General features: G+C 73.1%; 41 protein-coding genes, 2 tRNA genes and 2 pseudogenes. 27 read left to right on the top strand and 18 right to left on the bottom strand.

Going from position 1 to position 48288, the window contains the following annotated elements; genetic code table 11:
* Window positions 1-1036 (bottom strand): annotated as a pseudogene (locus I3F58_RS22005) (hypothetical protein); the annotation flags it as partial.
* Between the two features lie 281 nt (window positions 1037-1317).
* Here I3F58_RS22005 and I3F58_RS22010 point away from each other — a divergent pair.
* Window positions 1318-3393, top strand: coding sequence for a PhoX family phosphatase (locus I3F58_RS22010; RefSeq protein WP_240110384.1), 2076 nt, complete (start codon window positions 1318-1320; stop codon window positions 3391-3393).
* A 16-nt stretch (window positions 3394-3409) separates the two neighbouring features.
* Here I3F58_RS22010 and I3F58_RS22015 read toward each other — a convergent pair whose 3' ends face one another.
* Window positions 3410-4462 (bottom strand): hypothetical protein, encoded by a 1053-nt coding sequence (locus tag I3F58_RS22015; RefSeq protein ID WP_240110385.1) that lies wholly within the window; start codon window positions 4460-4462, stop codon window positions 3410-3412.
* Window positions 4463-4611: 149 nt separating this feature from the next.
* Window positions 4612-6138 carry an APC family permease gene (locus I3F58_RS22020; RefSeq protein ID WP_240110386.1) on the bottom strand — a complete coding sequence of 509 codons (1527 nt, stop codon included), beginning with the start codon at window positions 6136-6138 and terminating at the stop codon, window positions 4612-4614.
* A 190-nt stretch (window positions 6139-6328) separates the two neighbouring features.
* On the opposite strand from I3F58_RS22020, the gene I3F58_RS22025 reads away from it, so the two are divergent.
* The 6 genes from I3F58_RS22025 to cobM all read left to right on the top strand — a co-directional run bounded on the left by I3F58_RS22025 (window position 6329) and on the right by cobM (window position 10885).
* The gene (locus tag I3F58_RS22025; protein WP_240110387.1) at window positions 6329-6736 is read left to right on the top strand and encodes a hypothetical protein; all 408 of its coding nucleotides are present in this window, start codon (window positions 6329-6331) and stop codon (window positions 6734-6736) included.
* A 62-nt stretch (window positions 6737-6798) separates the two neighbouring features.
* Window positions 6799-7812: an ATP-binding cassette domain-containing protein gene (locus tag I3F58_RS22030; RefSeq protein WP_240110388.1), complete on the top strand. Its 1014-nt coding sequence runs from the start codon at window positions 6799-6801 to the stop codon at window positions 7810-7812.
* Window positions 7809-8663: an ABC transporter permease gene (locus I3F58_RS22035; RefSeq protein ID WP_240110389.1), complete on the top strand. Its 855-nt coding sequence runs from the start codon at window positions 7809-7811 to the stop codon at window positions 8661-8663. The genes I3F58_RS22030 and I3F58_RS22035 overlap by 4 nt, the downstream gene beginning before the upstream one ends.
* A gap of 62 nt (window positions 8664-8725) precedes the next feature.
* Window positions 8726-8854, top strand: coding sequence for a DUF6126 family protein (locus tag I3F58_RS22040; RefSeq protein WP_240110390.1), 129 nt, complete (start codon window positions 8726-8728; stop codon window positions 8852-8854).
* A 25-nt stretch (window positions 8855-8879) separates the two neighbouring features.
* A complete protein-coding gene (cbiE, locus tag I3F58_RS22045) occupies window positions 8880-10139 on the top strand; it encodes a precorrin-6y C5,15-methyltransferase (decarboxylating) subunit CbiE (RefSeq protein WP_308355049.1) in 1260 nt (419 codons plus the stop codon).
* Window positions 10136-10885 (top strand): precorrin-4 C(11)-methyltransferase, encoded by a 750-nt coding sequence (gene cobM, locus I3F58_RS22050; protein WP_240110391.1) that lies wholly within the window; start codon window positions 10136-10138, stop codon window positions 10883-10885. The genes cbiE and cobM overlap by 4 nt, the downstream gene beginning before the upstream one ends.
* Window positions 10886-11221: 336 nt before the next feature.
* Here cobM and I3F58_RS22055 read toward each other — a convergent pair whose 3' ends face one another.
* A complete protein-coding gene (locus tag I3F58_RS22055) occupies window positions 11222-11956 on the bottom strand; it encodes a hypothetical protein (RefSeq protein WP_240110392.1) in 735 nt (244 codons plus the stop codon).
* A 565-nt stretch (window positions 11957-12521) separates the two neighbouring features.
* Between I3F58_RS22055 and I3F58_RS22060 the strand changes: the two genes are divergently transcribed.
* The 9 genes from I3F58_RS22060 to I3F58_RS22100 all read left to right on the top strand — a co-directional run bounded on the left by I3F58_RS22060 (window position 12522) and on the right by I3F58_RS22100 (window position 22067).
* Window positions 12522-13445, top strand: a complete 924-nt coding sequence (locus I3F58_RS22060; protein WP_240110393.1) for a DMT family transporter — start codon at window positions 12522-12524, stop codon at window positions 13443-13445.
* A 397-nt stretch (window positions 13446-13842) separates the two neighbouring features.
* A complete protein-coding gene (locus I3F58_RS22065) occupies window positions 13843-14076 on the top strand; it encodes a hypothetical protein (protein WP_240110394.1) in 234 nt (77 codons plus the stop codon).
* Window positions 14073-15329 (top strand): globin domain-containing protein, encoded by a 1257-nt coding sequence (locus I3F58_RS22070; RefSeq protein ID WP_240110395.1) that lies wholly within the window; start codon window positions 14073-14075, stop codon window positions 15327-15329. Before I3F58_RS22065 ends, I3F58_RS22070 begins: the two co-directional genes overlap by 4 nt.
* A gap of 172 nt (window positions 15330-15501) precedes the next feature.
* Complete coding sequence (locus tag I3F58_RS22075) at window positions 15502-16014, top strand: hypothetical protein (protein WP_240110396.1); 513 nt, start codon at window positions 15502-15504, stop codon at window positions 16012-16014.
* A gap of 141 nt (window positions 16015-16155) precedes the next feature.
* On the top strand, window positions 16156-17913 hold the full coding sequence (ctaD, locus tag I3F58_RS22080; protein ID WP_240110397.1) for a cytochrome c oxidase subunit I: 1758 nt from the start codon (window positions 16156-16158) through the stop codon (window positions 17911-17913).
* A 13-nt stretch (window positions 17914-17926) separates the two neighbouring features.
* Window positions 17927-18364, top strand: a complete 438-nt coding sequence (locus I3F58_RS22085) for a hypothetical protein (RefSeq protein WP_240110398.1) — start codon at window positions 17927-17929, stop codon at window positions 18362-18364.
* Window positions 18365-18616: 252 nt separating this feature from the next.
* A complete protein-coding gene (locus tag I3F58_RS22090; protein ID WP_240110399.1) occupies window positions 18617-19222 on the top strand; it encodes a dihydrofolate reductase family protein in 606 nt (201 codons plus the stop codon).
* 471 nt (window positions 19223-19693) lie between these two features.
* A complete protein-coding gene (locus I3F58_RS22095; RefSeq protein ID WP_240110421.1) occupies window positions 19694-20257 on the top strand; it encodes a SigE family RNA polymerase sigma factor in 564 nt (187 codons plus the stop codon).
* Window positions 20258-20411: 154 nt separating this feature from the next.
* On the top strand, window positions 20412-22067 hold the full coding sequence (locus tag I3F58_RS22100) for a long-chain fatty acid--CoA ligase (RefSeq protein WP_240110400.1): 1656 nt from the start codon (window positions 20412-20414) through the stop codon (window positions 22065-22067).
* Window positions 22068-22127: 60 nt separating this feature from the next.
* Here the strand turns inward: I3F58_RS22100 and I3F58_RS22105 are convergent, their stop codons facing one another.
* On the bottom strand, window positions 22128-25985 hold the full coding sequence (locus tag I3F58_RS22105; RefSeq protein WP_240110401.1) for a PAS domain-containing protein: 3858 nt from the start codon (window positions 25983-25985) through the stop codon (window positions 22128-22130).
* Window positions 25986-26147: 162 nt separating this feature from the next.
* The gene (locus tag I3F58_RS22110) at window positions 26148-26609 is read right to left on the bottom strand and encodes an SSI family serine proteinase inhibitor (protein ID WP_240110402.1); all 462 of its coding nucleotides are present in this window, start codon (window positions 26607-26609) and stop codon (window positions 26148-26150) included.
* A 225-nt stretch (window positions 26610-26834) separates the two neighbouring features.
* Between I3F58_RS22110 and I3F58_RS22115 the strand changes: the two genes are divergently transcribed.
* Both I3F58_RS22115 and I3F58_RS22120 read left to right on the top strand, forming a co-directional pair.
* Window positions 26835-26929, top strand: a tRNA-Ser gene (locus I3F58_RS22115).
* Window positions 26930-27127: 198 nt separating this feature from the next.
* A tRNA-Arg gene (locus tag I3F58_RS22120) sits at window positions 27128-27200 on the top strand.
* Between the two features lie 80 nt (window positions 27201-27280).
* On the opposite strand, the gene I3F58_RS22125 is transcribed toward I3F58_RS22120, so the two are convergent.
* The 9 genes and pseudogenes from I3F58_RS22125 to I3F58_RS22165 form a co-directional block, all read right to left on the bottom strand.
* Window positions 27281-28429, bottom strand: coding sequence for a site-specific integrase (locus I3F58_RS22125; protein ID WP_240110403.1), 1149 nt, complete (start codon window positions 28427-28429; stop codon window positions 27281-27283).
* Window positions 28430-28563: 134 nt separating this feature from the next.
* Complete coding sequence (locus tag I3F58_RS22130; RefSeq protein WP_240110404.1) at window positions 28564-28761, bottom strand: helix-turn-helix domain-containing protein; 198 nt, start codon at window positions 28759-28761, stop codon at window positions 28564-28566.
* Window positions 28762-28921: 160 nt separating this feature from the next.
* Window positions 28922-29143: pseudogene (locus tag I3F58_RS22135) on the bottom strand (DNA primase); the annotation flags it as partial.
* 214 nt (window positions 29144-29357) lie between these two features.
* The gene (locus I3F58_RS22140) at window positions 29358-30224 is read right to left on the bottom strand and encodes a GNAT family N-acetyltransferase (protein ID WP_240110405.1); all 867 of its coding nucleotides are present in this window, start codon (window positions 30222-30224) and stop codon (window positions 29358-29360) included.
* Between the two features lie 88 nt (window positions 30225-30312).
* On the bottom strand, window positions 30313-30477 hold the full coding sequence (locus I3F58_RS22145; protein ID WP_162952559.1) for a hypothetical protein: 165 nt from the start codon (window positions 30475-30477) through the stop codon (window positions 30313-30315).
* Window positions 30474-31598: a radical SAM protein gene (locus tag I3F58_RS22150; RefSeq protein WP_240110406.1), complete on the bottom strand. Its 1125-nt coding sequence runs from the start codon at window positions 31596-31598 to the stop codon at window positions 30474-30476. Before I3F58_RS22150 ends, I3F58_RS22145 begins: the two co-directional genes overlap by 4 nt.
* Window positions 31583-31804: a hypothetical protein gene (locus I3F58_RS22155; RefSeq protein WP_240110407.1), complete on the bottom strand. Its 222-nt coding sequence runs from the start codon at window positions 31802-31804 to the stop codon at window positions 31583-31585. The genes I3F58_RS22150 and I3F58_RS22155 overlap by 16 nt, the downstream gene beginning before the upstream one ends.
* Entirely contained in the window at window positions 31792-32121 is a 330-nt protein-coding gene (locus tag I3F58_RS22160; protein WP_240110408.1) for a hypothetical protein, read from the bottom strand. Before I3F58_RS22160 ends, I3F58_RS22155 begins: the two co-directional genes overlap by 13 nt.
* Window positions 32121-32321 carry a hypothetical protein gene (locus I3F58_RS22165; RefSeq protein ID WP_240110409.1) on the bottom strand — a complete coding sequence of 67 codons (201 nt, stop codon included), beginning with the start codon at window positions 32319-32321 and terminating at the stop codon, window positions 32121-32123. The genes I3F58_RS22160 and I3F58_RS22165 overlap by 1 nt, the downstream gene beginning before the upstream one ends.
* A 123-nt stretch (window positions 32322-32444) precedes the next feature.
* Here I3F58_RS22165 and I3F58_RS22170 point away from each other — a divergent pair, with 123 nt between their 5' ends.
* Entirely contained in the window at window positions 32445-33791 is a 1347-nt protein-coding gene (locus tag I3F58_RS22170; RefSeq protein ID WP_240110410.1) for a hypothetical protein, read from the top strand.
* Here the strand turns inward: I3F58_RS22170 and I3F58_RS22175 are convergent.
* Window positions 33769-34302 carry an NUDIX hydrolase gene (locus I3F58_RS22175; RefSeq protein WP_240110411.1) on the bottom strand — a complete coding sequence of 178 codons (534 nt, stop codon included), beginning with the start codon at window positions 34300-34302 and terminating at the stop codon, window positions 33769-33771. The genes I3F58_RS22170 and I3F58_RS22175 overlap by 23 nt on opposite strands.
* A gap of 1022 nt (window positions 34303-35324) precedes the next feature.
* Window positions 35325-36311, bottom strand: coding sequence for an NAD-dependent epimerase/dehydratase family protein (locus I3F58_RS22180; RefSeq protein WP_240110412.1), 987 nt, complete (start codon window positions 36309-36311; stop codon window positions 35325-35327).
* A gap of 83 nt (window positions 36312-36394) precedes the next feature.
* Here I3F58_RS22180 and I3F58_RS29695 point away from each other — a divergent pair, with 83 nt between their 5' ends.
* Window positions 36395-37600 carry a DUF2797 domain-containing protein gene (locus I3F58_RS29695; RefSeq protein ID WP_374208020.1) on the top strand — a complete coding sequence of 402 codons (1206 nt, stop codon included), beginning with the start codon at window positions 36395-36397 and terminating at the stop codon, window positions 37598-37600.
* Here I3F58_RS29695 and I3F58_RS22190 read toward each other — a convergent pair.
* On the bottom strand, window positions 37597-38532 hold the full coding sequence (locus I3F58_RS22190; RefSeq protein WP_240110413.1) for a MerR family transcriptional regulator: 936 nt from the start codon (window positions 38530-38532) through the stop codon (window positions 37597-37599). The genes I3F58_RS29695 and I3F58_RS22190 overlap by 4 nt on opposite strands.
* Before the next feature lie 76 nt (window positions 38533-38608).
* Here I3F58_RS22190 and I3F58_RS22195 point away from each other — a divergent pair, with 76 nt between their 5' ends.
* From I3F58_RS22195 to I3F58_RS22225, 7 genes are all read left to right on the top strand, one after another.
* Window positions 38609-40174 carry an alpha/beta fold hydrolase gene (locus I3F58_RS22195; protein WP_240110414.1) on the top strand — a complete coding sequence of 522 codons (1566 nt, stop codon included), beginning with the start codon at window positions 38609-38611 and terminating at the stop codon, window positions 40172-40174.
* Window positions 40175-40277: 103 nt separating this feature from the next.
* Window positions 40278-40646 carry an antibiotic biosynthesis monooxygenase gene (locus I3F58_RS22200; protein WP_240110415.1) on the top strand — a complete coding sequence of 123 codons (369 nt, stop codon included), beginning with the start codon at window positions 40278-40280 and terminating at the stop codon, window positions 40644-40646.
* A 34-nt stretch (window positions 40647-40680) separates the two neighbouring features.
* On the top strand, window positions 40681-41457 hold the full coding sequence (locus tag I3F58_RS22205; RefSeq protein WP_275678801.1) for a response regulator transcription factor: 777 nt from the start codon (window positions 40681-40683) through the stop codon (window positions 41455-41457).
* A gap of 3 nt (window positions 41458-41460) precedes the next feature.
* A complete protein-coding gene (locus I3F58_RS22210; RefSeq protein WP_240110416.1) occupies window positions 41461-43062 on the top strand; it encodes a cell wall metabolism sensor histidine kinase WalK in 1602 nt (533 codons plus the stop codon).
* A 25-nt stretch (window positions 43063-43087) separates the two neighbouring features.
* Window positions 43088-44392 carry a bifunctional glycosyltransferase family 2/GtrA family protein gene (locus I3F58_RS22215; protein WP_240110417.1) on the top strand — a complete coding sequence of 435 codons (1305 nt, stop codon included), beginning with the start codon at window positions 43088-43090 and terminating at the stop codon, window positions 44390-44392.
* The gene (locus tag I3F58_RS22220) at window positions 44389-46515 is read left to right on the top strand and encodes a glycosyltransferase family 39 protein (RefSeq protein WP_240110418.1); all 2127 of its coding nucleotides are present in this window, start codon (window positions 44389-44391) and stop codon (window positions 46513-46515) included. The genes I3F58_RS22215 and I3F58_RS22220 overlap by 4 nt, the downstream gene beginning before the upstream one ends.
* Before the next feature lie 99 nt (window positions 46516-46614).
* Window positions 46615-48120 carry an MFS transporter gene (locus I3F58_RS22225; RefSeq protein WP_240110419.1) on the top strand — a complete coding sequence of 502 codons (1506 nt, stop codon included), beginning with the start codon at window positions 46615-46617 and terminating at the stop codon, window positions 48118-48120.
* Window positions 48121-48288: the final 168 nt, after the last annotated feature.

Here is a 48288-nt window from a genome sequence, read left to right on the forward strand (position 1 = left end):
CCTCGGTGCCGGAGGCTGCCGCCTCTCCGGCGTCGGGGGCGTCCGGCGCCTTCGGGGCGGTCCCGAGGCCGGCTCCGGTCGCCTGGGGCGCTGCGGCCTTCGGGGTGCCGGCTGCCGGTGCCTCGGCGGGCGCGGTCCCGGGGTCGGCTTCGGGTGCCTCGGTGCCGGAGGCTGCCGCCTGCGGTGTGGGGGCGTCGGCGGTCTGCGGGGTCACCGGTTCGGGGGCGTCGGTGGCGGGGGCGGTCTGTCCGTCGTCGGTCGCGGGCGCCGTGCCGTCGGTCTCCCGGGCGGCGGCGGGTGCCTCGGTACCGGCTGCGCCCGAAGCCTGCGGGGCTACCGGACCGGGGGCGGTTGCGGCCTCGGCCGGGGTGGCGTCCGATGCCGGGTCGGCTGACGTCTCCTCGGCCGCACGGGCGGCCTCCGCGGACGCCGTCCCGGCCCCGGCCTCCGTCTCCGTCTCGGCCCCGGCCTCCGTCTCCGGCGTACGGGCCCGGGGCGCCGTTCCCGTCTCGGCGCCGTCCTCGGGAGCGTCCGTCCCGGCCGCCACCGGTTCGGCCGCCCGCTCCGGCGTACGCGCCTCGGGCACGGAGGCCCCGGTCCCGGCCGCCCCCGCGTCCGCCCCCTCCTCCGCCGTACGGGCCGAAGGCACCGATGCGCGGCGGGCGTTGTCGAAGGACGCTGCCACCAGGTCGGCGGCGCTCGGCGCCGGGTCACCGGCACCCGGGCCGGACCGGGCGCCCGCAGCGGCCCCCACACCCGCGCCCGCCGCTGAGGCGACAGCCGGTTCGGCCGCGGCGGGCACGCCCGCCGCCAGGGCGCCGGTGCCCTCACCGGAGGCGACCGCCCCGGCCGGTCGCTCCGTGCCCGCCGCACCCGCGGCCTCCGTGTCGGCTGGTTCCGCGGCACCCGAGGCCTCCGCGGTCCCCGCTCCGGCCTGTTCCGCGGCACCCGCGGCCTTCGCGGCCTCCGCGGATGACTCCTCACGCTCCGCGCGATCGAGTCCGAACACCTTGCGCAGCAAGCTCCGAATGCCCATGGGCCATGGCCTTTCGCATATCTGGGTGCCGTATTTGTCCGTACTGCGGGAATTCAGGAGAAATCATCCCTGGCCAGCGCGGACACGTAAGGTTAGCGGCCCCGCGCGCCGTGGGAAGGGGGCGCCCAATTTGTCAAGGGCGCCTGAACCTCTCCCCGGACGCCCTAGGTTCATATGACGTTCATTCAGGCGCCGTCGCCGGGAATCTGGGCGCGCCTAACGTCCCCGCCGGAAGACCTTCCGACACGATGTCGGCGCGGGGTGCGCCGAAGGAGGACCACGTGCGCAAGCTCCTGCCGCTGCTCAGCACTCCCTCGCACGCGGGCGGACGTTCCGCCCTCACCTGCCGCTACCGCTGCGGCGACGCGTGCTTCCAGGACGTGCCCAACACCAGCGACAACGCCTACGCCGGAGACGTCATAGCCGGTGCCCTCTCCCGCCGGTCCATGGTGCGCGCGGCAGCCGCCGTCACCGTCACCGCCGCCGCGGGCAGCGCCGTCCTCGGGAGCGCCCCGGAGGCCCAGGCCGCGCAGCCCCCGGCCGGGAAGCCCCACAAGCCGCACCGGCCCCACAAGCCCGGCAAGGGCGACGGCGCCCGCGGCCTGCGCTTCACCCCGGTCGCGCCCAACACGGCCGACCGGGTCACCGTCCCCGACGGCTACGCCCAGAACGTGGTCATCCGCTGGGGCGAGCCCATCCTCCGCGGCGCCCCCGCCTTCGACCCGGAGAAGCAGACCGCGCGGGCCCAGGCGGGCCAGTTCGGCTACAACAACGACTTCCTCTCCCTGCTCCCGCTCCGGGGCGAGCGCGGCCGCCAGGTCCTCGTCGCCAATCACGAGTACACCGACGAGGAGCTGATGTTCCGCGGTTACGACTCCGCGAACCCGACCCGGGAGCAGGTCGAGATCGCCTGGGCGGCGCACGGCCTGTCCGTGGTCGTCGTCCAGGAGGAGCACCGCAGCGGCCGGCTCACCCCGGTCACCCGCCACCCGCTGAACCGCCGCCTCACCGCCACCAGCGAGTTCCGGCTCACCGGCCCCGCTGCGGGCAGCGACCTGCTCAAGACCTCCGCCGACCCGACCGGCACCAAGGTCCTCGGCACCCTGAACAACTGCGCCGGCGGCACCACCCCGTGGGGCACCACCCTCCACGGCGAGGAGAACTTCAACCAGTACTTCGCCAACGGCTCCTCCGCCACCGACAAGCGCTACGGCATCGGCTCCGGAGCCACCGGCCGCAAGTGGGAGCGGTTCGACGAGCGCTTCGACGCCGCCCGGGAGCCCAACGAACCGCACCGCTTCGGCTGGGTCGTCGAGCTGGACCCGTACGACCCGGACTCCACGCCCCGCAAGCACACCGCCCTCGGCCGCTTCAAGCACGAGGCCGCCCAGCCCCGCCTGACCGCCGACGGCCGCCCCGTCGTCTACATGGGAGACGACGAGCGGTTCGACTACTTCTACAAGTTCGTGTCGTCGAAGCGGATGAAGAAGGGGCACAGCCGGGCCGCCCGCGAGCACAACCTCTCCCTCCTCGACTCCGGCACCCTCTACGTCGCCCGGATCACCGGCGACTCCCCGGCCGACGAGATCGACGGCTCCGGCAAGCTGCCGGACGACGGCGAGTTCGACGGCTCCGGCGTGTGGATCCCGCTCGCCACCGACGGCGTCTCGCACGTCCCCGGCATGACCGCCGAGGAGGTGTACGTCTTCACCCGCCTCGCCGCGGACAAGGTCGGCGCCACCAAGATGGACCGCCCCGAGGACGTCGAGCCCTCCCCGCGCTCCGGCCGCGTGTACATCGCGCTCACCAACAACACCAAGCGCGGTACGGGCGGCAACCCCGGCGCCGACGAGGCCAACCCGCGCAACGAGAACAAGCACGGCCACGTCCTGGAACTGGCCGAGCACTGGGACGACCCGGCCTCCGACGGCTTCGCCTGGCGGCTGTTCCTCGTCGCGGGCGACCCGGAGGACCCGGCCTCGTACTTCGCGGGCTACCCGAAGGACCAGGTCTCCCCGATCTCCTGCCCCGACAACGTCGCCTTCGATCCGCACGGCAACCTGTGGATCTCCACCGACGGCAACAGGCTGGGATCCCACGACGGCCTGTTCGGTGTCGCCACGCGCGGCGAGCGGCGCGGTGAGCTGAAGCAGTTCCTGACCGTGCCGCGCGGCGCCGAGACCTGCGGCCCGGTCATCCAGGACCGCCGCGTGCTCGTCGCCGTCCAGCACCCGGGCGAGATCGACGGCGCCTCCGTCGAGAACCCGGCCTCGGTCTGGCCCGACGGGCCGGGCCGGATCGTCCGCCCGTCGGTCGTCTCCGTCTACCGCGAGGACGGGCGGGACATCGGCTGCTGACGGCCGGCGATGAGCTTCACGAGGTGGCGCGGGCCTGTGCGCGCCACCTCGTGAACTGCTCCGCCGGGTCTCCCGTGTACACCCAGGGGACCCGGGACGCCCGCGCCCCGAGCAGGCCGAACACCTCCGCGGCGACATCCAGCCGCCCGGCGTGACAAGCCGCGTGCGCCAGGTAGTTGAGGAACTCGACCTCCTCGGGCCGGACCGGGCCCGGCGCCCGGTCGCCCAGCCAGCGCTCCCAGCTGCGCAGCACCTCGGTCACCGCCAGTTCGTGCTTCCAGTGCTGGTCGAAGCCGCGCACCGACCCCGGCCCCCGCCCGCGCCCGAGCGCCCCGTCCACCACGTACCGGTACTCCTCCACCCGTGCGACCTGCACCAGCGCCGGCAGCGGCGACCCGGGCGGTGCCGCCCCCGCCGCGTCCCGCGCGAAGTCGTACATGGACCCGTGCGTGCCGTGCCACCGTGCCGACCAGTAGCGCAGCATCTGCACATGCCCCTCCGTGTTGTGCGGGTCGCGCCGCCGCAGCTCGTCCCACCAGCGGCGCAGCTCCGCCCGGCCGACCCCGCCGTCGTACAGCCGGGCCACCGTCAGCAGCGACACCCAGGGCAGCGGGTCGACGGGCCGCGCGTCCGCCGCCGTCAGGCAGGCCAGCACGGTCGCGTCCAGCCGCTGCCGGTCCGGTGCCGCGCCGCGCCCCGCCACGATGGCCGCGTCGAAGACCCGTACGACCTCGGTGGCGGCCCGCAGCACCACCGCGTCCGGGTTCTCCGGCTCGGCCGCCCGCCAGGCCTCCGCGACGGAGCTGCCCGCCGCGGCATGGGCGAGCAGCCGCACCCGGTGGGTGCGCAGCGGCCAGTCGTCGCCGGTCGCGGCCAGCAGGTCGCGGGGGCCCTGCCACCGTCCGATAACGATGTCGTGGCGCACGTCCGACAAGGCGGCGTCCCCGCAGTCCGGGTCCAGATCCGGCACGAAACGGTCCTCGCGGCGCGCGTTCCTCCTCCCGCGCCGCCCCGGCAGGCCGGTCCGCCTGCCGCCTCCGTCGCGCTCGGCGCGATGGCGTGCCGCCATTGCCCTCTCCCCCGTCGCGTGGTCACGTACCGGTCGGTCAGCCGGTGCTCGTCGGGTGCGTACCGGGCTCGCCGTGCCCGGTACGCTCGCGTGCTCGTGTGCTCGTGCTCGGTGTGCCGAAGGGCGCCCGCCGGAATCCCGCGGGGCCGTCAGAAGTCGGTCGCCAGAGGCTCGTCCGCGCCCGGGCGGTGGCCGCGCCGCGACATGCCGGGCTGACCGCTCCCGTACGCTCCGTACGGGCCGTACGTCCCTGCCCCCTCCCTCTCGGCCAGTGCCCGCACCGCGTCCAGCTTCGCCGGACGGTAGTACGAACTACCCCTCCGCCAGTACCACGTCATCGGAACGAGACCTGCGGCCAGTCCGCCCACCCCGATCACGACGGACGTACCGGACAGCTCCGTCAGTGACTCGAAGAAGATCCACAGCATGAACGCGGCCCCCGCCAGCGGCCACACCCCGCCCAGTACGAACTCCCGCACCGACGACATCAGCCGCCTCCGGTACGCGGCCACCGCGGCCACCCCGGCCAGCCCGTAGTAGAACGCGACCTGCAGGCCCATCGCGCTCACCGCGCCCGTCAGGATCTCCCCGACCGACCCCAGCGCGTTCGACGCCACGAACAGCGCCAGCGCCACCCCTCCCACCGCGGTCACCGCCACCCACGGGGTGTTCCAGCGCCGGTGCACGGCTCCGAGCGCGGCCGGCATCGTCCGGTCCCGGCCCATCGCGAACAGCGACCGGGTCACCTGGATCAGCGTCGTCTCCAGTGTCGCCACGGTCGACAGCATCACCGCCACGATCAGCAGCTTGCCGCCCATGCCCGGCCAGACCGCCTCGCCCAGCAGCGCCAGGGTGTTCACCCCGCCGCCCCCGGTGATCTCCTCGGCGGTCAGGATGACGTTCACCGCGACCGTGAACGCCTCGAAGAGCAGGAACACCACCCCCACCCCCAGCAGCGCGGCGAGCCCCGCGGTGCGGCGGCCCCGGGTCTCCTCGCTCAGGTTGCTGGTGACGTCCCAGCCCCAGTAGTAGAACGCGGCGATCAGCGCGCCCGACGCGAAGCCCGAGGCGCCGTCGAAGTGCCCGAACCCGAACCACGACCAGTCGAAGGCCGCTGCCGCGCCCCGGTGCAGCACCGCACCCAGCACGAAGAGCAGCAGAAGCAGCAACTCCACTCCGGTCAGGACCAGCTGGGCCCGCACAGTGAGCCGTATCCCGCCCAGTACGACCAGCAGTATCACCAGGAACCAGCCCGCACCGACCGCTGTGGCCAGCGCCGTGTCGTCGGCCAGCGCCGGGTCGTACAGCGCCAGCGTCAGCGCGCCCGCGGGCAGCGACCCGGCGACCATGAAGAGCGTCGTCGACACCACCAGCGCCCATCCGCACAGGAACCCGAGGGACGGGTGCAGTGTCCGCCCCACCCACGAATAGGCGGCGCCCGCGTTGACGTCGATCCGGCCGAGCCTGCCGTACGCGAGCACGATGCCCAGCATGGGCAGCGCGCAGTACAGCAGCGCCGCGGGCGCGGCCAGGCCCACGGCGCCGACCAGCACGGCGGTCGTGGCGGCCAGGGAGTAGGCCGGGGCGCTGCCCGCGACCGCCATCACGGTCGTGTCGAACCTGCCGAGCACATCGGGCCGCAAGGCCCTGCCGCTGCTGCCGGAGGTGTTGCGCATTGCCGAACGTCCTTGACTGGCAGGGAATATGGCGTTGTGTCAACCAGCTGTGGCACTGGGTGGAGCGATCCGCTGCGCATCGTAGTGGCGGCCCCGAGTTGCCGAGTGCGGCGGGCGGGTGTGCGCTGGACGGGGACCGTCTGTGGGAGACCGGGACCGTGGAGACGCGGGACCGTGAAAGGAGTCCGCCATGGGCGCACACGCCGCTCCGGCCCGCCACCGCCGCGCACTGCCCCGGGGCACGGCGGATGACCGTCACACCATGAGCTGGGCGCTGCCCGCCGGCCTGGCCTTCGTGTACGGGCTCTACGCCGGGTTCCTGGAGCGCGGCGACGGCCCCACGCACTGGGGCGACTTCTGGTTCGGCCTGGTCAGCGGTGTGGTGTTCGGCGTGCTCGCCTACACCCTCGGCCGCTACCAGCGGGCCCTGCCGCGCGAGCTGCGCGCCCTCGCGTACGGGGTGCTGGGGGGCGGTTCCATCGGCTTCCTGCACAGCACGGCGGGCGGCTACAGCGTGCTGAGCAGTTCGGTGCTGGGCCTGATCGTGGGCGCGGCGATCGGCGGGGCGGCGTTCTACGCCTTCTACGTCCACGAGTAGGCACGCGACCGCCAGCGGTCACGTGTTGGCGCTCGCCCGCCGCACGTCCGAGACTGGGGACCATGGCTGACTACGCCGTGGAGACGAACGCCCTGGTGAAGGTCTTCGGCAGCACCCGGGCCGTGGACGGGGTCGACCTTCGGGTCCCGGCCGGGACGGTCTACGGCGTCCTCGGCCCGAACGGCGCCGGCAAGACCACGACGGTCAAGGTCCTCGCGACCCTCCTGCGGCCCGACGCCGGCGAGGCGCGGGTCTTCGGCCGGGACGTCGTCCGGGACGCCGACGCGGTACGCGGCCGGGTGAGCCTGACCGGGCAGTACGCGTCCGTGGACGAGGACCTGACCGGCACCGAGAACCTGGTCCTGCTCGGCCGCCTGCTGGGCCACTCCCGCCCGGCCGCCCGGGAGCGGTCGGCGCAGCTGCTGGAGGCGTTCGGCCTGTCGGAGGCGGCGGGCCGCCAGATCAAGAACTACTCGGGCGGGATGCGCCGCCGCATCGACATCGCGGCGTCCATTCTGAACACCCCCGACCTGCTGTTCCTGGACGAGCCGACCACCGGCCTCGACCCGCGCTCCCGCAACCAGGTGTGGGACATCGTGCGGGCCGTCGTCGCCCAGGGCACGACCGTGCTGCTCACCACCCAGTACCTGGACGAGGCGGACCAGCTCGCGTCCCGGATCGCGGTCATCGACCAGGGCCGGGTGATCGCGGAGGGCACGAAGGGCGAGCTGAAGGCCTCGGTGGGCGCGGGCGCCGTGCACGTACGGCTCCGCCGTGCCGAGCAGCGCCCGGAGGCCGAGCGCACCCTGGTCGCGGCCCTCGGGGCGACCGTGCAGCTCGACCCCGACCCGGTCGCGCTGACCGCGCGGGTCGACGGGCACCGTACGGAACTCGGTGCCGCGGAGCAGGCGGCGCGGGCGCTGGCGGAGCTGGCCCGGTCGGGCGTCACCGTGGACACCTTCGCGCTGGGCCAGCCCAGTCTGGACGAGGTCTTCCTGGCGCTCACCGGCAAGGAGGCCCCGGCGGACCCGGGCGCGTCAGGCGATGGCGGCGAGGAGCGGGAGGAGCGGGCATGAGCACCACCACGACGACCGACGAACGGGCGTTCGTCGCCCCCCGCCCCGACGAGCTGGCCGGTCTGCTCGTGCAGGGCGCCGGGCAGCGCCCGCCGCGCCCCTCGGCGCTCTCCGCCTCGCTCACCTTCGGCTGGCGGGCCATGCTGAAGATCAAGCACGTGCCCGAGCAGATGTTCGATGTGACGGCGTTCCCGATCATGATGGTGCTGATGTACACGTACCTCTTCGGGGGCGCGCTGGCCGGCTCGGTCTCCGCGTACATCCAGTTCCTGCTGCCGGGCATCCTGGTGATGAGCGTCGTGATGATCACGATGTACACCGGGGTCGCGGTCAACAACGACATCACGAAGGGCGTCTTCGACCGCTTCCGCACCCTCCCCGTCTGGCGCCCGGCGCCCATGGTCGGCTACCTGCTGGGCGACGTCGTCCGCTATCTGATCGCCTCCGCCGTGATGCTGTCGGTGGGCCTGCTGATCGGCTACCGCCCGGAGGGCGGGATCGGCGGGGTCCTCGGCGGGGTGGCGCTGCTGATGGTCTTCTCCTTCGCCTTCTCCTGGATCTGGACGATGTTCGGGCTGATGCTGCGCTCGGAGAAGTCCGTGATGGGCGTCAGCATGATGGTGATCTTCCCGCTGACCTTCCTCAGCAACGTGTTCGTCGACCCGAGGACGATGCCGGGCTGGCTCCAGGCCTTCGTGAACAACAGCCCCGTGACCCACCTGGCCACATCGGTGCGGGAGCTGATGGCGGGCGGCTGGCCGGGCGTCGACATCCTGTGGACGCTGGCCTGGTCGGCCTTGTTCGTGCTGGTCTTCGGCGCGGTGACGATGCGGCTGTACAACCGCAGGTAGAGGCTTGCGAGCGAGGCGTACTCTGGGGAGGACCCACCCGCCCCCCCGTCCAGGGAGAAGCCGTGTCCGACGACGAGCGCTGGAAGGAGCGCGGTGTCGCCCTGCGCGTCTTCGTGTACGTCTTCGTGACGCACGCGCTGGCGGGGTTCGTGTGGATCCTCTTCTACGTGGGGCAGCACGCGAACAGGTGACGACCGGCCGGTAGGGTTCCGGGGCGTGAGCAGCCCGGAGAACCTCGCACCCCCCGTCACCGTCGTCGGCATGGGCGCCGACGGATGGCCCGGGCTGCCCGAGCAGTCGCGGGACGCGCTGCGCGCCGCCGAGGTCGTGATCGGCGGCGGAGCCCGCCAGCTCGGCCTGCTCCCGGACACCGAGGTACGCGCCGCACGGGTGCCCTGGCCGTCCCCGCTGCGCCCCGCCGTGCCGGGAATCCTCGCCGCCCACGAGGGACGCCGCATCGCGGTCCTCGCGAGCGGGGACCCGATGTTCCACGGGATCGGACGCGCCCTCACGGAGGTCCTGGGCCCCGGGCGGCTGCGCGTGCTGCCGCACCCGTCGTCCGTGTCGTACGCGTGCGCGCGGCTGGGCTGGCCGCTGGAGGACACCGAGACGGTGTCCCTGGTGGGCAGGGACCCGGCCACGCTGAGTGCCGCGCTGTACGAGGGCCGTCGTCTGCTGGTGCTGAGCGCGGGGGCGGACACCCCCGGCCGGGTCGCCGCGCTGCTGCGCGCGCGGGGCTTCGGGCCCAGCGGGCTGCACCTGCTGGAGCGGCTGGGGGACCCGGACCAGGAGCGGCAGGTACACGGCACGGCCGACGCCTGGACCGTCCCGCCGGGCGACCCGCTGAACATCCTGGCGGTCGAGTGCCGCCGCGCCGCCGAGGACGCGGGGCCGCGCCTCGGAGCCGTACCGGGCCTGCCGGACGCGGCGTACGAGAACGACGGCCAGCTCACCAAGCGGCATGTGCGTGCCGCGACCCTGGCGGCGCTGGCACCCGCGCCCGGGGAACTGCTGTGGGACATCGGCGGCGGCTCGGGCTCGGTCGGCATCGAGTGGATGCGGACGCACCGCTCCTGCCGGGCGATCACGGTGGAGCGCGACGAGGCGAGGGCGGCCCGCATCGCCCGCAACGCGGAGGCACTGGGCGTACCGGCCCTGAAGGTGGTCCAGGGGGCGGCCCCCCGGGTGCTCTCCCCCCTCCCCGTCCCCCAGGCGGTGTTCATCGGCGGCGGTCTGACGGCCCCCGGCCTGCTGGAGGCGTGCTGGGAGGCGCTCGCGGCGGGCGGCAGGCTGGTCGCGAACACGGTGACGCTGGAGTCCGAGGCGCTGCTGGCCGACTGGTACCGGCGGCACGGCGGGGAGCTGGTCAGGCTGGCGGTCGCGCACGCGGTGCCGGTGGGCGGCTTCACGGGCTGGCGCCAGGCGATGCCGGTAACGCAGTGGTCCGTAACCAAGCCAGGAACTGAGGAACCATGACCGTCTACTTCATCGGTGCGGGCCCCGGGGCCGCGGACCTGATCACCGTACGGGGCGCGCGCACGCTGGCGTCCTGCCGGGTGTGCCTGTACGCGGGCTCGCTGGTCCCGCGCGAGCTGCTGGCGGAGTGCCCGCCGGACGCGCGGCTGGTGGACACGGCGAACCTGGACCTGGACGCGATCACCGGGGAACTGGTCCGCGCGCACGAGGCGGGCCACGACGTGGCGCGGCTGCACTCGGGCGACCCGTCCGTGTTCAGTGCGGTGGCGGAGCAGATGCGCCGCCTGGACGCGGCGGGCGTCCCGTACGAGGTCGTCCCCGGCGTTCCGGCGTTCGCGGCGGCCGCGGCGGCGCTGAAGCGGGAGCTGACGGTGCCGACGGTCGGCCAGACGGTCGTCCTGACCCGTATCGCCCAGCAGGCCACACCCATGCCGGACGGCGAGGACCTCGCCACGCTGGGCCGCAGCGGCGCGCTGCTGGTGCTGCACCTGGCGGCGCGGTACGTGGACCGCGTGGTGTCGGAACTCGTCCCCCACTACGGCGAGGACTGCCCGGCCGCGGTCGTCGCGATGGCCAGCCGCCCGGACGAACTGGTCCTGCGCGGCACCCTCGCGGACATCGCGTCCCGGACGAAGTCGGCGGGCGTCACGAGGACGGCGGTCATCCTGGTCGGCCGCACCCTGGCCGCCACCCAGTTCCGCGACAGCCACCTGTACTCCCCGGAGAGGGACCGGCACGTGTGCTGAACGGGCCGGGACCCGCCGGGACCGGAACGGCGAGTCCGGTCCCGCTCACGGCCTCCCACCCGCCGCCGCACGGGGCGGCCGTCGAACCGGGCCCGGCGCACCCGGCGGGCGAGGCGGCCGGCCGCGCGCGCAGGACCCGCCGGGTGGGCCGGCCGACGCGGCGAGCGCGGTCACCGCGACGCCCCGTTCCGCGTCGGGCTCACCTCGCCGGACGCCGTGCACCACCCGACGGGCGTGGATGACGCCGGGGGCGGTGGCCGGTGACCGTTGCCCGTCCCGTGGGCGCCCGTCGGGAGACAGCCGCGACGCGTCGGGGGAGCGGACGCGGCCCGGGGCTCACGGGCGGTCGGCGGTCTCGTGGCGGCCGACGTTCTCCGAGACCTTCCTCAGCAGGGGATTCAGACGCTCCCCCAGGTCCTGGAAGTCGCGGTGGGCGCCGTCGGACCACTGGGCCAGACCGGCCACCATCGCGCGTCCCTGGCCGTTGAAGGCCTGGATGAGGCCGCTGTCGGGGGGCAGGACCGGGAGGCCGGAGTCCGGGGGCGGGGCCTGCGCGGCGACCTGGTAGTCGTGGAAGGCCATGGTCAGCTCGGTCACGATCCGGACCGTGTCCTTCGGGTCCTTCATCGTGAAGACCGCCAGGTTGTACTGGTTGTTCTGGGCGTCCTTGTAGAGCGCGATGTGCTCGCCCAGGCAGCCTTCGCCCTCCTCGATGTGCGCGATCAGGGTCGGGCCGACCGAGTCCGGTTCGGTGCAGGACTCCAGTGCCGCCGCCCCCACCTTGGTGTACGTGCCGCCCCTGCCGTCCGAGACCTCGGGCGGGAACGCCTGTTCCAGCGGGATCACCGGGCGGTCCGCGGCGGCCGCCGCGACGGTGGGGGCGGGGGACGCCGCCTGTGCGGGCGCGGCCGTCACCGGTTCGTCGTCCGACGGAGGGGCCGTGAGCCTCATGGCCAGGAAGGCCACCGCCGCGGCCGACAGGGCCAGGGCCGCGTTGCGGGGCCAGACCCGCCGGGAGCTGGGGGAGGGCGCGTTCGGTTCGTCGCCGGGCAGTCTGTCGTTCTCTTGCACGGGTGAACGCTAGTGCGAGGACTCCTTTGAGGCGGACACGAGGCGGTCACGGCCTGATCACTGCCCCGGGGCCGAGGAGCCGGGTGCTTCCCGCGCGTCGACAGGCAGTGGCGTGTGTGTGGAATGTCAGTGTCGGGAAGTGCTGGCGGGTTGCCGGCGGTGCGTCGGACGGCATGCCGTCCATGGGGGCCCACGAGCGACGCGGAGGGATGTCCGGCGGCGGACGCGGGCGGGAGGGCCCGGGACCGGCAGGGCCGCCTCGGTGTCCGGGGCGGCCCCGTCGCCCCCGCCCACCGCGCCGCAGGCCGTGCCGCCGAGGCCGCCCGGCGAGTACCACTTCCTCTGCGTACGAGCGGACGACGAATCACGTCCCGGGGCCAGGTGCGGACGGACGGCAGCGGCTTGAGGCTCAAGAGCGGACACCGGTACACCGACTGCCTGTTCATCTGCTCGCGGCCGGTGAGTCCCGTGGACGGCGCGGTCAGCCGGCACCGTGAGCCGACGGGCGCTCTCCCCGCCGCGTGCGCGGGGAGCGTGCCCGTCGCGGCGGCCGTACGGTGAAGAGATGCGACAGGTTCCGGGCCGGGACCGGGTGGGCCGGGACCGGGTGGCCCTCTTCTCCTTCGCGGTCGTGTGCGTGCTCGCGGGCGGCAACGCCGTCGGCATCCGCTTCACCAACCGGGAGCTGGATCCGCTGTGGGGCGCGTCCCTGAGGTTCGGCGCGGCGGCGCTGGTGCTGCTGGCCATCATGCGGGGGATGCGGCTGGAGTGGCCGCGCGGCCGGGCGCTGGCCGGGTCGGCGCTGTTCGGGGTGCTGAACTTCGGCGTGACCTTCGCCCTCGCCTACTACGCGCTGGTCCATCTGCACGCGGGCCTCGCGCAGACCCTGCTGGCGCTGGTGCCGCTGGCGGCGCTGCTGCTGTCGGTGGCCCAGCACCAGGAGCGGCTGCGGCTGTGGGCCCTGCTCGGCACGGTGTGCGCGGTGGCGGGCGTGGCCGTGGTGTCGCGTGCGCCGCTCCAGGCGGATGTGCCGTGGCAGGCGCTGCTGGCGATGCTGGGCTCGGTGCTGTCGCTCGCGCAGTCGGCGGTGCTGGTGCGGAGGCTGCCGAAGGTGCACCCGGTGGTGATGAACGCGGTCGGGATGGCGGCGGCGGCCGTGCTGCTGTTCGCGGGCTCGCTGGTGGCGGGCGACGACTGGAGGCTGCCCGAGCGGGCGGCGACCTGGTGGGCGCTGGGGTATCTGGTGGTGGCGGGTTCGGTGCTGACGTTCGTCTTCTACCTGACGCTGATCCAGCGGTGGAGCGCGTCCCGGGCGGCGTACGTGTTCGTGGTCATCCCGGTGGTGACGATCGTCGCGTCCGCGTGGCTGGACGACGAGCCGCTGACGGTCTCGCTGCTGCTGGGGGCGCCGCTGATCCTGCTCGGGGTGTGGCTGGGGGCGCTGCGGGAGGCGGAGGAGCAGGGGGAACGGGCGGAGACCGGAGGGTAGCGGGCGCCGGCCCGGCACGGTCGGCTCCGCCGCGGCCATGGCGCCGTCGCCACTGCCGGTCGTCACCGACGCGTCCCCACCGCGGCGGCGCACCCCCGGGGACGGACCGTCGTCCCCGGGAGTGCGCCCACGCGAGGCCGCGCGTGGTGCGTGCCGGGTGCGCGCCGCCCTGCTGCCTGTCCGGACGGGGAGAGGGCATCCGCCGGGGCGGGCGCACCAGGCCGCAGCACCCAGGAAACCACCGCCCACGACACCGCTCCGAGGGCCGAACGGCCCCTGGGACCAGGGCCGTTCGGGCAAGACGCCGGGGTGCGATACTCCGGCCGTCGAGCCGCGGGCACCGCACCGGAACACCGCGCGCACGCACTGAACGCACCGCACGAACTGGAGCCGCACGATGCGCCGCCTCGCCCTGTACTCCGCCACCGTCTGCGCCCTGTCCGCGGCCGCCGCCACGGTGTCCTACCTCCACGGCAGAGGGGTCGTCGGCACCGTCTGGGTACTGCTCGCGGGCGTGTCGTCGAACATGGCCTGGTACTACTTCCGTCGGGCCCGACCCCGTCCCGCGACCGTGCCCCCCTGTGGATCCGCCGGAGAAGCCTGCGGCACCTGCGTGAGGAGCTGCGCGTGACCACCGCCGACTACCACGCCCTGCTCGCCCGTCAGGAGGCCATGCGCCTGCGGCAGAGCCTCCTCTCGACGGGGCCCGCCGCTCCCGGCGCCCGCCCCCCGCGCCGGAACGGTCCGGCGGCGGTGGCCGACCCGTACGCGGACCAGGGCCACGACAGCGCCCGCGACCAGTGGGTCATCACCGAGCACCTGCCGCTCGTCACACCCTTCGACCAGCTCATCGCGCATCTCTACGACGCGATGTTCGAGCGCCACCCCTACCTGAGGTCACTGTTCCCGGACTCCATGGACTTCCAGCGGGCCCATCTGGAAAGGGCGTTCCGCTACCTCGTCGAGAACCTGCACCGCCCGGAGGCCCTCGCCGTCCACTGCGCCGCCCTCGGCCGCGACCACCGGCGGCTCGGCGTCCGCCCGGCCCATCTGGCCGTGTTCGAGGAGGCCCTCGCGGAGGCCCTGCGCCGCAGCGCGGGCGCGTCCTGGACACCCGAGCTGGAGGGCGCCTGGCTGCGGATGCTCCGCTGCGGGGTCGCCGCGATGGTGGCAGGGGCGGAGACGGCCACCTACGAACCGACCTACTGGAACGGGCAGGTGACGGAACACCGGCTCGCCCACGCGGCCACCGGCGCCGCCGTCGCCGTCCTGCGGGTGCGCCCCTCGGAGCCGTACCCCTACCGCGCCGGCCAGTACGCGAGCCTGGAGTCTCCGCTGCTGCCGCAGACCTGGCGCCCGTACGTGATCGCGGGCGCGCCCCGCGCGGACGGCGAGCTGGAGTTCCACGTACGGGCGGCGGCCCCCGGCGGGGTGAGCGAGGCGCTGGCCGTGCACACCCGGCCCGGCGACACCCTGCGCCTGGGCCCCGCGCGCGGCACCATGACGCTGGACGAGGCGGACCTGGCCGTCCGGGACGTGCTGATCGTGGCGGCGGGCACCGGCTGGGCCACCGCCAAGGCCCTGCTGGAGGACCTGGCCGGACGCCGCGCCCCGGGCCGCACCGCCCACCTGGCCCTCACCGCCCGGACCCGGGCGGACCTGTACGACGAGGAGGCGCTCGGGCGGCTGGAGGCCCGGTGTCCGTGGCTGCGCGTGAGCCTGGCGCCGCCCGGCCGACCGCCCGTCCACGAGGACTGGGCGACGAGCACCGCGTACGTCAGCGGCCCCCCGGACATGGTCGAGGACACCGTCCGGACGCTGACCGTCCTGGGCCTGCCCGCCCACCGCGTCCACCACAACCCCCAGCCCCCGGGGTCCCGCTGACCGCGCCCCGTCCCGCACGCCACCCCGGGCGGGCTGTTCGGCACGCCCGGGGCCGGACGGCCTCTTCCGCAGAACGCACAGGCTGTGTTCACTGCACTACGGACGTTGCCGTCCGACGGACATTGCCGTTCCAGACCCGGGAGGCCCCCATGGCGGGAAAGCGAGCCGAGCGGTGATCGCGGCGGTGGGTCACACCGACCTGACGCCCAGCACCCTCACACTGGTCGAGACAGAGCTGCGGGCCCGCCTGGAGCGCCTCGCGGAGGAGGCCACCGGCCTCGTCCGGGTCGGCTCCGGGCTGCCGCTGGCGTTCGGGCGCGCCGTGCGGGAGGCGGGGCGGCGGCTCGTCGTGCTGCTGCCCGCGCAGGGCTCCGTACCGGCCGTGCTGCCGCGCCGCGACCGGGTCGCGGCCGGTGAACTGCTGCTGCTTGCCGAGCGCATGAGGTTGCTGCCGTACGACCCCGAGGGGCGCGACGCCTGCGTCTCCGCCGACGAGCGGATGATCCGCACCAGCCGTCGTCTGCTGGCCGTCTGGGACGGCTCCCCGTCCAACGGGCGGGACGCGACCGCCCACCTGGTGGCCTATGCCCGGGCACGGGGCATCCCCGTGGACGTGGTGTGGCCGAGAGGCGCGGCGCGCACCGGCGCGGGTGCCCGCCCGAACAGCGTGCCGGCACCCCGATGACCCGCCGACCGTCCCGGTCACCGGAGCGCGAGCGAGGCCCACCAGGGCCCTCCCCAGGGACCGTTCGGCCCTGTCCGGCCCCCCACCCCCGCCACGGATCATGTGGCGGCACACCAGCGATGTGGGGAGGTCACCGGTCCGGTGGACACGGCAGAAGAGACAGGGACGAGCCAGGCGGTCACCGCCGGAGCCGAAACGGCCGAGGCCGGAGCGGCCGGTGCCGGACCCGGCGGTGGCCGCTCCACCTGGGTGGACTGGCTGACCACGACCGACCACAAGAAGATCGGCACGATGTATCTGGTGTCGTCCCTGGTCTTCTTCGTCATCGGAGGCGTGCTCGCCCTGGTGATGCGGGCCGAACTGGCTCGCCCCGGCACCCAGATCGTCTCCAACGAGCAGTTCAACCAGGCGTTCACCATGCATGGTTCGATCATGCTGCTGCTGTTCGCCATGCCGTTGTTCACCGGCTTCGCGAACTGGATCATGCCGTTGCAGATCGGCGCGCCCGACGTGGCGTTCCCCCGGCTGAACATGATCGCCTTCTGGCTGTTCCTCTTCGGCTCGCTGATCGCGGCGAGCGGCTTCCTGACGCCGGGCGGCGCGGCCTCCTTCGGCTGGTTCCTGTACGTCCCGCTGTCGGACGCGGTGCACTCGCCGGGGCTCGGCGCGGACCTGTGGATCATGGGGGTCGCCCTCAGCGGCTTCGGCTCGATCTTCGGCGCGGTCAACTTCATCACCACGATCATCTGCATGCGGGCGCCCGGCATGACGATGTTCCGGATGCCGATCTTCACCTGGAACGTGCTGCTCACCGGCGTACTGATCCTGATGGTCTTCCCGGTGCTGGCGGCGGCCCTGTTCGGCCTCGAAATGGACCGCAAGTTCGGCTCGCACGTCTTCGACCCGGCGAACGGCGGCGCGTTGCTGTGGCAGCACCTGTTCTGGTTCTTCGGCCACCCCGAGGTGTACGTCCTGGCGCTGCCGTTCTTCGGGATCGTCTCGGAGATCGTGCCGGTCTTCTCCCGTAAGCCGATGTTCGGCTACATAGGCCTGATAGCCGCGACGATCGCGATCGCCGGCCTGTCGGTGACGGTGTGGGCGCACCACATGTACGTCACGGGCGGTGTCCTGCTCCCGTTCTTCTCCTTCATGACGTTCCTGATCGCCGTGCCGACCGGGGTCAAGTTCTTCAACTGGATCGGCACGATGTGGAAGGGCTCGCTCTCCTTCGAGACGCCGATGCTGTGGGTGACGGGCTTCCTGCTGACCTTCACCTTCGGCGGTCTGACGGGTGTGCTCCTGGCGTCCCCGCCGCTGGACTTCCACGTCTCCGACTCGTACTTCGTGGTCGCCCACTTCCACTACACGCTCTTCGGCACGGTGGTGTACGCGATGTTCGCGGGCTTCCACTTCTGGTGGCCGAAGTTCACGGGCAGGATGCTGGACGAACGCCTCGGCAAGATCACCTTCTGGACCCTGACGGTCGGCTTCCACATGACGTTCCTGGTCCAGCACTGGCTGGGCGCGGAGGGCATGCCGCGCCGGTACGCCGACTACCTGGCGGCGGACGGCTTCACCACCCTCAACACCGTCTCCTCCATCGGCTCCTTCCTCCTGGGCCTGTCCTTCCTCCCCTTCTTCTACAACGTCTGGAAGACGAGCCGGTACGGCGCGAAGGTCGAGGTGGACGACCCCTGGGGCTACGGCCGCTCGCTGGAGTGGGCCACCTCCTGCCCGCCTCCGCGGCACAACTTCACGACTCTGCCGAAGATCCGCTCCGAGTCCCCGGCGTTCGACCTGCACCACCCGGAGATCGCGGTGCTGGACAGGGCACAGAACGGCGGGCTGCCGGACGGGCCGCCGGACAAGGCCCTGACCGATGCCGCCCAGCCCCGCTGACGGGAGCCGCGCCATGTCCCTCACGGTCCCGGCCCTGGGTATCGCGGTCGTGTTCGCCTCCGGCTGCGTCTGGTACGTGCCCGCGCTGGCCGACGTCCGGGCGGGTGCCGACCGCCCCCTCTCCCGCCGGCTGGCGGCCACCGCCTGCCTGGTGGGCTGGTCCACGGCCCCGCTGGCCGCCCTGCTGCTCCTGACAGGCCCGGACTGGCGCGCGGCGGCTGCGGCCACGGCCCTGGGCGCCGCGGCGGCCACGACGCTACGGCTCCGGGCCGCGTCCCACCGCCGCCGGGAGTCCGCCGAGCAGGCCCTCCACTGGGCGGCCCTGCTGCGCACCCCGCCACCCCCGCCACCCCGCGACCGGGCTCGCCTGGCGGCTCGCCGGACGGCCGCGACCCTGACGCTGACCGCGGCGTCGGTGGCCCTGCTGACCACGACGGCGATGGTCCGCTGAGGGGTGCGGGAACGCGGCGGGCCCGAGGCGGCCGGGCTTGCCGGTACGGGCCACGTGGGGCGTCCCTCGCCGGTACGTTGTGTGCCAGGTGCGGACGGAGCCGCCGGACGCGGCCCCGGGGTGCCCGGGGCGCACCGCGTCTGTGACCCACGTCACGGATCGTGTTCTCGCGGATGCCGATGAGTTCGCCGGGCGGCCGGGGTCTGCCCTGGTACAAGAAGTCGTGAAGCGGCCGAGGAAGAGGCAACCCCCATGCACATCGTGATCAGCGAGTTCATCAGCCTGGACGGCGTCGTGCAGGCGCCGGGCGGCCCGGACGAGGACACCGACGGCGGCTTCGCGCACGGTGGCTGGACGCACCCGTTCTTCGACCCGGAGGTGGTCGGCGGCGCCTTCGACGAGGCCCTGGGCAAGGCGGAGGCGCTGCTGTTCGGACGGCGGACCTGGCGGACGATGGCTTCGGCGTGGCCCGGGCGCGCGGGGGACCCGTTCGCGGACCGGATGAACGCGATCCGCAAGTACGTGGTGAGCGGCACGCTGGGGGACGGCGACCTGACCGCCTGGGACAACACCACCCTCATCCCCGCCGCCGACGCCACCCCCCGCATCCGCGACCTGCGCGAGGCTCCGGGCGGCGACCTGCTCGTCATGGGCAGCCCCACCCTCGCCCGCACACTCCTGAGCGAGGACCTGGTGGACGAACTGCACCTGACGGTCATGCCGGTCCTGCTGGGCGGCGGAAAGACGATCTTCCCGGCGGACGGCGCGCTGCGCACGCTGGAACTGGTGTCGACGGTGACCAGCGGCACGGGGGCGCAGGTCTGCACGTACCGCCGGGCGCACAAGACCGAGGGATAGGCCCCGGCCCGGCGGGTCACGCCCGGGTCGCGGCAGGCACCCGCCCGGCCCGGACGCCCCGGCATGAGCCGCCGGATTCTCCCCAGGGCCGAACCGCGGCCGCGCCCGCGCGCGCCCTCCCGTCCGTGAGGGCCGGCCGTCGGTGCTGCGGAGAACGCCGCCACGTACACCGGCACCTGGGGCCTGACCGCACCGGCCGGGCGGCCGGCCGCCGGTGCCGCCCCGTCCAGGTCCGGGGCCCGGGCGCCGTCGGCCGGCGTGACGTCCGTCCGGACGGAGCGCGCGAGGGCGCGCCGGCCGTGTGAAGAGGACTGAAGGGGTCGGGGGCCGCCCCTGAGACCGGGGGCACGGCCGTCCACCTTCAGGAGGTGGGCGGGGTGCCGCCCGTCCGACCTGAGGGGGACGCCGGTTCGGGACCTGGGGGCGATCCCCCGGCGCCGCCCCGCTCCTAGCGTTGATGCCATGACCGCGATTTCTGGGCCCGTCTGTGCCGGTGCCTCCACACCCGCCGCCACCGGCACCACCGGATACCCCTCGTTCGCCTCGTACGTGCGGACCCGGGGCCCCGTCCTGCTGCGCACCGCCCGGTCGCTGACCGCGAACCCCTGCGACGCGGAGGACCTGCTCCAGACCGCGCTGACCAAGACGTTCGTCGCCTGGGAGCGCATCGAGGACCACCGCGCGCTGGACGGCTACGTGCGCCGCGCCCTGGTCAACACCCGCACCTCCCAGTGGCGCAAGCGCAAGGTCGACGAGTTCGCGTGCGACGAGCTGCCCGAACCCGCAGTCCACACCGGCGACCCGGGCCAGCCCGACCCGGCCGAGCGCCAGGCGCTGCGCGACGCCATGTGGCGCGCGGTCATGCGGCTGCCCGACCGGCAGCGGGCCATGGTCGTCCTGCGGTACTACGAGGACCTCAGCGAGGCCCAGACCGCCGCCGTCCTCGGGGTCTCCGTCGGTACGGTCAAGAGCGCCGTCTCCCGTGCCCTCGGCAAACTCCGCGAGGACCCGGAGCTGACCCCGTCCCGGGTCTGATCCCGGGCCGACCGCACGGCTTACCCGCGGTACACCACCAGCCCGCTCAACAGACCTACTCCCGGGTAGTGACATACCGCTCGGTATGGGCGCAGAATCGGCACACCCCTACTGCCCTACTGACGCGTAGCCACGCGCCCACCGGGAGGACGCCGTGCTGAGCACCATGCAGGACGTACCGCTGACCGTGACCCGCATCCTGCACCACGGGATGACGATCCACGGCACGTCGCAGATCACCACATGGACCGGCGACCCGGAGCACCCGCACCGGCGCAGCTTCGCGGAGGCAGGCACCCGTGCGACCCGCCTCGCCAACGCCCTGCGCGACGAACTCGGCGTCACCGGTGGCGACCCCGTCGCGACCCTCATGTGGAACAACGCGGAGCACGTGGAGGCGTACTTCGCCATCCCCTCCATGGGTGCCGTCCTCCACACCCTCAACCTGCGGCTCCCCGCCGAGCAGCTCGTCTGGATCGTCAACCACGCCGCCGACCGCGTCGTCATCGTCAACGGCTCCCTCCTCCCCCTCCTCGCCCCGCTCCTTCCGCACCTCCCGACCGTCGAGCACGTCGTCGTGTCCGGCCCCGGCGACCGCGCGCTCCTCGACGGGGCCGCCCCACGGGTCCACGACTACGAGGAGCTCATAGCGGGCCGCCCCACCCGCTTCGACTGGCCCGAGCTGGACGAGCGTCAGGCCGCCGCCATGTGCTACACCTCCGGCACCACCGGCGACCCCAAGGGCGTCGTCTACTCGCACCGCTCCGTCTACCTGCACTCCATGCAGGTCAACATGGCCGAGTCCATGGGCCTCACCGACAAGGACACCTCCCTCGTCGTCGTCCCCCAGTTCCACGTCAACGCCTGGGGCCTTCCGCACGCCACCTTCATGTCCGGCATCAACATGCTCATGCCGGACCGCTTCCTCCAGCCCGCCCCGCTCGCCGACATGATCGAGCGGGAGCGCCCCACCCACGCCGCCGCCGTCCCCACCATCTGGCAGGGCCTCCTGGCCGAGGTCACCGCCCGTCCCCGCGACCTCACCTCCATGGCCAGCGTCACCATCGGCGGCGCCGCCTGCCCGCCCGCGCTGATGGAGGCTTACGAGAAGCTCGGCGTCACCCTCCGCCAGGCCTGGGGCATGACCGAGACGTCCCCGCTCGGCAGCATGGCGTTCCCGCCCGCCGGGCTGACCGCCGAGGAGGAGTGGCCGTACCGCGTCACCCAGGGCCGCTTCCCGGCGGGCGTCGAGGCACGGCTGGTCGGCCCCGGCGGCGATGTCCTGCCCTGGGACGGCGAGTCGGCGGGCGAACTGGAGGTGCGCGGGCCCTGGATAGCGGGGGCGTACTACGGCGGCGCGAACGGCGCCGAGCCGCTGCGCCCGGACGACAAGTTCAGCGCGGACGGCTGGCTGAAGACCGGCGACGTCGGAGTGATCACCGCGAACGGCTATCTGACCCTCACCGACCGCGCCAAGGACGTCATCAAGTCCGGCGGCGAATGGATCTCTTCGGTCCTGTTGGAGAACGTGCTCATGGGGCACCCGGACGTGGCCGAGGCGGCCGTCGTCGCCGTCCCCGACGCGAAGTGGGGCGAGCGCCCCCTCGCCACGGTCGTCCTCAAGGACGGCGCGACCACCGGGTTCGCCGCGCTCCGCGACTTCCTCAGCGCGGCCGGCATCGCCAAGTGGCAGCTCCCGGAGCACTGGGCCCACGTCCCGGCGGTTCCGAAGACCAGCGTCGGCAAGTTCGACAAGAAGGTCATCCGCAGGCAGTACGCGGACGGAGAGCTGGAGGTCTCCCGGCTCTGACCGGGCACGCGGAGGAGAGACGGGCGTCCACCGGCGACAGGAACACCCGTCCCTCCTCCGTCAGTTCGTGCCGATCTTCGCCAGCAGGTCCACGATCCGCGACTGGACCTCTGTGCTCGTCGAGCGCTCCGCGAGGAAGAGCACCGTCTCCCCCGAGGCCAGCTTCGGCAGCTCAGCCTCGTCCAGCCCGGACGAGGTGTAGACGACCAGCGGTGTCCGGTTCAGCAGCCCGTTGGCGCGCAGCCAGTCGATGATGCCCGCGCGGCGGCGCCGTACCTGCATCAGGTCCATCACCACGAGGTTCGGCCGCAGCCCGGTGGCGAGCCCGACCGCGTCGGTGTCCGCCGTCGCCCGCTCGACCTGCATCCCGCGCCGCTCCAGCGCGGCCGTCAGCGCGTGCGCGATCTCGTCCTGCTCCTCGATCAGCAGAACCCGCGACGGATGCTGCTCGCTGTCGCGCGGCGCCAGCGCCTTCAGCAGCACCGCCGGGTCGGCGCCGTACGCGGCCTCCCGCGACGCCTGCCCCAGCCCGGCCGCCAGCAGCACCGGCACCTCGGCCGCGACCGCCGCCTGGCGCAGCGACTGGAGTGCCGTCCGGGTGATCGGCCCGGTCAGGGGGTCGACGAACAGCGCCGCCGGGAACGCGGCGATCTGCGCGTCCACCTCTTCGCGCGAGTGCACGATGACCGGCCGGTAGCCGCGCTCGCTCAGCGCCTGCTGGGTGGCACCGTCCGGGGCGGGCCAGACCAGGAGACGGCGCGGGTTGTCCAGCGGTTCCGGCGGCAGCTCGTCGTCGACGGGCTGCGGCTGCGGCTCGTTGGCGACCTCCACGGCGCCGCCCGGGCCGTCCAGCGGCTCGGGACCCTCGTCGGCGCCCTCGTCCGGCGCGCCTATCTCGTACGCCCGCCCGCGACCCTCGCTGGGCGGTGTGCCGAGCACCGGCTGCGGCGGCTGCGGGGACGGCACGGGACCGTTGGCCGCTCCGGGCTGGCGGTCGCCCTCCGGGGGCGTGGCCAGCCTGCGCCGCCGCCCGGAACCCGAGCCGGACACGGGCGTACCGGTGGGCGTGGCTCCGGGGGCGGGGGGCTGCGCGGCCTGCTGCGGCTGCTGCTGGGCGAAGGGGACGCCCTGGCCGAGCGTACGGACGCTGAAGGCGCGCCCCTGGGTGGAGTCGGCCCCCTCGGCGGGCCGCGCCGCGGTGCCGGGGAGGGGATGCGGCTGCGGCGGCGTGTGGTCGGCCCCCGGGGCCGTACGTACGGAATCGTGCCGTCCCTCGGCACCGCCCGGCCCGCCCGGCGGCACCGGCTGCCCGGCCGGTACGGGCCCGGGCCCCGCGGCCTGCGGGGAAGGCGCGCCCTGCGCGTCCGCCCGGTCGGCGGCGGCAGGCGGCAGCGCGAAGGGCGACCGTCCTCCGGCCTCCGCGGTCTGCGCCCGCTCCTGACCGGCGGCGAGTGCCCGCCTAGCCCGCCGCCCGGCAGACGCGGTCTCACCGGCCGGTACGGCTCCGGCGGGCAGGCCACCGGCCGGTACGGCTCCGGCGGGCAGGCCACCGGGCGGTACGGCTGCGGCGGAAGCCGTGGCTTCGGGCGCCGCGCCCTGAGGCGCCACCGTCCCGCCGGGCAGAGCTCCGGGAGGCAGAGCTCCGGGAGGCACGGGTGCGGCAGGCAGGCCCCCGGGCGGCACCCCTTCGGGCGCCCCGGCCCCAGAAGGCGCACCCCCGGCCGGTCCCGCTGCGGGCACGCCGCCCGCGTCCTGAGCCTGAGACGGCGCGGGCGGCAGCGCCGCCACCGGTCCCTGAGGAGAAGCCGTCCGCCGTGCCCGCCGCCCCGTCCCCTGCGGCGGCACCGGCACGGCCTCCCCCTGCGGGGCCACACCCTGCGGCGGCACCGTGCCGCCGAGCCCTGCCGGACGCGCCTGAGCGCTGCTCTCCCCGGCCATCACGACGGAGCCCTCGGCGGGCGTCGCCGCCCGGCCCGCGGGCGCTTCCGGAGCGGCCTCCGCCGGGCTCGGCCGTCCCCGCCGCCGCCCGGTCGGCTCGGGCACGGCGACCTCGGCCGCGGAAGCCCGCGCGGGCACCCGCTGCTCCCCTGTTCCGTCCGTACCGTCATCCGCGGCACGCCGCGCCCGCCGCCGCCCGGTAGGCCCACCGGCCACGGGGTCCTCGGCCCGAACCGGACTGTCCAGGAAGGCGTCCGTGGAGGCCCGCCGCGCCCGGCGCCGCCCGCCCCCACCCGTGTCCGCGGCCTGCTGCGCCGGCAGCGCGGGCGCACCGGAAACCGCGGGAGCCACGGCGCCCGCGGCCTCTTCCGCCCGGGCGGGCGCGGCCGTCCCCGCCGCCTCCCCCACCGGCACCTCGACCACATACGCACTGCCGCCCGCCCCGCCGCCGGGCACGTCGTGCGTCTGGAGCACGCCGCCGTGAGCCTGCACGATGCCGCGCACGATGGGCTGGTGCACCGGGTCGCCGCCGGTGTGCGGCCCGCGCACCTCGATCCGTACGACGTCGCCGCGCTGAGCCGCCGCGACCACGATGGTGGAGTCCGCATACCCGCCGCCGGCCGCGACCCGCGAGGTCCCCGTCGAGTCGACCCCGGCGACGTCCGCGACCAGGTGCGCGAGCGCCGTGGCGAGCCGGTCTCCGTCCACCTCGGCCTCGATGGGCGGGGCGTGCACGGCGAACTGCACCCGCCCGGGCCCGATGAGCTCGACGGCCCCCTCGACCGCCCGGGACACGACACCGTCCAGCCCCACCGGCGCCTTGTCCAGATCGGCCTCGCCCATGTCGAGCCGCTGGAAGCACAGGACGTTGTCGACGAGCGTGGTCATCCGCGCGTACCCGGCGGCCAGGTGGTGCAGGATCTGGTTGGCCTCGGGCCACAACTGCCCGGCCGGGTCGGCGGCGAGGACGCCCAGCTCGCGCCGCAGCTCCTCCAGGGGCCCGCGCAGGGACTCCCCGAGCACGGCGGTGAGCTGCGCGTGCCGGGCCCCGAGAGCGTCGTACCGCCGTTCGGCTGCGGCGAGCCGCTCCTCGTACGCCCGCACCTCCCCGCCGTGCTTCTCCTCGGCCTCCGCCAGCTCGGCGGCGTGCTGCTCGCTGAGCTGCTCGTACGGGCGGCGGTCGTTGAAGGTCAGGACGGCGCCGACGAGCTGGTCCCCGTCGCGCACGGGCGCGGTGGTGAGGTCGACGGGCACCGGGGACCCGTCCTTGGCCCACACGACCTGCCCGCGGACGCGGTGCTTCCGCCCGGACCGCAGCGTGTCGGCCAGCGGCGACTCGTCGTAAGGGAACGGCTCCCCGTCGCCCCGCGAGTGCAGCATGAGCTGGTGCAGCTCCTTGCCGCCCAGGTCGCTTGCGCGCCACCCGAGGATCTGTGCGGCGGCGGGGTTGACGAGGACGATCCGCCCGTCGGTGTCGGTCCCGACGACGCCCTCGGAGGCGGCCCGCAGGATCATCTCGGTCTGCCGCTGGGAGCGGGCCAGCTCGGCCTCGGTGTCGAGGGTGCCGGAGAGGTCGCGGACGACGATCATGAGCAGCTCGTCGCCGCTGTAGCCCACGCCGCCGGTGCTGTACGAGTCGTACGCCTCGTGCCCGTCCTCAAGACTGGCGCTGGTCGCCTCGACCGGGAACTCGCTGCCGTCGGTGCGCCGGGCGACCATGCGGGTGGGTTTGGTCCGCCCGCGCGGATCGGCGGAGTCGGGGCGGCGCATGGAGCCGGGGATGAGCCGGGAGTCGAAGGAGGGCAGCAGATCGAGCAGCCCGCGCCCGACCAGCGCCGTCCCGGGCGTCTCGAACATCTCCAGGGCGATGGTGTTGGCGTTGACGACCGTGCCGTTGGTGTTGACGAGGACGAGCCCGTCGGGCAAGGCGTCGAGTATGGCTGCGAGGCGAGCAGCGCCTCGGGATGGCCTGCTGCTCACGACGACGCTTCCTCCCACTGACCTACTGCCGCGCTTACGGGAGGGAGTCTAAGGGCTGAGGGTACGGGCGTGACGGCGGATGAGGAGGAGTGACGGGCGGCCCGGTGTGCCCACGGCGCACGCCCGTGCACGTCGGACGCTCCCGGCCGCCCTGTCCCGGCCCTATCCCCGGACCATCGGGAGCACCGGCCGGAGCTCCTCCCAGCGCCCGATCTCGCAGCCGTCTGCACGGCTGAACCGGGCGTCGACGGGCCGCCCGTGCCAGGTGCCCTCGACGTGCGCGGTGGCGGGTCCGCCGTGCTGCTGGGTGCACATCCGGCCCTGCGGGACGGGCGCGAACGGGTCCCGCCCGCCTTCGGACAGCGCCTCCAGCCGCTCGCAGGCCTTCTGGGCGCGCGGGTGGGTGCCGGAGGCGCGCTCGGGCCGGCACTCCAGCCGGAAGGTCCCGTCGGCGGCGGGGTTGCCGGAGCGCTCGACGGTGACGGTGAGTGTGTCGGGGGAGCCGAGAAGCGGCAGCGGAACGGGCAGCGGCCCGAGAACCTCCCCGGAGGCGGGCGCGGCGGCGCCGAGCGCTGAGAGGGAGGCGAGCGAGGCGGCGGAGGCCAGGGCGAGGCGGCGCAGCATACGAACTCCAGCAGGGTCGGTTTCACAGGCCGGGCGACCGGGGCGGCCCCGCGGCCGTCGCCCCCCGGCCCCCTTCACCCCACTAACGCAGCACCGCCCGCCACGTTGCGCAACCGAAAGCCTTTGCCCTGCGCCCCCCGTGCCTAGTACCGTGGACGGCGATTGGTGACCGGCCCCCAGGCTGTGTCATCATCTGCACGCACCACTCGCTTACGCGAGTGGGCTGGAGGCGTCGCCTAGTCCGGTCTATGGCGCCGCACTGCTAATGCGGTTTCGGGGTAACCCCCTGATCGAGGGTTCAAATCCCTCCGCCTCCGCCAGAAGAAACCGAAGCCCCGGCCACCAGGCCGGGGCTTCGGCCGTTCCGGCCCGCCCCTCCAGGTGTCCGTTTTCTCCTCATTGGCCACCCTGTGGCTTATGGATTTCGCATGGCGGCGCGGTTCATGTAATGTTGTTCCCGCAACGCCGACCGGGCCGAAAAGCCCGGAAGGAAAGTCGGAGAGTAAGATCACCGACAAGCACTCGTAGCTTAACGGATAGAGCATCTGACTACGGATCAGAAGGTTGCAGGTTCGAATCCTGCCGAGTGCACACAGCTCAGAAGCCCCTCGGGATCATCCCGAGGGGCTTCTGACATCAGCGGGTGACATCAACGCCCGAGAATAAACCGATCAAGCGGCAGGCTGCTCCTCCGGCCCCTCTCCCTCTTCCGGGTCGATGTCGTCGAGCCCGAGCGCGTCGTCCATGCGGTCGTCGGCGGCCCGCAACGTCGTCTGCATGACATGGGTGTAGGTGTCGAGCGTCATCGTGATCGTGCTGTGCCCGAGGGTCTCCATGATGATCCGGGCGTCCACTCCCTGAGCGAGCAGAAGCGACGCGCACGTGTGCCGGAGGTCGTGCACGCGGACGCGCCGCACCTTGGCCTTCGCGCACAGGATCGTGAGCATCCGGTTCAGGCTGCGCGGGTCGGTGGCCCGCCCGGTCGACGTGGTGAAGACGAGCCCGCCCGGCTGGTGATCCAGCGGCTTCCACTTCGCGCCGGCCACCTTCCGCTCCTCGTCCTGCTCGGCCCGGTGAGCGTGGAGCGCGTCCACGCACCGCTTGGGGAGCGAGACCGTACGGATGGACCGGGCGGTCCTGGGCGTGCCGAAGAGGAGTTCCCGCTTGATCCTGTGGAGGTTCCGGCGGACCCGGAGCTGTCCGGCCGCGAGGTCGACGTCCGACCACGTGAGTCCTAGGACTTCGCCGCGCCGGAGCCCGGTGGAGACGAGCAGGAGCCACAGGGCGTAGAGGTGGTGGTCCCGGGCCGCCTTGAGGAGCAGTCGGGCCTCTCCCGTGTCCAGCGGGCGCACCTCTTCATACTGCACGGTGGGGGTCTCCACGATTCTGGCGACGTTACGGGCGATCAGTTCCTCGCGGACGGCCTGCTGAAGGGCGGAGCGGAGTACGGCGTGGACGTACTGCACAGTCCGGGCCGACGGCCGACGCTCGCAGCACTTCCGCACAGCGCAGCAGGTCTGCTCCTCCTTCGGGCGGGCCGCGTCCACCCCGCGCAGGCAGCACAGGCACCCGTCCTTGAACGCGGCGAGGAACAGCCGCACGTCCGTGGGGGAGAGGCGGTTGAGCCGCTTCTTCCCGAGGGCGGGCCGGATGTAGAGGCGGGACAGACCCTCGTAGCTGTTGAGCGTCGCCGGCTTGAGCCTGCTCGGGGCGACCACGGCGAGCCAGTAGGTCAGGTAGTCCCCGAAGGGCATCGCCGACGTGGCGGCGGGGATGCCTTGGCGGGTCTTGTTCCGCATCTCGATGAGCTTGTCGTTCACCTCCTCGCGCGTCTTGCCGTAGGCGAACTTCCGGGTGCGGGTGCCGTCCGGCCGGTAGACGTACGCGGCGGCTTGGTAGCGGCCGTCCGCGCGCTTCGTGATGGTGCCTTCGCCGTTGGCACGCCTCTTCGCCTTCAGGGGTTCTCCCCAAGCCGGTTGGTCATATACGTGCGGAGCGAGTCGAGGGGGATCCGGCGGGCGCGGCCCTCGGTGTAGCTGGGCAGGGCGCCGGAGCGAAGCAGGTCGTAGACCTTGCTGCGGCTGAGCTTGAGTGCCGCCATGACTTCCGGGACGGTCACGGCGACGTGGGTGGTCGGGAGCGCGGTCGTCAAGGCATTGCCTCCTTGGCGGTCGATGGGGCCTCCGCGGCCCCCTTCTGGGAGATCCGCCACGTCCGCCACGCCGCCACATCGCAGGTCAGAGCCTTGATCGTGTGGCGGATAGGTGCCGCCACACCGGCATGGTGTGGCGGCACCGGCGGGGGCGGTCGCGCTATCCGGTGGCAGTGGTGAGCTGTGTGGCGGTTTCCGCTGACGTGTGGCGGATGGGTGTGGCGGGATCCGCCACGGATTCACCCCTGCTGACCTGCGGTGTGGCGGACGTGGCGGATTCCTCGGGGAGCGGAGGGCAGTACCGTGTCCAGGCGTCGGTGAGGTCCTCGGCGTAGTAGCCCTTGGGGAACCCGGAGGGCATGCGGATGCCCCGCGGCTTGATTGTCCATCAGGCGTGATTGGCGGCTGCGCTCAGGCTGCAACGTGGCCGAGACCGTGACGTACTGGGGGGAAGCGTGGCCGGGGCCGGTGGGTGGTTGCTGGAGACACACGTGGCGGGTGCTTGTTCGGCGCACCCGCCGTCGTGGCTGACTTTCTGTGGCTGAGGTCGCCAACGGAACGGGGCAGCCGACCGGAGAAGGTGGCGCGGTCCGGAGCTATGCGGACATGGCGTAGGTGAAGCCGAGGGAGGTGAGTCCTTCGGCCTGGCACAGCCGGTCGGAGGGTCCGCCGGTCTCGGTCTGGAGGAGTTGGTAGGCGGCGCCGTGGGACTGGCCCCAGTGCATGGCTGCCCGCCACAGGACGCGTCCCAGGCCCTGGCCTCGGGCCTCGGGGAGGACAGCGAAGTACTGGGGCATGAGCTGGGGGCGTCCAATGGCGTCGGGCTGGATCTCCATGGGGCCGATCGCGCCCACGATGCGGTCCTCGATTGCGGCGGCGAGAACCGGGCCGCATCGGCCGGCCTGCATCTGGGTGTGGAGGAAGGACAGGCCGTCGCTGGCCATGGCCTCGGCGAACGGGGCGAAGGTCTCCTGCACTGCGGTCGGCCAGGCGGTGATGGGCCGGACCGGGCCATCGGGGGCGGGGCAGGAGCCGACGGTGAAATCCTTCAGCTGGATGCGGGTGCCGCGCGGATGCGTGGTCTCGGGGCCGAGGGAGCGTACGACTCGGGCGCCTGCCGCGTCGTACCCGGCGGCGAGCTTTGCGGCTAGCTCGGCGGCCTCATCCACGACGCCGTCGGGGAGCCCGTAAGCGAAGACCTTGACAGTGCCGCGTCCGCGCCGGGTCAGGGTGGGGATGAGGGTGCGCTCAGGCTGATGCACCACGTCCTCGCGAAGGACTTTCTCGTCCTTCTCGCCGCCCCAGCGCCGGTCCTTGTCGTAGAGCAGGAAGCCACCGGTGTCGGCCGCTCGCAGGACGTCCTCAAAGATCCCGATGGTCAGGGCGTCGGGGTGGACAGGACCGAGAGTCGGCACGATCGGCGCGGTCAGTTGGGGCCGGAGCCAGTCCCAGCGGAAGAACATGAGCGGCACCCTAATGGTGAGCCGGGCAGGGCTCAGGCCCCGACGCGAGCGCGCCAGGGCCTGAACGGAGTTGACCGGATCGTGTCGGTCAGTGGGGGTTGTCGTCCCCGGCGTCGCAGGAGCACTCCGCGCTCTCCACGATCACATCGAGGTCCTGGACGGCGGTGATCGACGCGGTCGCGACGGGCGGGGCCGCGCGGCGGGCCGAGGCCGGCGGGCCGGGGAGGATGGTCACCGGTACGGGCGGGGTCATGAGGCGTTCTCCTTGTCTCCGTGCTGGCAGTAGCTGTGCAGCGGCGCCTTGGCCTCCTGGTAGTGCTTGGCCAGGGGGCGGCAGACCCGGCAGGTGCCGGACAGGGCGCAGCCTTCGCACCCTCCGGTGCGAAGCATGAGGCGGTCGGCGATGGCGCCGAGCCGGGTGAGGCCGTCGATGCCTTCGGCCATGAGGTCGATCTGGTCGTCGCGGCCGACCTTGCAGATCGAGACCTTGGCGTGGGGGTCGGCGTGGAAGAAGGTGTGTCCCGCGTTGCAGCCGGCGAACGGCTTGCGCTGCCGCAGGTGGGCGGCGGACTGGGCGAGCAGCGGCTCTCCGCCGCCGTAGATCGTGGGCGTCATGTTCGTGTACGCGTGGTTCTCGACGTTCCACTCGTCGGCGAGCGCAGCCATCTCGTCGGCCTCGGAGGCGTTGTCCTCGGTCACCACGACGTTGATGCGCAGTGGAAGCCCCGCCTCGCGTGCGGCATCCATGCCGCGCCGGAACGCCTTCCACGCCCCGCGGCGCTGGGTGAGCGTGTCGAAGGACTCCTCGCTTGCCCCGTACATGCTGACCACCAGGCGGTAGGGCGGGCAGTCCCGGAAGAGCTTGAGGAGGTCGGGCCGCCAGAGCAGCGAGCCGTTGGTGGAGATGGTGAGCATCATCCCGGCCTGCCAGGCGTACCGGTAGGCGCCCTGGAAGTGGGGATCCATGGTGGGTTCGCCGCCGGTGATCTGGAGCCAGAGGACGCCAGCCTCGCGCATGATGTCGAGCAGCCGCACCTTGTCCTCCCAGCCGAGGCCGGAGAAGGGTCGCTCACCGAGGTAGCAGTGCTTGCAGCCGAAGTTGCAGCCGAGGTTGATCTCCCAGGAGGCCCGGCAGTAGCCGTACGGGGACGGCTCGCGCACCAGCACCGTGCCTTGCACGGGTCTGTCGCCCAGGTCCAGGCCCCACACATCGGCGGCGGTCTGCACCGCCCAGGCGGGAAGCGACACACCGTCGGCAGCGGCCTGGCGCAGGCCCTTGAAGTGGTCGACCGGGATTCGGGCACCGGCCCTTGCTCCCGGCTTGAGGAGAAGGTGTCCGTCGAGGAACGGGGAGGCGATCAGAGCATGGGCCATCGGTGGCCCTCCTTCCGGATCACGGAGCGGGACAGCACACGGGACTCCTGGCGGCCGACGCGGCAGTGGATCTCGCCCAGCCCGTTACAGGTGCCGCAGGTCTTGCCGGACGAGTTGGCGCCGCTGCCACCGCAGTCCCCGCACTGCTCGTTGCGAGGCGAGCGAGGGGGCCGGGTTTTGCGCGGGCTCGCGGTCAGCTGGTGCACGAGGCCTCCTCCAGGGCGTCCTCCCAGGTGTGCTGCTTGGCGTGGTCGGCGAACAGACAGCAGCCCTCACCGTCAGGCCCCGAGGCGGTCACCGGGCAGTCCGGCAGCACGACGAGTTCCGTCTCGTCCGGCCCGTGCCAGCGGACCCACAGCGCGGTCCCGTACGCGGCGGCGTCGGTGAGGAGACCGCAGTGCCCACCCTCGTCGTGCGCGGACAGCTGACACTGCACCGCCCTGTCGATGTACGGGGTGGCCGACCTCTCCTGCGCTTCCCATGCCAGGTCGAGGGGCACCCGGCGCCAGTGCACGCACCGCATCACGACACCATCCGGAAGGACGCGGCGGCGTTCCTTTCCTGCTGCGAGCACCGGGAGCAGACGCAGGGCGGGTAGCGGCCCGGGTTCTCCGGGACCGTCGGGTTCTCGCCCACGCGTACCTCTGTACGAGGCCCCCACGTCTGGCCGGAGTCGCGGGAGACCCGCAACGTCATCCGTACGTCGTCCTGTCCGTTCGCCATGGCCAGGAGCATCGCGATCCGCAGGCCCGACCAGAAAGGCCAAGCGGATTACCCAACTTGGGTACCATCACCCTTGGTTGACTAAGTGCAGCGATCCGTAGTCCTCATGCCGGAGCGTGCCCGATGCCCGAGCCATCTCGCTCGAAGGAACTCCTGGTCGGCCTGCTCACGGACCCAGTGATGATCGAGGCATGCCAGGCCAGAGACTTCGGCCGCATCTTCCAACTGGTCAAGGCACGAGCAGGCATCTACCCGTCGATGATTGCGCGCCGCTGCGACCTGACCCCGAGCCGCGTGGGCGAGGTGATCGCCGGACGGCGGCAGCTGCTGCACATGGACGTGATCGAACGGATCTCGGACGGACTGCGCATCCCCGGACACATGCTCGGTCTTGCCCGACGCTCCTGGGAGACGCCGCCCAGCCTGACGGTCACGCCCCGCGAACCGGCCGAGGTGCCGACCTCAGCCGTCGAACCACTGGCCGCCGGACTACCGGGGGCGGACGTCGACAGCATCCTCGCCCTGGCGGCCGATCGGGATCTCAGCGCCTCAACGCTGGAAGCGCTGCATTCGTCGATCGCGGACTACTGGCGCCGGGACGACGAGCACGGCGGCGAGACCTTACGGCCGGCGGTCGTCGGCCAGCTCCGCTACGTCGTCGACCTCCTCAAGGAACAGCGTCCGGCTCCTCTGTGGGACGGCCTGCACAGCATCGCGGCCGAACTGGCCCGGCTCACCGGATGGACCTACTTCGACGCCCGCCAGTACAACCAGGCACGCGCCTACTTCACCGAATCCCTCGGCCTGGCCAAGGCCATCGACGACCGCCAGTTCATGGCCAACGTCCTCGCCTGCATGAGCCTCCAGGCCACCTACCAGGACAAGCCCGGCGACGCCCTCGCACTCGTCACGGCCGCCCAGGACCAGGCCCGAGCCGCCGCGGGGACGACACCGCGCGTGCTGGCCATGCTCGCGATGCGCGAAGCCTTCGCCCACGCCACCCTCGGCAACCACGGCGCGACTCACACCGCGATCTCGGAAGCCCACACCCAGTTCGGGCGGATCAGCACAGGTGATCCGGACCCGGCCTGGGTCGCCTACTTCGACGAGCCGAAGCTGATCGTGGACACCGGCATTGCACACGGCCGCCTGGGCGAAGCCGCCCTCGCCGAACCCCTCATCGCGGACGCTCTCCGCCGAGAACACCAGTCGAACCACCGAGGCCGCGCCTTCCACGCCTTCTGGCTCGCCCGCACCCAGCTCCAGCGCGGCAAACTCGACGAGGCGTGCCACACGGCCATGGGTGCCTTGGCCCCGGCAGCGGCCATCAGCTCGCAACGAGTCGCCGGCCACCTCCGGGAGTTCTGCGAGCAGCTGGAGCCCTTCCGCCGGGAACCGGCCGCAGTGGCGTTCGAGTCCCGGCTCCGGGAGGTGCTGCCCCGTCAGGTCAGCGGATCGCCTCGTCCATGAGCACGTAGAGCAGCCCGACCAGGGAGCCGCTGCTGACGATCTCGCGCCGGTCGATCATGCCCCGCACGTCGGCCAGCGGAATCCACTCGATCCGGTCCGACTCATTCTTCTCGGTCGGCGGACCCTCGTACGTCGCCCCGTCGGCCCGGAAGACGTGGTGCTGGGAGTCAGTGATGCCGTTCGCTGGCTCCGCGTAGATCAGCGGCTTGACAGGACCGGGACGCCAGCCGGTTTCCTCCAGCACCTCCCGGGCAGCCGCGTCGGCCGGCGTCTCGCCCTCCTCGACCAGACCCATGGGCAGTTCCCACGCCCAGGCGTCCGTGATGAAGCGGTGCCGCCACATCATCAGGACCTCGCGCCGCTCGTTCAGGACGGCGGCCACGGCCAGATGCCGAAGCTTGACGACGTGGTGCTCCCAGCGGTTCCCGTCCGGCGTCTCGACGTCGGTGAGCCACAAGTTCACCCAGCTGTTCTCGTAGATCGGACGTTCCCCGTGGATCTTCCACTGCATCGCTGCGGCCCCTCTCGATCGACCTCCAGCATCGCAGAACGAACCTCGAGGACAGCAGAGTTCGGCGACTTAGCGTCGATCTGACATATAGAGGTGGCGCCTACTCACAACTGCGGCGACCTTGGCTTTGATCCCCCCACCGGGAGGCGTGTCTGATAAGTAACACTTTCTCTCGTTTACGGTTCAATCTCAGGTCGTGCACCGTCGCCATCCCCGTGCTGAAGGGAACGCGGTGACTCGATGAGATCCTCCAATTCAAACAGAGTGGGCTCCCGTTGCTGTTCGAAGTAGTTCCGGGTTGCTTCGTCCAGTTCTTGGCACTCTTCCGGTGTCAGGGAAGTGAGCAGTGTGAGGGCGGCCGGGGCAAGTGCGCCCAGCGGGAACTTGGCTGCTGTCCTTCCCTTTCCGATTCTGCTGGGAAAATCGCAAACCAATGGGCAGATCTACCGGCACGCCGCTGACGCTGGCCATATCCGGTCACTGCTGGGCGGCGGAAGGTGGAAGTACGGGCTGGACCCGGACGGTTCACCCTCATCTCCTTGGGGTGAGCAAGAGGGACACTGATCCATTTGTGACGGCAACTCTGACGGCAACGACGGCACGCAGAGGCCGATGGTCACCACGGTAGGCAATCAGGCTGTGGGAGGGAGGGCGACCCTCTCCCAGAGATGCCCGATCCTACGGATCAGAAGGTTGCAGGTTCGAATCCTGCCGAGTGCACAGCAGGCTAGAGGCCCCGGAGAAATCCGGGGCCTCTGGCGTTTCCGGCGGTGTTTCCGGGAAGCACGGCAGCCAGGGTGACGGGTCAGCCGACGGCCGGGTCAGTTGGCGCCTTCACGCTGCTCGGGGGCGCGGCTGCCACTCGGCGCGCCCAGTCTTCAAGTGGTTGTCGGCAGCTCACGGGGCTGCCACTGACGAAGCCCGTACTTTCCCGGTGAGCGACCCGGCCGAGGCCGCTCCGTCTCTGACTGCGCGGGAGGTGTCGACGCATGTCCTTCGCGGGGGTGGTTCGGGCGGAGCGGTCAACCGAGGGCGGTGAGCAGTTCCCTCTCGCGGGCCGGGGTGAGGCCGGCGCGGCGGGGGCGGTGGAGGTCCTGGGTACGTTCCCAGGCGAGGGTGTCGGACAGTGTCTCCGTGAGGGGGCGGAGGCCGAGGCCCGTCTTGCGGGCGGCCGTTCCGTTGCGGGTGGACCAGCCTTCCGAGCCGGGTTCGACCAGCCATTGAGGGAGGGACTCAGGACCCATGTACTGGGCCACGCCCTGGGCGAGGAGCCAGTTCGAGGGGGCCGGGACGACCGGACCCGTGTGGCCGCCGATCTCCCGGGAAGCGGCGATCCAGTCCGCGAAGGGCGTTGTGCGTCCCACCGCGTCGTAGGTGCCTGCCGCTCTCTCCTCCGCCATGGTCATCAGCCAGGCCGTCAGGTCTCTCACGTCGATCGTCTGGGTGGGGAGCCTCGGGGTGTCCGGGACCAGGAGGGGGGACTTCGGGGCGCGGGCGGCGCGGGCCACCCAGTAGCCGGAGCGGCCGCTCGGGTCTCCGGGGCCGCCGATCAGGCCCGGGCGGACGGTGAGCAGGCGGTCGCCCACTGCCTCCGCCGACGCCTGTTCGCAGGCGACCTTCGCCTCGCCGTACAGCGTGCGGTCGGCCTCGCGTTCGGCGGTGGGTCCGAGGAGGGGCGCGGACTCGTCGGCGTCCGGTTCGGAGTGGGAGGCGTACGCGTTGATGGACGAGACGTACGTCCAGTGCCTCGCCCGGCCGCCCAGCGCGGCGAGCGCGTCGCGGACGAAGCCCGGCTGCCAGGACACCTCGAACACCGCGTCCCAGGTGCGGTCGAGGAGCGGCGCGTACGGGGCGGGGCCGCTCCGGTCGGCTGTCACCAGCCTCGCGCCCTCCGTCACCTGTCCGCTCTCGCCGCGCGCGAGACAGGTCGCCCGGTGGCCCCGCCGAATCGCCTCCCGCGACAACTCCCGCCCCAGCCACGCCGTTCCGCCCAATATCAGGATCTCCATTCCGGAAGCCAAGCACCGTGGGTGATCCTTCGGCGGGTGGTTCGCTTTCGGCGGACCCGTGGACGCGAGGGGTGTCGGGAACAGTGGGTGGGCATTGCTGCGAGTCCATGGAGCGGTATGTGGCCGGGGAGTGCTCGACGCACGGTGATCCGTACGCGTGCCCCGACGCGCTGGTGGTGTTCGTGGCCAGGTTCCAGGAGTACGGGCTGGTCATCCACGACGGAGGGTCCTCGTACGCAGGGATGGACTACTGCCCCTGGTGCGGAACGCGGCTGCCGGAGTCCCGGCGGGACCGGTGGTTCGAGGAGATGGAGCGGCTCGGGATCGACCCTGTGAGGACGCGGTGCCCGAGGAGTACTGGGACGACCGGTGGTGGAGGCGGGACGAGGGGCGTCCGGCAGGCGGGCGTGTGGAACAGTGACGGTGTGGTGTGGCGGTGTCTCGGGGTGCGGTGGCGGGGCGGGGAGCCCTGCTGGGTGTGGGAGGGCGGCCGGGTGAGCCCGTTGCCGTACGGGAGGGAGCTGTTCTTCGGGGTGGTGGGGGAGCGGCTCTGTCCCGGAGCACGGGGGAACGCCTGCCCGGTGCGCGGAGTGCTGGACGGGCGGAGCACGGGCGGGCTGTGTGCGGACTGCGCGCGGCTGGACCGGATGATGTCCGTCGCCGCCGACACCGTCAGCGATGACCCGCGTGTGTTCCGGGTCTACCTGGCCTGGTTCGGGCCCGGGCTGGTCAAGGTGGGGATCACCGCCGAAGAGCGCGGGGACGCCCGGCTGCTGGAGCAGGGCGCCCTCGCCTTCACCTGGCTCGGGCGCGGGGCGCTGATGGCCGCGCGGCGGACCGAGGTGGTGCTCGGAGCCGCCCTGGGTGTGCCCGACCGGATTCCTTACGCGGTGAAGCGCGCGGCCCGGGTGGCCGACGCCGCCGGGACCGAGGAGCAGCGGGCCGGGGCCGTCGGACGGGTGTACCGGGACGCTGTCGGCGTCGGGGCGTGGGGCGACACTCTGGAACGGCTGCCGCTCGAAGTCCGGGACCACACCGAGGCGTTCGGGCTGGCGCGGCTCAGGCGGCTCGACGGGGTGGTACGGGAGCTGGGCGACGGGTGCGTGGTGCGCGGGGAACTGCTCGGGGTCGCCGGGCCCGATCTGCATCTACGGCTGGAGGACGGGCGGTTCGTGGTGCTGGACGGGCGGCTGGCCGCGGGGTGGGCGTTCGTGCGGGGCGATGCGGTCGATGACGGGTGGGGGCCCGTGGTGGTGGAGGCGGGGGGCTCGCAGAGTGGGCTTTTCTAGGGGGTCCCGTGCGAGCGCCCGCCCGCCGTCACCGCCAGCGCGCGCGTCAGCCAGTCATGGGCCGCGCCCGGGGTGACCGTTCCCGGCGGCGACAGTTCGGCCACCAGGTGCCAGTACGCGTCGATACGCGGCTCGCCCGCCAGCTGGTCGCTCAGCGCACGGCGGAACGCCGATGTGTCCCGGCCCCGCCCGGCCTGGGCGTACGCGGCGACGAAGCAGTCCAGGGCCTCCCCGGACCCAGGCCGCCGGCCCTGCCGCACGGCTGCGGAGGCCAGCGCGTACGCCTCCGCGAGGCCCTCGTACAGCACCCCCGGCCGCAGGCCCCCGTCGCGGCGGTGCGCCCGGGGCTGGCTCCCGGGCTTCCCGGGGTCGCCGCCCACGACCAGCGCGTGCAGCCGGGCGAGCGCCAGCACCTGGTCCGGCGTCGGGTCCTCCGGCGGCACCGGCACCGCGTGGTCCACCACCAGGCCCACCACCCGGGACGGCATCCTCGGCGGCAGCCAGCGGCGCCAGAACGCGGCCAGCACCGTCGTGTCGGGCGGCGCGCTCATCCCCCCGAGCAGGGACAGCCGCTCGGCCCGCTCGCCGGGCGCGCAGTCGTGGAGCAGCCGCAGCGCCGCCTCCTGCCAGCGCAGCGCCGCCATCCGGGACCCGACCTCCCGCAGCCGCGCCGCCAGGACGTCCCGTACGGCCGGTTCCTCCGGCGCGCCCTCCAGGACCCTTCCGACCTGCGGGACCGGCAGCTCCAGGCCCCGCAGTGTGCGGATCAGCCGGAGCCGTTCCAGAGCGTCGGGACCGTACCGGCGGTGACCGCCCGAGCTGCGCGCGGCCTCGGGCAGCAGGCCCTGGTCCGAGTAGAAGCGGACCGTCTTGACGGTCGTTCCGGCCCGTGCCGCGAGTTCGCCGATGCTCCACAGACCGTCGGCTTCCACGATGACTTGAACCTCCCTCAGGGGGAGTTCCTACGGTACCCGCGACCGACAGGCCCTGGCTGTGGAGGGGAATCGCGTGACTGCTTTCGTACTGGTGCCGGACATGTTCACCGGAGGGGACTGGATCTGGGACGAGGTCGCCGGGCGGCTGAGGGACGCGGGGGCCGAGGCCCTTCCCGTGGTCCTCACCGCCACGCCGGACGCCGATCTCGAGACGCATGTACGGGACGTGCTGCGGGTCCTCGACGCGGCCGCCGACAGTGCTCCGGGCGGCTCCGGTCTCGTTCTCGTCGGGCACGGCTACGGCATCCACCCGGTGCTCGCCGCCGTCGGCCGGCGCGCGACGCTGCCGGGCCTGCGGGTCGTCCACCTCGACGCGGGCGTGCCCCAGGACGGCGACCCGGCCCTCGCCCTCGTACCGGACCAGGGGCTTGCGGAACGGCTCGGCCGCGACGGAGGGGCTGCCGTGGCGCCGCCGGACGACGCCGACGGGTGGGCCCGTTACGGGAGCCCCGCCGGCGTGGCCCCGGACGATCTGGCGCGGCTGACCCGGGAGGCCGTGCCCCAGCCCGTACGGACCCTGACCCAGCCGCTCCGGCTTTCCGGGGACGTCCACACGTCGCTCCCGACCACCGGTGTGCTGTGCACCGGGAACGGTTCGGGCATCGCCCTGCTGGAGCATCTGGCCGCGTTCGGTGAGCCGCGGCTCAAGGCGCTCGTGGACGACCGGGTCACCTTCTTCGAACTCGACACCGGACACTGGCCGATGCTGTCCGCGCCCGCGGCACTCGCGGACGTCCTGCTGAAGGCCGCGGCGGGTGAGGGGTACCGGCTGCGCGTCGCCGCGGACGGGGAGACGCCCCCGCATCTGCGGCCGTTCCTGCTCGACGGCCCGGAGGCCGTGATCACGCGTGAGCGGTCCGGTCGTGTCGACCTGTACCTGCCGGATGCCGGGGCGGACGGGGAGGACCTCGCGGCCGGTGCGCCCCGGCCCGCGATCGTGTTCGTCCACGGCGGGCCCGTCCCCGCCGAGGCGCGGCCGACTCCCCGCGACTGGCCAGGCCTGCGGGGGTACGGACGGTACGCGGCCCGGCTGGGCGTGGTCGGCGTCACGCTGGACCACCGGCTGCACGACCTCGGGGGCTACGGGGACGCCGCCGAGGACCTGGCCGCGGCGGTGGAGCTCGTACGGGCCGACCCCCGGGTCGACGGGGATCGGGTCGCGCTGTGGTTCTTCTCCGGCGGCGGGCTGCTGGCGGCCGACTGGCTGGCGGAGTCGCCAACGTGGCTGCGCTGTGTCGCGGTGACCTATCCGATCCTGGCGCCGCTGCCCAACTGGGGGCTCTCCGACAGCCGGTTCCGGCCCGTGGCAGCCGTGTCGGCCGCCGCCGGGGCCGCACCGCCGGTGGTGCTGACCCGGGTGGGGCGGGAGATGCCGGAGATCGCCGCCACGGTGGCGGAGTTCCTGGCCGCCGCCGAGGAGAGCGGCGCCCCCGTCGAGGTCGTCGACCTGCCGGACGGGGAGCACGGCTTCGAGACGACCGACCACGGGGACGCGGCCCGGCGGGCCGTGCAGGGGGCGATGCGGCGCGTCCGCGCACACCTGGGGACGCCGGGCGGCGGTGAGGGGGATCCGGCCTGAACCGTGGCCGGATTAATCGGGTGGCACGGCATCCGGGCAAAGGGTTGGATCCCTTTGCGGCGGGCCCTGGACCGGGGCCCGCGGCCTCGATCAAGGTGAGGGCATGGCGCTCGGAATCGTGGGCGGTCTCGAACCGCCCTACTACACCGTTGTCTTCACTTCGATCCAGACCGAGGAGGCGCAGCAGGGCGACGACTACGGGGGTGTCGCCGCCCGCATGGCCGAACTCGTCGGGGGCGTACCCGGGTTTCTCGGGGTGGACTTCGCCCGCACGCCGGGCGGTGTCGGTATCACCGTCGGCTATTTCCGCGACGAGGAGGCCATCGCCGCCTGGCGGCGCGACCTGGAGCACCAGGACGCCCAGCGGCGTGGACGCGAGCACTGGTACGAGCGGTACAGCGTCCACGTCGCCAAGGTCGAGCGGGCCTACGGCTTCGACCGGGGTTCTCAGGAAATTCACAGGAACCCGTAAGCCCCCTCTCAGGCGGGCTCGCGAGCGTGGTGCCATGACCGCCACCTCGCTTCCCTCCTTCCGCACCGAGCCGGGCCGCCACCCGGAGCCGGGCCTCCGCACCCGGCTGAGACGGCCGGACGGCGGGCCCGTCCGGGTGCTCGTCGTCGACGACGAGGCCTCGCTCTCGGAGCTGCTGTCCCTCGCCCTCCGCTACGAGGGCTGGGAGGTGCGCAGCGCCGAGGACGGCTCCGGCGCGCTGCGCGCCGCGCGGGAGTTCCGGCCCGACGCCGTCGTCCTCGACGTGATGCTGCCGGACGTGGACGGGCTGAGCCTGCTCCAGCGGCTGCGGCGCGAACACGTCGACGTACCGGTGCTGTTCCTCACCGCCAGGGACTCCGTCGAGGACCGGATCGCCGGGCTGACGGCCGGCGGTGACGACTACGTCACCAAGCCGTTCAGCCTGGAGGAGGTCGTCGCCCGGCTGCGCGGGCTGATCCGCCGCTCCGGCGCCGCCCTGGCCCGGGACGAGTCGCTGCTGGTCGTCGGGGACCTCACGCTCGACGAGGACAGCCACGAGGTGACCCGGGGCGGCGAGGGCATCCACCTCACCGCCACCGAGTTCGAGCTGCTGCGGTACCTCATGCGCAACCCCCGCCGGGTGCTCAGCAAGGCCCAGATCCTCGACCGGGTGTGGAACTACGACTTCGGCGGCCAGGCCAACGTCGTCGAGCTGTACATCTCGTACCTCCGTCGCAAGATCGACGCCGGGCGGACCCCGATGATCCACACCCGGCGCGGGGCCGGGTACCTGATCAAGCCCGGGGAGTGAGGCGTGCGCATCACCCCGGCGCCGGGACCGTGGTGGCGCCGGTCACCGCGCCGCCGGTTCTCGCTGCGTACCCGGCTCGTCCTGTCCGCCGTCGCGCTGATCGCGGTGGTCGCCGCCGTCATCGGGGCGGTGACCACGATCGCGCTGCGTTCGTACCTGGTCGAGCAGAAGGACGAGCAGCTGTACGAGGCGCTCAAGCACAGCCGGACGGCCCCGCCCGCGCGGGTCGCCGACCTGCGGTTCGTCGGTGGGCCCGGTCACGACATCGGGACGGTCGGCGGCCGGGCCGACGGGCCCACCGAGCCGCTCGCCCGGTCCGGCCGACTGGACAGCCCGTACCCCGGCGACCCGCTCGGCACCCTGTCCGACGGCCAGCTCGCCGCCCTGTCCGCCGCGCCGCGCGACGGCGACCCGCACACGGTTCCCCTCCCGGGGCTCGGCGACTACCGGGTGCTGTCATCCGCTGACGGCCGTACTGTGCTCGGCTTCCCCCTGGGCGACGTCCAGGACACCGTCACGACCCTCGTCTGGGTCGAGGTGTCCGTCACCGCCGCCGGGCTGGTCGCGGCGGGCATCGCGGGGGGCTCGCTCGTCGGGGTCGCCCTGCGCCCGCTGCGCCGCGTGGCCGCGACCGCCACCCGGGTCAGCGAGCTGCGCCTGCACAGCGGGGAGGTGGCGCTCCACGAACGCGTACCCGGGGCCGAGGCCGATCCGCGCACCGAGGTCGGTCAGGTCGGCGCCGCCCTCAACCGGATGCTCGACCATGTGCACGCGGCGCTGGACGCCCGCCAGGAGAGCGAGACCCGGGTCCGGCAGTTCGTCGCGGACGCCAGTCACGAGCTGCGCACGCCCCTGGCCTCCATACGCGGCTACGCCGAGCTGACCCGGCGCGGTCAGGGCGCGGCCGACACCCGGCGTGCCCTGGACCGGATCGAGGCCGAGGCGACCCGGATGACCGGGCTGGTCGAGGACCTGCTGCTGCTCGCCAGGCTCGACGCGGGACGCCCCCTGGGGTACGCGGAGACGGACCTGGCCCCGCTGGTCGTGGACGCCGTCAGCGATGCCCGCGCGGCCGGGCAGGAGCACCTCTGGCGCCTGGACCTGCCGTCCGGACCGGACCCGGTGGCCGTCCACGGCGATGCGGCCCGGCTCCAGCAGGTACTCGTCAATCTGCTCGCCAACGCCCGCACCCACACCCCGCCGGGCACCACCGTCACCGCCCGGGTCCGCAGCGGCGGGCCGCACGGCCGGGAGGCGGTCGTGGAGGTCGAGGACGACGGGCCGGGCATCCCGCCCGACCTGCTTCCGCACGTCTTCCAGCGGTTCGCGCGCGGCGACTCCTCGCGGTCCCGCCACTCCGGCTCCACCGGGCTCGGCCTCGCCATCGTGCGGGCCGTCGTCACCGCGCACGGCGGCCGGGTGGACGTGACCAGCGAGCCGGGGCGCACGGTCTTCTCCGTACGGCTTCCCGTCCGCCGCGGCGTCACCCGGGACGGCTCGCGGGCCCGAGCCGGGGCACAGGACCGGGGCGACGGACAGGAACGGGGCGACGCACCGGTCCGGGGCGACTCACAGGCCGGGCACAGCTTCGTCACACGGCCCTGACAGCGCCGCACGCGAGCGTCGGGGCATGCCAACCGACACCGACACGCCGACCCCCTCGCGCCGGGGCGTGGGCACCCTGCCCGCCCGGCAGCACCTGCCGGTGGACAGCGCCGAACGGCCCGTCCTGGACGTCGTGGTGCCCGTCTACAACGAGGAGAAGGACCTGGAGCCGTGCGTGCGCAGGCTCCACGCCCATCTCGCCCGCACTTTCCCCTACGGCTTCCGCATCACTGTGGCCGACAACGCGAGCACCGACCGCACCCCGGACGTAGCCGCGCACCTCGCGCGCACCGTCCCGGGCGTACGGTTCGTGCGACTGGAGCAGAAGGGGCGCGGGCGGGCCCTGCGGACGGTCTGGTCCGCGTCCGACGCGCCCGTCCTCGCCTACATGGACGTGGACCTGTCCACCGACCTGAACGCGCTGCTGCCGCTGGTCGCCCCGCTCATCTCCGGGCACTCCGACCTGGCCATCGGCTCCCGGCTCGCCCGCAGTTCCCGGGTGGTGCGCGGGCCGAAACGAGAGCTGGTCTCCCGGGCGTACAACCTGATCCTGCGCGGCTCGCTCGCCGCCCGGTTCAGCGACGCCCAGTGCGGCTTCAAGGCGATACGGCGCGAGGTGGCCGAGCGGCTGCTGCCGATGGTGCAGGACGGCGGCTGGTTCTTCGACACGGAGCTGCTGGTGCTGGCCGAGCGGGCCGGGCTGCGTATCCACGAGGTGCCGGTCGACTGGGTCGACGACCCGGACTCGACCGTCGACATCGTCAGGACCGCGACCGACGACCTGAAGGGCGTATGGCGGGTCGGGCGGGCGCTCGCCAAGGGCACCCTGCCGCTGGACCGGCTGGCCCGACCCTTCGGGGACGACCCGCGCGACCGGCTGATCGGCGGCGTCCCTGGCGGACTGGCCCGCCAGCTGGTCGGCTTCTGCGCGGTCGGTGTGCTCTCGACCCTCTTCTACCTGGCGCTGTACACGCTGTTCCGGCTCGGCGTGGGGCCGCAGGTCGCCAACGCCGCCGCGCTGCTGGTGTCGGCGGTCGCCAACACCGCCGCCAACCGCCGTCTGACGTTCGGTGTACGGGGCCGGGGCCGGGCCGTGCGCCACCAGGCGCAGGGGCTGGTCGTGTTCGGTATCGGCCTGGCACTCACCAGCGGCTCGCTGGCCGCGTTGGAGGCCGCCACCGGCCATCCGTCACAGGCCACCGAGATGGCCGTGCTCATCGCCGCGAACCTCGCCGCGACGGTGCTGCGGTTCCTGCTGTTCCGCGCCTGGGTGTTCCCGGACCGCCGTGACGACTCCGCTGCTGTACCGGGACAGGGGGAACCCCGATGAACTCCACCACCACGAACGCCGATGTTTCACGTGAAACCGTTTCAGGCGGGACTGTTTCACGTGAAACACCGCCCACGTCCGCCAGGGGCGCGGACCCGCGATGGGCGCGCCCGGCCTTCCTCGGCCTGCTGCTCGCCACCGGGCTCCTCTACCTCTGGAACCTGGACGCGTCCGGGTACGCCAACTCCTTCTACTCCGCTGCCGTTCAGGCGGGCAGCGAGAGCTGGAAGGCCTTCTTCTTCGGTTCGTCCGACGCCGCGAACTCCATCACGGTGGACAAGCCCCCGGCGGCGCTCTGGCCGATGGCCCTGTCCGTACGGCTCTTCGGGCTCGGGTCGTGGCAGATCCTGGTACCCGAGGTGCTGATGGGGGTCGGGACGGTCGCCGTGGTGTACGCGGCGGTCCGGCGCCGGTTCAGCCCGGCAGCCGGGCTCATCGCGGGCGGGGTGCTGGCGTTGACGCCGGTCGCCGCCCTGATGTTCCGCTTCAACAACCCGGACGCGCTGCTCGCTCTGCTGATGACCGTCGCCGTGTACTGCGTGCTGCGGGCGCTGGAGGGTGGCCGGACGTCGTGGCTGGTGTGGGCGGGGGTCGCGCTGGGCTTCGCGTTCCTGACGAAGACGCTCCAGGCGTTCCTGATCCTGCCTGCCCTGGCGGTGGTGTACGCGGTGTGTGCGCCGACCGGGCTCGCGCGGCGCTTCGGTCAGCTGGCGCTGGCGGGGCTGGCGTTGGTGGTGTCCGGAGGCTGGTGGGTGGCGCTGGTCGAACTGTGGCCGGAGGAGTCCCGTCCTTACATCGGGGGCTCGCAGAGCAACAGCTTTCTGGAGCTGACCTTCGGCTACAACGGCCTGGGCCGGATCAACGGCGACGAGGTCGGGAGTGTCGGCGGCGGAGGCGGCCCGGGCGGGCGCTGGGGCGAGACCGGCGTCGGGAGGATGTTCAACGACGCGATCGGCGGCCAGATCTCCTGGCTGCTGCCCGCCGCGCTGATCCTGCTGGCCGCCGGGCTGGTCCTGATCTGGAGGGCACCGCGTACGGACACGGCGCGGGCGGCGTTCCTGGTGTGGGGCGGCTCGCTGCTCACGACGCTCGCGGTGTTCAGCTTCATGGCGGGGATCTTCCACGAGTACTACACGGTGGCCCTGGCTCCGTATGCCGCGGCACTGGTCGGCATGGGCGCGACCGTGCTGTGGGAGGAGCGGGCGCGGCTCGCGGCCTCGGCGGCTCTCGCGGCGGCCTCGGCGGCGACGGCGCTGTGGGCGTTCGTGCTGCTGGGCCGGACGCCTGACTATGTGCCGTGGCTTCGGTGGGCGGTGCTGGTGGGCGGTCTGGTGGCGGCAGCGGGGCTGCTGGGTGCGGTCCGGCTGGGGCGGCGGACGGCGCTCGGCGCGGCGGGGCTCGCGCTGGCGGCGGCCCTGGCGGCGCCGGGGGCTTACACGCTGAGCACGCTGACGAGCGGCCACCAGGGCTCGATCGTCATGGCGGGTCCCGCGTCGGCACGCGGCGGCGGGCCGGGCGGGATGCCGGGCGGGGGTCCTGGCGGAGGTGCCGACGGCGGGATGCCCGGGCGGGCCGGCGTCGGGAACGGCGGCGGCGCCCGTGACGGCGCCCGTGACGGTGGACGTGGCTCGCAACAGCAGCCCGGCCGGCAACAGCAGCCCGGCCAGGGCGGCCAGGGCGGTTTCCCCGGAGGCATGGCCCCGCCCGCCGGGGGCGCGGGCGGCCCCGGCGGTGAGCGCGGCGGCGGTATGGGCGGGCTCATCAGCGGTGCGAACGTCAGCGACGCCGCCGCGGCGAAGCTGAAGGAGGACGCCGCGTCCTACACCTGGGCCGCCGCGGCCGTCGGCTCCCAGAACGCGGCGAGCTACCAACTCGCCACCGAGCAGCCGGTCATGGCGATCGGAGGGTTCAACGGCAGCGACCCGTCCCCGACGCTCGACCAGTTCAAGCAGTACGTCGCGGAGGGCAGGGTCCACTACTTCATCGCGGGCGGCGGCCGCGGTGGCCCCGGCGTCGACGGAAACAGTGCCAGCACACGGATCAGCGAGTGGGTCGAGGCCACGTTCCAGCAGGTCACGGTGGGCGGCGCGACCCTCTACGACCTGACGAGGGAGGTGGCGTAGCGGCGGCGCGGCCTTCGGCCGAAAAGAGATATACAGCGTAGAAGAAAGCCTTGTACGGTGTACGGGAGTCGCTTCCCTTACACCGTACAAGGAGTTCTGTTGACGGCAACGACCGCCGAGACCCCGACACCCGCCGCCACCCCTTCCGGGGGCGGCCACCCGCAGCGCTGGCTGATCCTCGGCGTCGTCTGCCTCGCCCAGCTCACCGTGCTGCTCGACAACACCGTCCTGAACGTGGCGATCCCCTCCCTCACCCGGGAACTGGACGCGTCCACGTCCGACATCCAGTGGATGATCAATGCCTATGCGCTGGTCCAGTCCGGCCTGCTGCTCACCGCCGGGAACGCCGCGGACCGCTACGGCCGCAAGCGCATGCTGCTCACCGGCCTCGCGGTCTTCGGTCTCGGCTCGCTCGCGGCCGGGCTGGCGCAGTCGAGCACGCAGCTCATCGCGGCCCGCGCGGGCATGGGCGTGGGCGGCGCGCTTCTCATGACCACCACGCTCGCGGTCGTCGTCCAGATCTTCGACGACACGGAGCGGGTGAAGGCGATCGCGATCTGGTCGACCGTCAGTTCACTGGGCTTCGCGGCCGGGCCGCTGCTGGGCGGCTTCGTGCTGGACCACTTCTGGTGGGGCGCGATCTTCCTGATCAACCTGCCGGTCGCCGCGCTCGGGCTGGCCGCGGTCACCGTCCTCGTACCGGAGTCCCGTCACCGGCAGGGCGACCGCCCGGACCTCCTGGGCGCGCTGCTCTCCACCGTCGGCATGACGTCCGTCGTGTACGCGATCATCAACGGCCCTGAGGACGGCTGGACCTCCACGGAGGTGCTGGCGGCCGCGTCGCTGGGCGCGCTGGTGCTGGCCGGTTTCGCTCTGTGGGAGCTGAAGACCCCGTACCCCATGCTGGACATGCACTTCTTCCGGAACCAGCGGTTCGTCGGCGCGGTCGCCGGAGCGATCCTGGTGGCCTTCGGGATGACGGGCTCGCTGTTCCTGCTCACCCAGCACCTCCAGTTCGTGCTGGGGTACGACCCGCTGGCGGCGGGGCTCCGGACGGCGCCGCTGGCGCTGACCGTGGTCGCGCTGAACCTGAGCGGGGCGGGCGCGCGGCTGCTGCCGAAGCTCGGCACACCCGTCACGATCGCGCTGGGCATGGCCCTGGTGTCGGCGGGCCTCGCGTCGATCGCGCTGCTCGGCGGCGCGCACGGATACGGCGGCATGCTGCTGGGCCTGGTGATCATGGGCGCGGGCGTGGCGCTGTCGATGCCGGCCATGGCCAACGCCATCATGAGCGCGATCCCGCCGGAGAAGGCCGGGGTGGGCGCGGGGATCAACGGCACCCTCGCGGAGTTCGGCAACGGGCTGGGTGTGGCGGTGCTCGGCGCCGTGCTGAACGCCCGGTTCGCGGCGGTGGCTTCGGTGACGGCGGCCTCGCTGCCCGCCGCGCTGGCCGCGGCGGAAGGCCGGGCCGAGCGGGAGCGCATCGCGGACGCGTTCGCCTCGGGCCTGGAGACCAGCCAGCTGGTCGGCGCGGTCGCGGTCCTGGCGGGCGGCCTGCTGGCGGCCCTGCTCCTCAGGCGAGCGGAGAAGGGGGCGCGGGGCTAGGGCGGCATAGCATCGGCGGGATGGATCGACGAGGAGGCACCTCATGACGGCGGCGCCCGACCACGCGGACCCCCACGCCGTACCGCAGGCCCCGACGGGGCCGGAGGCCCTGGCACCGGGGCAGCCCCCGGCGGCGCCCGGCGGCCCGGGGGCCGCCGGCCCCGAACC

Source organism: Streptomyces sp. MUM 203J, from assembly GCF_022414595.1.
Lineage (GTDB): Bacteria > Actinomycetota > Actinomycetes > Streptomycetales > Streptomycetaceae > Streptomyces.

What these genes read in the sequence shown, in the direction of transcription:
- I3F58_RS22015 (WP_240110385.1), bottom strand. Translation starts at nt 4,462, where the DNA reads ATGGCGGCACGCCATCGCGCCGAGCGCGACGGAGGCGGCAGGCGGACC.
- I3F58_RS22020 (WP_240110386.1), bottom strand. Translation starts at nt 6,138, where the DNA reads ATGCGCAACACCTCCGGCAGCAGCGGCAGGGCCTTGCGGCCCGATGTG.
- I3F58_RS22025 (WP_240110387.1), top strand. Translation starts at nt 6,329, where the DNA reads ATGGGCGCACACGCCGCTCCGGCCCGCCACCGCCGCGCACTGCCCCGG.
- I3F58_RS22030 (WP_240110388.1), top strand. Translation starts at nt 6,799, where the DNA reads ATGGCTGACTACGCCGTGGAGACGAACGCCCTGGTGAAGGTCTTCGGC.
- I3F58_RS22035 (WP_240110389.1), top strand. Translation starts at nt 7,809, where the DNA reads ATGAGCACCACCACGACGACCGACGAACGGGCGTTCGTCGCCCCCCGC.
- cobM (WP_240110391.1), top strand. Translation starts at nt 10,136, where the DNA reads ATGACCGTCTACTTCATCGGTGCGGGCCCCGGGGCCGCGGACCTGATC.
- I3F58_RS22060 (WP_240110393.1), top strand. Translation starts at nt 12,522, where the DNA reads ATGCGACAGGTTCCGGGCCGGGACCGGGTGGGCCGGGACCGGGTGGCC.
- I3F58_RS22065 (WP_240110394.1), top strand. Translation starts at nt 13,843, where the DNA reads ATGCGCCGCCTCGCCCTGTACTCCGCCACCGTCTGCGCCCTGTCCGCG.
- I3F58_RS22085 (WP_240110398.1), top strand. Translation starts at nt 17,927, where the DNA reads ATGTCCCTCACGGTCCCGGCCCTGGGTATCGCGGTCGTGTTCGCCTCC.
- I3F58_RS22090 (WP_240110399.1), top strand. Translation starts at nt 18,617, where the DNA reads ATGCACATCGTGATCAGCGAGTTCATCAGCCTGGACGGCGTCGTGCAG.
- I3F58_RS22110 (WP_240110402.1), bottom strand. Translation starts at nt 26,609, where the DNA reads ATGCTGCGCCGCCTCGCCCTGGCCTCCGCCGCCTCGCTCGCCTCCCTC.
- I3F58_RS22140 (WP_240110405.1), bottom strand. Translation starts at nt 30,224, where the DNA reads ATGTTCTTCCGCTGGGACTGGCTCCGGCCCCAACTGACCGCGCCGATC.
- I3F58_RS22145 (WP_162952559.1), bottom strand. Translation starts at nt 30,477, where the DNA reads ATGACCCCGCCCGTACCGGTGACCATCCTCCCCGGCCCGCCGGCCTCG.
- I3F58_RS22150 (WP_240110406.1), bottom strand. Translation starts at nt 31,598, where the DNA reads ATGGCCCATGCTCTGATCGCCTCCCCGTTCCTCGACGGACACCTTCTC.
- I3F58_RS22160 (WP_240110408.1), bottom strand. Translation starts at nt 32,121, where the DNA reads ATGCGGTGCGTGCACTGGCGCCGGGTGCCCCTCGACCTGGCATGGGAA.
- I3F58_RS22165 (WP_240110409.1), bottom strand. Translation starts at nt 32,321, where the DNA reads ATGGCGAACGGACAGGACGACGTACGGATGACGTTGCGGGTCTCCCGC.
- I3F58_RS22170 (WP_240110410.1), top strand. Translation starts at nt 32,445, where the DNA reads ATGCCCGAGCCATCTCGCTCGAAGGAACTCCTGGTCGGCCTGCTCACG.
- I3F58_RS22175 (WP_240110411.1), bottom strand. Translation starts at nt 34,302, where the DNA reads ATGCAGTGGAAGATCCACGGGGAACGTCCGATCTACGAGAACAGCTGG.
- I3F58_RS22180 (WP_240110412.1), bottom strand. Translation starts at nt 36,311, where the DNA reads ATGGAGATCCTGATATTGGGCGGAACGGCGTGGCTGGGGCGGGAGTTG.
- I3F58_RS22200 (WP_240110415.1), top strand. Translation starts at nt 40,278, where the DNA reads ATGGCGCTCGGAATCGTGGGCGGTCTCGAACCGCCCTACTACACCGTT.
- I3F58_RS22205 (WP_275678801.1), top strand. Translation starts at nt 40,681, where the DNA reads ATGACCGCCACCTCGCTTCCCTCCTTCCGCACCGAGCCGGGCCGCCAC.
- I3F58_RS22215 (WP_240110417.1), top strand. Translation starts at nt 43,088, where the DNA reads ATGCCAACCGACACCGACACGCCGACCCCCTCGCGCCGGGGCGTGGGC.
- I3F58_RS22220 (WP_240110418.1), top strand. Translation starts at nt 44,389, where the DNA reads ATGAACTCCACCACCACGAACGCCGATGTTTCACGTGAAACCGTTTCA.